Origin of the sequence: Methanobrevibacter sp. (assembly GCF_017468685.1) — an archaeon.
In the GTDB taxonomy this organism is placed as follows: Archaea; Methanobacteriota; Methanobacteria; order Methanobacteriales; family Methanobacteriaceae; genus Methanocatella.
On record NZ_JAFUHT010000051.1, the window covers coordinates 1 to 52,022 of the forward strand.

The 52,022-nt window shown below is 33.2% G+C and carries 45 protein-coding genes; 11 read left to right on the plus strand and 34 right to left on the minus strand.

The window, feature by feature from the left end; translation table 11 throughout:
• The 7 genes from IJ258_RS06840 to IJ258_RS06870 all read right to left on the minus strand — a co-directional run.
• A partial coding sequence (locus IJ258_RS06840) for an Ig-like domain repeat protein (RefSeq protein WP_292804847.1) occupies positions 1–9,996 on the minus strand: 9,996 nt, incomplete at its 3' end.
• Positions 9,997–10,276: 280 nt separating this feature from the next.
• A complete protein-coding gene (locus IJ258_RS06845; protein ID WP_292804850.1) occupies positions 10,277–10,858 on the minus strand; it encodes a 30S ribosomal protein S3ae in 582 nt (193 codons plus the stop codon).
• 438 nt (positions 10,859–11,296) lie between these two features.
• Positions 11,297–11,626, minus strand: a complete 330-nt coding sequence (locus tag IJ258_RS06850; protein WP_292804853.1) for a NifB/NifX family molybdenum-iron cluster-binding protein — start codon at positions 11,624–11,626, stop codon at positions 11,297–11,299.
• Positions 11,627–11,645: 19 nt separating this feature from the next.
• Positions 11,646–12,404 carry an S-methyl-5'-thioadenosine phosphorylase gene (mtnP, locus tag IJ258_RS06855; RefSeq protein ID WP_292805006.1) on the minus strand — a complete coding sequence of 253 codons (759 nt, stop codon included), beginning with the start codon at positions 12,402–12,404 and terminating at the stop codon, positions 11,646–11,648.
• 4 nt (positions 12,405–12,408) lie between these two features.
• The gene (locus tag IJ258_RS06860) at positions 12,409–13,857 is read right to left on the minus strand and encodes an RtcB family protein (protein ID WP_292804856.1); all 1,449 of its coding nucleotides are present in this window, start codon (positions 13,855–13,857) and stop codon (positions 12,409–12,411) included.
• Between the two features lie 113 nt (positions 13,858–13,970).
• On the minus strand, positions 13,971–14,291 hold the full coding sequence (locus IJ258_RS06865) for a hypothetical protein (protein ID WP_292804859.1): 321 nt from the start codon (positions 14,289–14,291) through the stop codon (positions 13,971–13,973).
• A gap of 35 nt (positions 14,292–14,326) precedes the next feature.
• The gene (locus IJ258_RS06870; RefSeq protein ID WP_292804862.1) at positions 14,327–14,740 is read right to left on the minus strand and encodes an archease; all 414 of its coding nucleotides are present in this window, start codon (positions 14,738–14,740) and stop codon (positions 14,327–14,329) included.
• 85 nt (positions 14,741–14,825) lie between these two features.
• On the opposite strand from IJ258_RS06870, the gene IJ258_RS06875 reads away from it, so the two are divergent.
• Positions 14,826–15,002: a hypothetical protein gene (locus IJ258_RS06875; protein ID WP_292804865.1), complete on the plus strand. Its 177-nt coding sequence runs from the start codon at positions 14,826–14,828 to the stop codon at positions 15,000–15,002.
• Positions 15,003–15,115: 113 nt separating this feature from the next.
• Here IJ258_RS06875 and IJ258_RS06880 read toward each other — a convergent pair whose 3' ends face one another.
• Positions 15,116–16,225: an ORC1-type DNA replication protein gene (locus IJ258_RS06880; protein WP_292804868.1), complete on the minus strand. Its 1,110-nt coding sequence runs from the start codon at positions 16,223–16,225 to the stop codon at positions 15,116–15,118.
• Between the two features lie 36 nt (positions 16,226–16,261).
• Positions 16,262–16,981 (minus strand): 6-hydroxymethylpterin diphosphokinase MptE-like protein, encoded by a 720-nt coding sequence (locus IJ258_RS06885; protein ID WP_292804873.1) that lies wholly within the window; start codon positions 16,979–16,981, stop codon positions 16,262–16,264.
• A 411-nt stretch (positions 16,982–17,392) separates the two neighbouring features.
• On the opposite strand from IJ258_RS06885, the gene IJ258_RS06890 reads away from it, so the two are divergent.
• Entirely contained in the window at positions 17,393–17,812 is a 420-nt protein-coding gene (locus IJ258_RS06890) for a DUF2283 domain-containing protein (protein ID WP_292804876.1), read from the plus strand.
• Positions 17,813–17,829: 17 nt separating this feature from the next.
• Here the strand turns inward: IJ258_RS06890 and IJ258_RS06895 are convergent, their stop codons facing one another.
• On the minus strand, positions 17,830–18,480 hold the full coding sequence (locus IJ258_RS06895; protein ID WP_292804879.1) for a YitT family protein: 651 nt from the start codon (positions 18,478–18,480) through the stop codon (positions 17,830–17,832).
• Between the two features lie 15 nt (positions 18,481–18,495).
• Entirely contained in the window at positions 18,496–19,164 is a 669-nt protein-coding gene (locus IJ258_RS06900; RefSeq protein WP_292804882.1) for a YitT family protein, read from the minus strand.
• A 198-nt stretch (positions 19,165–19,362) separates the two neighbouring features.
• Here IJ258_RS06900 and IJ258_RS06905 point away from each other — a divergent pair, with 198 nt between their 5' ends.
• From IJ258_RS06905 to IJ258_RS06925, 5 genes are all read left to right on the plus strand, one after another.
• Positions 19,363–20,505 carry an alanine--glyoxylate aminotransferase family protein gene (locus IJ258_RS06905; protein ID WP_292804885.1) on the plus strand — a complete coding sequence of 381 codons (1,143 nt, stop codon included), beginning with the start codon at positions 19,363–19,365 and terminating at the stop codon, positions 20,503–20,505.
• A gap of 350 nt (positions 20,506–20,855) precedes the next feature.
• Positions 20,856–21,278 carry a GerW family sporulation protein gene (locus tag IJ258_RS06910; protein WP_292804888.1) on the plus strand — a complete coding sequence of 141 codons (423 nt, stop codon included), beginning with the start codon at positions 20,856–20,858 and terminating at the stop codon, positions 21,276–21,278.
• 71 nt (positions 21,279–21,349) lie between these two features.
• Complete coding sequence (locus tag IJ258_RS06915; RefSeq protein ID WP_292804891.1) at positions 21,350–21,868, plus strand: DUF2953 domain-containing protein; 519 nt, start codon at positions 21,350–21,352, stop codon at positions 21,866–21,868.
• Positions 21,858–22,118, plus strand: coding sequence for a hypothetical protein (locus tag IJ258_RS06920; RefSeq protein WP_292804919.1), 261 nt, complete (start codon positions 21,858–21,860; stop codon positions 22,116–22,118). Before IJ258_RS06915 ends, IJ258_RS06920 begins: the two co-directional genes overlap by 11 nt.
• Positions 22,119–22,299: 181 nt before the next feature.
• On the plus strand, positions 22,300–23,325 hold the full coding sequence (locus tag IJ258_RS06925) for an ImmA/IrrE family metallo-endopeptidase (protein WP_292804922.1): 1,026 nt from the start codon (positions 22,300–22,302) through the stop codon (positions 23,323–23,325).
• 62 nt (positions 23,326–23,387) lie between these two features.
• On the opposite strand, the gene IJ258_RS06930 is transcribed toward IJ258_RS06925, so the two are convergent.
• On the minus strand, positions 23,388–24,920 hold the full coding sequence (locus tag IJ258_RS06930; RefSeq protein ID WP_292804925.1) for a thiamine pyrophosphate-binding protein: 1,533 nt from the start codon (positions 24,918–24,920) through the stop codon (positions 23,388–23,390).
• A complete protein-coding gene (locus IJ258_RS06935) occupies positions 24,917–25,375 on the minus strand; it encodes a deoxyuridine 5'-triphosphate nucleotidohydrolase (RefSeq protein ID WP_292804928.1) in 459 nt (152 codons plus the stop codon). The genes IJ258_RS06930 and IJ258_RS06935 overlap by 4 nt, the downstream gene beginning before the upstream one ends.
• A 63-nt stretch (positions 25,376–25,438) precedes the next feature.
• Between IJ258_RS06935 and dmpI the strand changes: the two genes are divergently transcribed.
• Positions 25,439–25,627, plus strand: a complete 189-nt coding sequence (dmpI, locus tag IJ258_RS06940; RefSeq protein ID WP_292804931.1) for a 4-oxalocrotonate tautomerase DmpI — start codon at positions 25,439–25,441, stop codon at positions 25,625–25,627.
• An 80-nt stretch (positions 25,628–25,707) separates the two neighbouring features.
• Here the strand turns inward: dmpI and IJ258_RS06945 are convergent, their stop codons facing one another.
• From IJ258_RS06945 to IJ258_RS07015, 15 genes are all read right to left on the minus strand, one after another.
• Positions 25,708–26,637 carry a hypothetical protein gene (locus tag IJ258_RS06945; protein WP_292804934.1) on the minus strand — a complete coding sequence of 310 codons (930 nt, stop codon included), beginning with the start codon at positions 26,635–26,637 and terminating at the stop codon, positions 25,708–25,710.
• Between the two features lie 66 nt (positions 26,638–26,703).
• Complete coding sequence (locus IJ258_RS06950) at positions 26,704–28,116, minus strand: hypothetical protein (protein ID WP_292804937.1); 1,413 nt, start codon at positions 28,114–28,116, stop codon at positions 26,704–26,706.
• A gap of 157 nt (positions 28,117–28,273) precedes the next feature.
• A complete protein-coding gene (locus tag IJ258_RS06955; RefSeq protein WP_292804941.1) occupies positions 28,274–30,277 on the minus strand; it encodes an Ig-like domain-containing protein in 2,004 nt (667 codons plus the stop codon).
• 217 nt (positions 30,278–30,494) lie between these two features.
• Positions 30,495–32,447, minus strand: a complete 1,953-nt coding sequence (locus tag IJ258_RS06960; protein WP_292804943.1) for a hypothetical protein — start codon at positions 32,445–32,447, stop codon at positions 30,495–30,497.
• 221 nt (positions 32,448–32,668) lie between these two features.
• Complete coding sequence (locus IJ258_RS06965; RefSeq protein ID WP_292804946.1) at positions 32,669–34,813, minus strand: hypothetical protein; 2,145 nt, start codon at positions 34,811–34,813, stop codon at positions 32,669–32,671.
• A gap of 77 nt (positions 34,814–34,890) precedes the next feature.
• A complete protein-coding gene (locus IJ258_RS06970; protein WP_292804949.1) occupies positions 34,891–35,745 on the minus strand; it encodes a zinc-ribbon domain-containing protein in 855 nt (284 codons plus the stop codon).
• Between the two features lie 13 nt (positions 35,746–35,758).
• Positions 35,759–36,703 carry a hypothetical protein gene (locus IJ258_RS06975; RefSeq protein WP_292804952.1) on the minus strand — a complete coding sequence of 315 codons (945 nt, stop codon included), beginning with the start codon at positions 36,701–36,703 and terminating at the stop codon, positions 35,759–35,761.
• Between the two features lie 54 nt (positions 36,704–36,757).
• Positions 36,758–38,335: an Ig-like domain-containing protein gene (locus IJ258_RS06980; protein ID WP_292804955.1), complete on the minus strand. Its 1,578-nt coding sequence runs from the start codon at positions 38,333–38,335 to the stop codon at positions 36,758–36,760.
• Between the two features lie 650 nt (positions 38,336–38,985).
• Positions 38,986–39,348, minus strand: coding sequence for a DUF2283 domain-containing protein (locus tag IJ258_RS06985; protein WP_292804958.1), 363 nt, complete (start codon positions 39,346–39,348; stop codon positions 38,986–38,988).
• Positions 39,349–39,455: 107 nt separating this feature from the next.
• On the minus strand, positions 39,456–40,169 hold the full coding sequence (locus IJ258_RS06990; RefSeq protein ID WP_292804961.1) for a hypothetical protein: 714 nt from the start codon (positions 40,167–40,169) through the stop codon (positions 39,456–39,458).
• Between the two features lies 1 nt (position 40,170).
• On the minus strand, positions 40,171–41,049 hold the full coding sequence (locus IJ258_RS06995; protein WP_292804964.1) for a hypothetical protein: 879 nt from the start codon (positions 41,047–41,049) through the stop codon (positions 40,171–40,173).
• A 230-nt stretch (positions 41,050–41,279) separates the two neighbouring features.
• Positions 41,280–41,480, minus strand: coding sequence for a hypothetical protein (locus IJ258_RS07000; protein ID WP_292804967.1), 201 nt, complete (start codon positions 41,478–41,480; stop codon positions 41,280–41,282).
• Positions 41,480–42,082: a hypothetical protein gene (locus IJ258_RS07005; RefSeq protein WP_292804970.1), complete on the minus strand. Its 603-nt coding sequence runs from the start codon at positions 42,080–42,082 to the stop codon at positions 41,480–41,482. Before IJ258_RS07005 ends, IJ258_RS07000 begins: the two co-directional genes overlap by 1 nt.
• Before the next feature lie 252 nt (positions 42,083–42,334).
• The gene (locus IJ258_RS07010; protein ID WP_292804973.1) at positions 42,335–42,514 is read right to left on the minus strand and encodes a hypothetical protein; all 180 of its coding nucleotides are present in this window, start codon (positions 42,512–42,514) and stop codon (positions 42,335–42,337) included.
• A gap of 33 nt (positions 42,515–42,547) precedes the next feature.
• Positions 42,548–43,165 (minus strand): hypothetical protein, encoded by a 618-nt coding sequence (locus IJ258_RS07015; protein ID WP_292804976.1) that lies wholly within the window; start codon positions 43,163–43,165, stop codon positions 42,548–42,550.
• 248 nt (positions 43,166–43,413) lie between these two features.
• Here IJ258_RS07015 and IJ258_RS07020 point away from each other — a divergent pair, with 248 nt between their 5' ends.
• The gene (locus tag IJ258_RS07020) at positions 43,414–43,638 is read left to right on the plus strand and encodes a hypothetical protein (RefSeq protein WP_292804980.1); all 225 of its coding nucleotides are present in this window, start codon (positions 43,414–43,416) and stop codon (positions 43,636–43,638) included.
• Positions 43,639–43,643: 5 nt separating this feature from the next.
• Complete coding sequence (locus tag IJ258_RS07025; protein WP_292804983.1) at positions 43,644–43,799, plus strand: hypothetical protein; 156 nt, start codon at positions 43,644–43,646, stop codon at positions 43,797–43,799.
• Positions 43,800–44,068: 269 nt separating this feature from the next.
• Here the strand turns inward: IJ258_RS07025 and IJ258_RS07030 are convergent, their stop codons facing one another.
• Genes IJ258_RS07030 through IJ258_RS07050 form a run of 5 tightly spaced genes read right to left on the minus strand, consistent with a single transcriptional unit; the run spans position 44,069 to position 51,181 of the window.
• A complete protein-coding gene (locus IJ258_RS07030; protein ID WP_292804986.1) occupies positions 44,069–46,981 on the minus strand; it encodes a DEAD/DEAH box helicase in 2,913 nt (970 codons plus the stop codon).
• Positions 46,982–46,983: 2 nt separating this feature from the next.
• Positions 46,984–47,133, minus strand: a complete 150-nt coding sequence (locus IJ258_RS07035) for a hypothetical protein (protein ID WP_292804989.1) — start codon at positions 47,131–47,133, stop codon at positions 46,984–46,986.
• Between the two features lies 1 nt (position 47,134).
• Positions 47,135–47,527 (minus strand): (deoxy)nucleoside triphosphate pyrophosphohydrolase, encoded by a 393-nt coding sequence (locus IJ258_RS07040; protein WP_292804992.1) that lies wholly within the window; start codon positions 47,525–47,527, stop codon positions 47,135–47,137.
• Between the two features lie 45 nt (positions 47,528–47,572).
• Positions 47,573–49,447 (minus strand): DUF2357 domain-containing protein, encoded by a 1,875-nt coding sequence (locus tag IJ258_RS07045; RefSeq protein ID WP_292804995.1) that lies wholly within the window; start codon positions 49,445–49,447, stop codon positions 47,573–47,575.
• Between the two features lie 6 nt (positions 49,448–49,453).
• A complete protein-coding gene (locus tag IJ258_RS07050; RefSeq protein WP_292804998.1) occupies positions 49,454–51,181 on the minus strand; it encodes an McrB family protein in 1,728 nt (575 codons plus the stop codon).
• Between the two features lie 186 nt (positions 51,182–51,367).
• Here IJ258_RS07050 and IJ258_RS07055 point away from each other — a divergent pair, with 186 nt between their 5' ends.
• Positions 51,368–51,733: a hypothetical protein gene (locus tag IJ258_RS07055; protein WP_292805000.1), complete on the plus strand. Its 366-nt coding sequence runs from the start codon at positions 51,368–51,370 to the stop codon at positions 51,731–51,733.
• 48 nt (positions 51,734–51,781) lie between these two features.
• Here IJ258_RS07055 and IJ258_RS07060 read toward each other — a convergent pair.
• Positions 51,782–52,022, minus strand: a 241-nt coding sequence (locus tag IJ258_RS07060; protein ID WP_292805003.1) for a hypothetical protein, incomplete at its 5' end; no start/stop codon positions are given.

Sequence of the window (52,022 nt, forward strand, 5' to 3'; positions counted from 1 at the left end):
AGTAGTCACAGGAGTTACAACAACACTTTCAATCTCACTAGCATGCTTGTAAACAGTAAATACTGTGGAATTAGTTGCAGCAGTATAATAATCATTTTCAGCAACCTCAGCAGTAATAGTGTAATTACCAGCAACAGTACCATTAAATCTGTATTTTCCATCAGCACCTTTAACAACTTCAACACCATTCACTTTAACAACCAAAGTAGCATTACTATTAGTAGTAACAGTAAATGTCAAGTTATGATCAATTTCAATAACCTTATCAGCAGTGATATTAACCCAAGCAACAGTCTTGTTAACCACATGGAAGACATCACTTACAGCACTAGTAGCATTATACTTGTCATCACCAGGATAGTAAACTTTAGCGGTGTAGTCACCAACAGGCAAGGTTACATTCAATTGAGCGACATGATCTTTAATCGCAACAGTGTAATTATATCCATTGACTTCAATCATGACACTGCCAGTTTCGTTGTTAGCCATAGTCACAGTGATTGTGCTGTCTTTACCAACAACAACACTAGGAGTTACAACAACACTTGCAATTTCACTAGCATGTTTGTAAACAACAAATCCACTAGAATTAGTTGCAGCAGTGTAATAATCATTTTCAGCAACCTCAGCAGTAATAGTGTAATTACCAGCAACAGTTCCGTTGAAGCTGTATACTCCACCAACAGGAGTGACTTCAACACCATTCACCTTAACAACCAAAGTAGCATTACTATTAGTAGTAACAGTAAATGTCAAATTGTTGTCAATTTCAATAATCTTATCAGCAGTAATATTTACCCAAGCAACAGTCTTATTAATTACATGGAAAACATTGCTTGTGTTGGTTGATGCATTGTATTTGTCATCACCAAGGAAGTAAGCCTTAGCGGTGTAATCACCAGCAGGCAGAGTAACGTTCAATTTAGCAACACCATTGTTTAAAGCAACAGTGTAGTTGATTCCGTTCACTTCAATAATCACGTTTCCAGAAGTAACATTGACTGATGTTACTGTGATTGTTGTGTTTTTGCCCACTACAACACTTTCTGGATCTGCAACCACTATTAAGTCAGAACTGTCTTTGAAGATACGTAATGAAGTTGAGTTGATGTTTGAAGTGTAGTTTTGATCACCTTTGTAGAACACAACAACATTATGGTTTCCACTAGCTAAATCGGTTACATTCAATGTTACACTGTGGTTAACGATTGTTCTTTCAAACATTTGTCCGTCAACATATATTGTTACGTTTCCGGTTGCGTTTCCAGATACTGTAATGTTTATTGTAGCGTTATCGCCAACTTTTGCAGGGGTTGCATTTATAATAATAGTTGGAGTTGCCTGATCGATTATGAACTTGTCGCTGGATGACTTGTTGGTGTAGTTTTCATCACCAGGGTAGTATGCATTTACTTCATGCAATCCAGCGGAAAGGTTGTTTAATCTTAATTCTCCTACACCATCGGTTAGTTTAACAGTGTAGTTTACTCCATCGATTTCTAAGGTTACATTTTCTTTTGCATTTTCAGGTAATGTTACAGTGATTATTGTATCTTCACCATATTTGTGTGCTTCAACATCAATGTCAAGTGTCCAGTCATCGGTTGGCAGGACATGGAATATTGTTCCGTTCTTGTCTTTTGGAGCGTATCTTTCATTACCGTTGTAAGTTACGTTAACTTCATGTTGGCCAGCCTCTAATCCTGCAATATCAGTTAATGTTGCAATTCCGTTTGTAATATTAACTGTTCCTCTGTTGACACCGTCAATGTAGATTGTTACGTTTCCGGTTGCATCGCTTGGCAGTGTGACAATTACAGTTGCGTTTTCACCGTAAGTAATGTTGTTTGCAATTACTGTGATATTGTAATCTTCAATCGGTTTGACTGTGAAGTTTGCTTCAGCAGTGTTTACAGTGTAGTTGTCAGTGGATATACCATAGTAGGTTGCTCTTACAGTGTAGTTTCCTACTTTTAGGTTTTGAGGATATACTGCAGCTTGACCATTTGTTACAGTTTTGAAGTAGCTGTCTCCGCCAATGATTTCAATTACCACATAACCGGTTGCATTAGCTGGCACTTTAACAGTAATGTTACCGTCTTCGCCAACAGTTATGTTTTGAGCAGTTATGTTTATTGTTGGAGTTCTTTGACCTACGTTGAATTTAACCATTGTCCTGTTTGCGGTCAGGTTTCTGTCTCCATCATAGAATACCCAAATGACTTTGTGTCCGACTGTTAAATCAGAAGTGTTGAATCTTGCAATTCCATCTTTAATTTCTGCAGTGTGGTTTACACCGTCAATATTGATTGTCACGTTGCCGGTTGCGTTTGTAATAATTTCACCAGCAGCGTCTTTAATTGTAATATTTATGTATTCTGTATCCCAAACGGTGATGTCATGTACATCAACATCCAATTCAGTGCCGATTTGGAATACCTCAAAGTCAGTAGTGACTGTATCATCAGAATAGTTATCGTTGCCTGAGTAGATAACTTCAACAGGATAATTTCCGACAGCTAATCCTGCAACAGTTAAGTTGACTTTGCCTTCAGTTATTGTTAATGGCTCGCTTTCAGTTCCATTAACTTTTATAATTATAGTTCCTGTTACCCCATCAGGAACAGTTACTGTAATGTTAGCGCTTTCACCATAGTTGATATCTTCAACTGTGACGGTAAGTACAGGTGCTTGCCTATATACTGTGAAGTTAGTTTGAGCGGTGCATACTGAGTAGTTTCCATCACCATTATATGTTGCTTCAACAGTGTAGTTGCCAGCAGGCAATATTGTGCCCGGAAGAGTTACTTTGCCATCAACAATTTCCTGCTCTTCATATACAAAGATTGTGTCATTTACTTTAATTGTTACATTTCCAGTAACGCCGTCAGGTAAAATTACAGTAATTACAGTTTCATTTCCATAAGTTACATTGTCAACGTCAATTTCAATAGCTGGCTTGATTTTAGTTACATTGAATAATGTTGAATTTGTTGAATTGTAATATTTCTTATCTCCATTGAATATTACAGTTACGTTGTAAGTTCCAACAGCTAAATCAGAGACATTTACTTGTGCAGATCCTCCAACCAGTTCTACAAGGTATGGAGTGTCATTAATCAATACTTTTATAATTCCTTCAGCATCCTCCGGAAGAGTGATGTTGATGATTTCAGTGTCTTTGAATGTGATATTAGCTGTTTCTATTCCAATGGTTGAGTTGTATTTAGTTACATTGAATCTGTCTTGTGCCCATGAAGGTGCATATATTTCAGTACCTTCATATGTAGCAAACACATAATTTATGCCATCTTTTAACTCAGTTGCATTAAATTCGACGAAAGTTGAATTGTCTACAGTCTGCAGGGTTAACTCATGAGGTATACCATTAATGTAAAGAGTTATATTCCCTTCACCTTTAGGCAATATGGTTACCTTAATTGGAACTGTTTCGTTAATGTAGTATAATTTTTCAGAGTCAACGTCAAGCACTAAAACAGTTTGTGTTTTTTCAGTTACATTTGCCTCAGTTGAATTTGTAATATTATAATAATTGTTATCTCCATGATATGTTGCATTGACAGTGTAGTTTCCAATTGGTAAACCGTAAATAATGGTCATTCCTTGACCGTTACCGAGATATATTGTTGCTGTTCTGTCTTCAACTTGAATTGTCACATTTCCGGTTGCATCTGTAATGTTATACTCACCATCCATTACAGTCACATTTACCAGCAAGTTGTATCCTATACCGGTTACGTTAAGTAGCATTACTGGAGTTATTTTGGTTATTTCCAATATTGCGGTTGTATTTGATTTATCATATTTCACATTACCGTTATAAACAAAGGATAAAGTGTGATTGCCCACAGGCAAGTAAACTCCTTCAACCAATGTGGACATATTAATGGAACCTTTGGAATTATCTAAAGTAATATTTGCAATGAATGTATCTCCAATATATACAGATACGTTACCGGTAGCTCCCTGAGTCACATTTACATTTAGGGTTGAATTTGAGTGGTATGTAGTTTTGTTTGCAGATGCATTGACCTGTGAAGCAGATCTTGTAGTGGCTTTTATTATAGTATAATATGTATCATCATTGAGTTCTGATTCAACATACATTTCGTGATAATTAGTATCACTGATAATGTCAGACAGATTTAAGTAAACTTTACCGTCATTGTCTGTTAAAATATTTTGCTCAACTAACTTTCCATCACCGCCATATACTCTAACAGTTAGGTTTTGACCGCCTTCCGGAGTATCTTGAGCAGTTGTGGTTGGTACTCTGATTCTAGTTTCACCAGAGTTAATTTCACCAGTTTCATCCCAATAGGTTACATTGGTACAATATAATATACATCCTCCATTGAGATAGATTGCATTTAAGTATTTGTCTTTACCTTTGAATAGCACTACGATTTTTCCAGTATCCTCATCAAAACTAATGTCGAGTGAACTTGAATTAGCTTGATTTTCCATCACATAAACATCAATTAAGGTAAGGTCCTTATTAGCCCAAATTGCTGAACCGGCAAATGCCTTATTACCAGTCATTGTGACATTTTGGACTGTAGAGGTAGTTGTAATATAAATAGCTCCGCCTCTTTCAAGTGCGGTGTTATTTATAAATTTCATGTTCTGAATCTTAATGTTTGCCTTATTCCAATACAACCCTCCACCATATGTAGCAGTGTTATTAATGAATGTTATATTATTATAAGTCATATCAGCGATAGTGTATAATCCACCACCATTGTCAGATGCAGTGCTGTTGGCAATTGTTGTGTTGTATATGTAGAATAGCTTATTAGCCCAGATACTTCCACCGTTACCGTTGGTAGCCTTATTGTTATCAAAAGTACAATTAATGAATTGTATATTTGTTCTAGTCTCTAAAACAGTGACTGCACCACCTTGATTTGCAGTGTTATTCCTGAAAGTTACGTTTTGGAATACTGCAAAGTCGCATTGTTTAACTTGAACCGCTCCACCACCGTTGGAATTCTGACCGATAGCTTGAGCGACATTATTCTCAAATGTGGTATTTACAATAAAAATTTCGCGTCCATTAGTATTAGACTGAATATATAATGCGCCGGCTTCTTTTTCAGAATAACAATTTATGAATTTGGAATTACTGATAGTGTATGGATCATCGACTCTCATATAGATTGCTCCACCTTGAATCCAAACATCACCAGTATTAGTTGTGGTAATATAGTCTCCATCAAAAATACAATTATCAATTAATGCATAATGACATTTATCCCATAGAATAGCCCCACCATCTGCTTTAGTTGATGATTGAACGGAGTTATTGATAAATTGAGAATCTTTAATAGTGCCGTAATATCCTCCTTCAGACCAATAGATAGCACCTCCACCTTTGGTGTTTGAATTGGAGTTTGCATAAGCAACATTTTCTAAGAATATACAACCGATTATGGTGTTGTTTACTGAATTTTTTCCACCAAACCAGTACATAGCTCCTCCGTCACCTCTAGCTTCATTGCTTGTGAAACTGGAGTAGTATATATTTGAATATGAACCTGTGGAATACAGCGCACCACCATCAACATAGGCGTAACCATCTCTTACAGAAGAGTTAGATACATTACAATAATTACCTTCCAGGTAAAGTGCTCCACCCTGATAAGCACGGGAGTCTTCAAATTCTGAACCGATAATATTAGCATAATTTCCTTTAATGTATATGGCACCACCTAAATTATTAGTTTCATAGCTATCTCCAGTTATTGCAAAAGTATTATTTATAGTGGAGTTTATAACAGAGGCATTTACACCATCAACGTAAATTGCTCCACCTTTTCTTGCAGAAGAATTATAGATAGTCGAATTTATAACTCTAACATCATGACCAATAATATAAATTGTTCCACCATCAGAGCTTCTAGCTACTGAATTATTAAAGTTACATCCAACAAGGTCCACATCATGTCCTGTGATGAATACTGTACCTCCAACATTTTCACCGTTATTATTTTCTGTGTAACTATCAGTGAAATTGGAATCAGATATTTTTGTATAGTTTCCGATTATGGAGATTGTACCTCCTTTGGAAGTATGGGAATCAGCACTAATGCCCTTATTATTTACAAAGACACATCCGGCAAGAGTACCGTTATTACCTTCCCAGTTTACTGCTCCACCATCATCGGCTGCAGTGTTGTTAATGAATGTGGAATTATAAATTTCAGTTAAGAAACCTGTGATATATATTGCGCCACCATCTTCATATGCATATCCGTTGGTGAAATTAGAACCAACGATAGTGGCATCGTTTCCACTTATGTAAATAGCTCCGCCTAAATTAGCGGAGGAATTATCAAAAGTGGAATTATAAATCTTAGTACTGTTACCAATAATATAAATAGTTCCTCCGTTATTGGATTCTGATTTGGAGTTGTTGAAGTTGGATCCTACAATATCCACATTATTTCCTGTGATGAATATTGTACCTCCTTCATTGTTGGTGTAACTGTCAGTAAAATTAGAATTGTATATATCGTTATTGTCACCGTTGATGGATATTGCACCTCCTTTGGAAGTGTGACCATCTTGGCTTAAACCGCTATTGTTTGAAAAGACACATCCTTCAATGAGACCATCATTACCAACCCAATTTATAGCTCCACCATCATCACCCGCTGTGTTGTTAGTGAAAGTGGAATTGTAAATTTCAGTTAAGTTACCAGTAATATAGATTACACCACCGTCCTCATATGCATAGCTGTTTTTGAAATTGGAGCCAATTATAGTAGCATCATTTCCACTTATGTAAATAGAACCTCCCAAATTAGATGAAGAATTATCAAAAGCGGAATTATAAATCTTAGTACTGTTACCAATAATATAAATTACTCCACCCTCTGATGTATTGTCCACACTGGAATTAATGAATCGTGAATCGGAAACAGTTACATTATTTCCGGTAATGAATATAGCGCCTCCAGTACATTTAGCATAACTGTTAGTGAAGTTAGATTGGGTTACATTAATGTCTGAACCGACAAGACAGATTGCACCACCTTTGGAATTACCGTTGGCACTTATACCTCTGCTGTTTTCAAAAGTGGAATTGGCGAGAATACCGACATTACCTGTCCAGAATATTACCCCACCGTCATCGCCTGCAATGTTGTCAGTGAAAGTGGAGTTATATAACTTAGTGTTGTTACCGTTGATGAATATTACACCGGCGTCTTCATATGCATAATTGTCACTGGCATTGATTCTGTTCATGAAACCGTTGTTTCCTTGCCAGTAGATAGCACCACCCATACCCCGGGTAGCGTCAGGATTACCTTCATGACCTTTGGCTGTTGCATTGTTGTTTTTAAATGTTACATTGTCCATGGTACCGTTTAGACCATGCCAGTAAACAGCACCACCATTTTTGTTTGCAGTGTTATTGTCAAATATTAAATTGAGCAACTTACCGAAACGAGCTCCTTCATACCAGTCTACAGCACCACCATTGCCGTCAGCGAAGTTATTTGTAAAGTTAGATAAATCAATTGTAAGGTTAGCGCATAAACCTTCGGTACTTCCTTGCATGAATATAGCCCCACCGTTAACTTTAGCCTTGTTTTCATCAAAAGTGGAATTATATATGTAACCTTCAGCACCAGTCCACATAATAGCACCACCATGACCACCATAAGTCATAACACCATATGAATTATTGTACAATACATTACCTAAAGCGGAGTTGTTGGTGAATGTGGAATTTATAATATCACCATAAGTACCAAACCAGAATACAGCACCACCTGACCTGTTAGCGATGTTATTGGTAAATTCGGAATTTGTAATGTTTCCATCATAAGCACCTTTATAGAAGTCAACAGCCCCACCGTTCACACCAGCAAAGTTAGCATCAAAACTACAATCATCAATGAGAATATTAGCACAGTCTCCCTCAGTACTGCCCTGCAAGAATATAGCTCCACCATTAACCTTAGCCTTGTTATCATTGAAAGTGGAATTATATATGTAACCTTCAGCACCAGTCCACATCACAGCACCACCATGACCACCAGGGGTTATCCTACCATAAGAGTCAGTAGCATTAACATTACCTAAAGCACGGTTATTCTCAAATGTGGAATTTGCAATAGTACCATTATGACCGAACCAGTATACAGCACCACCAGACCTCTCAGCAGTGTTGTTGACGAAATAGGAATTTGAAAGTGTTGAGTCTTGTGCACCTTCATACCAATCTAGAGCACCACCATTGATACCCGCATAATTTTCAACAAATCTGCTGCCGTCAACAGTAATATTACTACAATCACCCTCGGTACTACCTTGCATGTATATAGCACCACCATTACGTGAAGCATTATTCAAAGTAAAGTTACTGTTTAAAACCTTACCATTAGCACCAGTCCACATAATAGCACCACCATGACCACCAGGAGTTATCCTACCATAAGAGTCAGTAGCATTAACATTACCTAAAGCACGGTTATTCTCAAATGTGGAATTTGCAATAGTACCATCATTACCAAACCAGTATACAGCACCACCAGACCTCTCAGCAGTATTGTTAATAAATACAGAATTATAGAGATTCGCATCATGAGCACCTTCATACCAATCTAGTGCACCACCATTAACACCAGCATAGTTCTCAATAAACAAACCACCATCAACAGTAATATTACTACAATCTTCATTAGAACCAGCTTGCATGAATATAGCACCACCATTACGTGAAGCATTATTCAATCTAAAGGTAGTGTTTATAATATCCCCTTCAGCACCTTTCCATACAATAGCACCACCATTACCACCAAGGATAATAGAACCATCTGGTCCAGTTCCATTAACAGTACCTAATGCCTTATTGTTGGTAAAGTTGGAATGTAGTATTGTACCATTATGACCACTCCAGTATACAGCACCACCTGTACTACTTGCAGTATTGTTGGTGAAATCACAATAAGTTACAACACCATCATGAGCACCTTCTTGCCAATCAACAGCACCACCATTCAAACCAGCATTATTGTTAGTGAATATGGAATGACTTAATGTAGTATTAGTACAGTTTTCTGTAGAGTTACCATGTAGGAATATAGCTCCACCACGGTTTTGAGCAACGTTATCAGTAAATATACAATTGTCGATAGTACCATTACTACCTACCCATAGTACAGCACCACCGTCTCCACCACCAACGATACCACCGATTTCACCAGTCACTTCACCGGTAGCAATATTGTTAGTGAAATTAGAATCTCTTATAGTACCATAGTGACCACTCCAGTGTACAGCACCACCTGAACGTTTAGCGGTATTGTCTGTGAAAGTGGAACCGATAATCTGACCTTTTGATGAACCGGCATACCAATCTATAGCACCACCATTTCCTCCAGCGACATTGCCTTCAAAGTTACAGTTGGTAATTGTATCTCCTTCACCGGATCCTAGGTATACCGCACCACCATGGCCACTAGCAGTGTTGTTTATGAAATTACAATCGGAAATTATTAATGTACCCTCAGAATTTATAGACCCTCCGTTTCCATCAGCATTGGCATTAATAAATGTAATTCCTGTCAGTATTACACTGTGACTGCTGTGTATATTAAATATTCTAGCCTGCTGGCTACCATCGATAACTATGTTTCCGATACCAGTTATACGGTTAACTGTATCTGGAACAGAAATACCGTTGACTAAACCAGTATCTATAGTATTATTAAAAGTATAATTTTTAGTTAATACTATGTCCCCTCCAAGGCTCAAATCATTCTGCAAGTCTGAAAATGTTCCTGCATCACTTCCATCCTGCAGCTGATTATCTGTGTTAGGAAGTGAATATGCAGAGACATTACTTTCTGTTGTTAAAACAACTTGATCTGTTGAATTTCCATCACTTGCTGCCGCAACGGCCTGCAGTGAGAAAAGACAACATATTATTAAACATATAATTAATATCTCTTTTCTTAACATAATACACCCCCTCCCATATTCTTTACATGATTTTTCATCATATAGGGAGAGTCTATCGTGATATATATATTGATATTTACTAATATATAAACTTTAACAAATGGATTTTTAAAAAAATTTAGAATTTTTACATTATAAGATAATAAATACTGGAATATTAATATAAATATAACTATAAAATTAAAAATTGATTAATTAGTATATTCAATGAATAAACAAAAAAAATTATAATAATAGAAAAATAATTCGAAAATTAAAAAAAAGAAGTGAATAAAGCAATCTATTTGATTACTTTACTTTTGATGATTTCCACTCTTTTGAGAGGGTAAATCTTTTTAGCGTTGTGGTAAATTTCAGATGCTAATTTACCGTTTACGCAAACGGTTACTAAATCATCGAATGATCTTTCAGCTGCTGCATTGATGAGCAATTCTTCAATGGTTTTTCTCATGTATCTTTGTTGGGAAGATTTTGCTCTTCTGGTGGTTACAGCTAAAACTTGTAATTTTAATTTGCGGTCATCTTTGGTTTTTACTATTGCGGAAGCATCGATTCTGGAAGTTCCTCTTCTAATCATGCTTCTTACATAATCGGTAGTGGTCTTGTGACCTGTGAATTTGGTGTTTGCAACGGTTCCTGCAACGTTGTCAATTTCAAACCTGAGTTTGATGTATTGTTTTGAGAAGTCACCGGTTAATTCCCTCATGGTTACTTCTACTCCTCTACCGATGAGAAGATCTGCATCTTTTGCTGGGGTTTCCCCAATTTCTTTGTCTTCAAAGTTCACTGGTGTTTTGATAGTATACCAGGATTTTTCTTTCCATGTATCACGTACTCTACGTCTTGCTTTTGCTTTTGCCATTATATCAACCTTATAAATTTTAATATATTATATATAGTAATTTAGCGTTTTCGCCATTAAATTTTAAAAATGTCTTAAAATATGTGCTTTATCAAACAGCACACTAAATAAACTGTAAAAATGATTTTAAATAAGTATAGATTTACAATCGTTTATTTAAAAATTGTGAGTTATTCTCACGTTATTTTAAGAAAATATTTGTAATTAAGTTTTAATTTTAAAAACCCGCCCATAAAGGTTATTATTAGTTATTTTATTCATGATATATAAAGATTGTTGATATTGTAGAAAATTGTTGAAATTTTTTGATTAAAAAAAATAATAAAATTTTTTTCAATATCCAATAGAAAAAGAAAAATGGGATTTATGATGGCGAAATCCAATATCAGGCCATATAAATTGCCCTTTGATATAAGTTACAATATAATGAAAAATCATCTACATTATATTTTTGCTCATGAATTCCACATGATCAACGTATCTTTTGAGAACCTCATCGACAGGTCCCTCATCCATTACAAGTTTGATGTTTGCATCTTCGGCCTTGATTTTTGATTTGAATCCGTATTGAACTGCAATCAATACATCACAATCACCGCAGGTTTTAATTACTTTTCCACCCTGATGTTTTGCATCTTCTGCAATTTCAACTTTCCTTTCCTCTACAAATGTCAATTCACCGTCATAATCATAGACAAAAACATTCCTTCCCTTTCCAAGATGCAAGTCCACATTTTTTCCATCGGAAGACACTACAGCCAAACGCATTAAAATTCCTCCATTTTAATTATACTTCAGCACCGTCCAATGCATGGTTGCATGCACAGTCTGCGCCGTCATCAACATTTTTTATGAAATTATATATAAGCTCAAGCAGGTCGGCTTCCCTTTCGCTGACCATTTCAAAGACCTCATCGATTGTAAGCTCACCATCTGAAATTCCGGAGGCGTAGTTGGATACGATGCATATTGAATTGTAGCATATTTCCCTTTCACGTGCCAGAGTGACCTCAGGAACTCCGGTCATCCCAACAAGGTCTCCGCCAAGCATCTTGAACATCTTTATCTCAGCGGGAGTCTCGAATCTTGGCCCTTCAGTGCAGACATAGGTTCCCCCTAGAATCACATCCCCTGACTTGTCCAAAACATCACGAAGAGACGGGCAGTATGCCTCGCTAACATCCACATGTACAACCTTATCCTCATAGAAGGTCTTTACCCTATCCTGTGAGAAATCTAAAAAATCATCGGGAATGACAAATGAACCTGGAGGCATTTCCGTATTCATTGAGCCGACGGAGTTGGTTGCGATTATTTTTGTGACACCAACGTTTTTTAAAGCATCAATATTGGCTCGATAGTTAATTTTATGTGGTGGAATGGAATGTCCTGAAGCATGGCGAGGAATGAACGCCACTTCCTTTCCACAGATGTCTAGAATTGACACTTCAACTTCACCATATTCTGTTTTGACCAGTTTATCTGTGGAGGAATCAGCCTTTTGGGTGATTTCATATACTCCGCTGCCGCCGATTATACCAATCATGCAATCATCCTTTACAAACTGATAGAGGTCTGACTTTTGCAACAAGTTTTGCAATGCCTGTGCTGTCGGATACGCGAACAACACTGTCCACATCCTTATAGGCACCGGGTGCTTCCTCTTCAATCACATGTTTGCTTGTGGCCTTGATTCTGATACCGTTTGATTCCATGTCGCTGGTGATTTCATCAGCATCAAAGTCCTTTTTGGCCTTTGACCTTGACAGGATTCTTCCGGCACCGTGTGCGGTTGAACCGAAAGTCTCTTCCATTGCCTTTTCGGTACCGTGCAATACATATGAGGCGGTTCCCATAGTACCAGGGATTAAAACAGGCTGTCCGATATGCCTGTATTTTTCAGGAACCTCCTCACATCCAGGACCGAATGCCCTTGTTGCACCTTTACGGTGAACGAGAACCTCTTCCTCACGGTTGTAGACCTTATGGGTTTCCATTTTGGCAATATTGTGAGCCACATCATAGACAATGTCCATTTCCATGTCTTTTGCGGATTTTCCTAAAACATCCTCAAAGGTTTCCCTTATCCAATGTGTCATCATTTGCCTGTTTGCCCATGCGTAATTGGCTGCAGCAGCCATTGCCTGAATATAATCCTGAGCTTCTTTTGAATCCAAAGGAGCGCATGCCAATTGTCTGTCATCAATGTTGATTTTGTATTTCTTATATGCCTTGTCCATGATTCTCAAGTAATCGGAACAGATTTGGTGTCCGCATCCACGAGATCCTGAATGAATCATGATGACAATCATACCCTTTTCAAGTCCGAAGGCTTCTGCTGCATCCTCATTATATATTTCATCAACAACTTGAACTTCAAGGAAGTGATTTCCGGAACCTAATGAGCCCAGTTGAGGGATTCCTCTTTTTTTAGCCTTATCTGAAACGATGCTTGAATCTGCATCGATCATTCTTCCGTTTTCCTCTAAAACTTCAAGGTCCTCTTCCCAGCCATATCCGTTTTTAACGGCCCATTCAGCACCGTAATCAAGTACGTCATTGATTTCATCCTCTCCAAGTCTGATTTTACCTTTGCTTCCAACACCAGAAGGTATATTTTCAAAAAGCTTTTCTGTAAGCTCATCCAATTTGTCCTCGACATCTTCAAGAGTTAAATTGGATTTGATTAGTCTGACTCCACAGTTGATGTCAAAACCAACTCCCCCAGGAGATACAATACCATTTCTTAAGCTGAATGCTGCAACTCCACCGATTGGAAAACCGTATCCGAAATGGATATCCGGCAGGCCAATGGAGTACCTTTGAACACCAGGAAGGCATGCAACATTGACAATCTGTTCGATTGCACCTTCCTCCAAATCATCAAAGTACTCGTCAGCTATATAAAACCTTCCAGAAGCCCTCATGGATTTATTGTAGGATCCCGGAATTTCATAAACGTTATCACTAACTTTTTTAATTTCATCTTTAATGCTCATAGTATCACAAAAATATTATAATTTAATGTTTATTTATAGTATTTAAATAAAGTTTTGGTAAAAAAAATGTTTTTTAAATTATTTGAAAAATAATTTAATGAATTAAAAATTAATTATTTCCTAAACAATGCAGAAACCCCTGCAATCAACAGAAATATTGCACCCAACACATTAATGTAATCTGACCCGACAATGACAAACATTGTTGCAAGTACAAATCCTACACCAGCAATTTCTGAATTTTTTGAAACGTAATATGTTGAAGCCAAACCTAAAACTGATGCAATAATTGCAACAAGCCCTAAAAAAGGAGTGTGTGTCTGACCGACATGTTCTAGAAATATTAGAAATGATCCGGAAAATATTCCGATAACAGAACCTATAATTCCCATTATCATTTCGAATGTTCTTGAGATGGTTTTAGTTCTTTTCATGCTTAATATTATGTCATATAATATTATTTAAAATTTTACAAATCAACTATCGCCTGAAGTTCTACATGGTCAGTTTTGTTAACTTCCATCTTATGGAATGTTATTGCCTTTATTTCAGTTTTTCTTTCATGCTTATCCCAATTAATCTCTTCACCCTTTATTTCAGCCTTAAGATGAAGATTTTCATCGATTTTAACATGAAATTCGCTGAAAAGCATGAATTCAGTTTCATGATAAAACAGAAGTTCCTCCAAATAGTCATATAAAAGTGATACATCGTCTTCTGAATCTATTTCAAATTCTATTGTATTTACTGCATCAATTTCTGAAGTATCAGAAATAATATTAAAAATTGCCAAACTTGCATTTTCAAAAGCTTCATTCCTATCTTTTCCATAAGCTTTAAGTCCAATGTCAGCAGTTGCTTCAAAATATTCATACCTTTTCATGACGCTTACCCCAAATATTACTTTTCAAATGCTCTCACTCTTTGCTTATATATGTACTTTTTACAACTTTAATATAGTGATTAAAATGTTAGGCAATAATGACACCACAATTCAAGTAGATTTAAGAAAAAGAAGTTCAATGAAAGACGAAATAATGTACAGTAATTTAGATGTTCAATCTTGCATGGTAGTGCTTGTAGTAATAGCAGCATTACTTTTCTCTGTTATTTCTGTTGTAGCAGCTCAAGCTCCAATTATTTAAATTTGAGCTTAAAAACAATGCCAAACCCTTTAGTTGCACATTAGACTATGAGCTTACCATGCAAATACTCTAATGTTAACAGAAACTAATTTCCCTTAAATACAGGAAAACGATTAAATGGCATAATCATCGGGGTTAAAACGCAATATAATTTCTCTTGATTTTCCTCTAACCCCTTTTCCTGTAAATTTTGTATCAATCAATCTTACGAATTCCAGTTTATCCAATGCACGATTAAATGATGCATAGCTGGAACCTGTTTTTTGTTTAAACAATTCAGACAATTCACCAGCAGTATATATGCCTTCATAATCTGAAATCATCCTTAAAATTGTTCGTTCATTATCATTTAAAGATTTTAATGTTTCGAAAACATTGACGGATACCAGAGATTCCATTGCTTTGTCAAAGTGTTCCTGAGTGATTTGGCGGCTTGCATCCGCTTCTGCAATGTTACCGCATGATCTTAAAAGATTAATGCCCACTCTCAAATCACCGTTTTCTTCAGTGTACATTGCAATTTGCTCCAATATATCATCAGGCAAGACATTAGGGAAAAATCCTGCTTTTGCACGGTCACGTAAGATATCTTCAAGTTCAGAATAAGTATATAATGGGAATGTTATTTCTTGAGGAATAAATACAGTATTTACATTTTTATCAAAGGCATATTTAAATTCCAGATCTGACAATATGGCAAAAATTGATGTTTTTACACCAGGATATTCCTCATATGCTCTTAATAAATCATAAACAACTTTATCAGCATTTTTTGATTGGAACAGATAGTTAATATCATCCAGTGCCACAACCAGTGACCTTTCCTTTTTTTGAAGGTCTTTCATAATCTGGTCATAGATTCTTGAAAAAGGAACTCCAGTTTCAGGAGGAATGTGTCCGAAAAGCTTTTTGTAAATTTGTGAAAATATTCCAAAACGTGTAGTGTGCAATTGACAGTTGATATATACGCATACTACCTTATCTGAAGTTTTTTCAACCAGTTCGAATACTTTCCTTATTGATGTGGACTTTCCTGTTGCCGGTGAGCCTAAAACAATTGCGTTTGACGGTTGTCCTCCTCTTAAAGCAGGCCTTATTGACATTGCCATTGCTTCCATTTGTGTGTCCCTGTAATTGAAGTTTTGAGGAAAGTAATCCGGATCAAAAGCATTAATGTTTTGAAAAAGACTTTCATCAGCCATTAAAATATCTTCTATTCCCATATTATCATATTATTATTTCTTATTATAAAACGATTTTTATTCACATAAATTGATAATATCGACATTTTCATTGTCAATTATCCATTGTGTGAACTTCTCGGCATATCCTAACTTTTTCTTTTTAAAGTCATCTGCCTTTGCAGTGTCAGTTTTGATATTTGGCCTTGAGTATCTGGTTACGATTTCACCGAAATCCATACCTGCAAGTGTTATTTCAACTGCCCCTAATGCTACAGATAGAAATAGCGCCCTGTCACCATCGGTGAATCCTCCGAAATTATAGAGGTTTCCAACAGGCTGTGATTGAGTAGTTCCCAATATGCTTGTAAAGAATGGTGTCAGCCTTGCAATCTTATCTATATTGTCACCATGCGCATGTATCGCTACATTTGCTCCTCTCAAGTTTGCCAAAAGAATATCATCAAGGTTTCCATCCAAATCTGTAGCAATTATGTCCGGTGCGATTTTTTCTTCTATTAAAGCGGTTGTTGCACCATCTGCTGCAACAAGAATGTAGTCTTTTAAATCATAATCCTCTTTTAGGAGTTTTATATGTTCCTTTAAGGATGGGCCTGCACCAAATACTATAAATTTATCTGAAAAATCAACAAATCCTTTTAAATCATCTAATGTGAGACATCCTTCTGTTGACAGTATTTCATCCAGTAATTTTGCAGACTCTTCATCGTTTTGGCGTGAAAATCCAAAATCTTCAAGAATTTCTGTATAATATTTTTCCCAAAGTCCAAATTCCATATTTAAACCTCACTATAATTATATTAGGTCATTTTTAATTAAATAATTTATTATTAGATATTTAATTAAAAATGGATTTATACTTCTTAAATTACAAATAAAAAGTAATAATATTAATTTAACATGAATACATTTATATACTCTGTAATTTAAACCAATAAGTATAGATAAATTGATATTAGGAGGTCGATAAAATTATTTACACTTTAAAAGATGTATTGGACATATTGGAGAATATTAAAAGGAATCCAGCCGGTATAAAATACCAAAATCATGTTTAAGCCACGCACAAGAGATAAACATTGACATTAACAAAATAACTCAAACATTATGTGAAGATATACCAGTAAGCATTGAAAAAACATTTAAAAATCATCAAAATTTGAATTAAAATATAATTACAAACATTTTATGGATTTAAGTATAAATCTAGAAATATTAAATGAAAATGAAGTAGAAATTACAAATATTAATGAAATTAAAAAAGTAGACACCGAATACACCTACGATTCAAGATTAGACATCATTAGAATTGAAGTCAAAGAAAAATACAAATCTAAAGAATCCATAGAATTAGAATCTGGCATTTATCTTGATTTTGATGAAAATTATTTCCCTGTCAATCTTGAAATAAATGATGCATCTAAAAGAATTGAAGTCGATGAAAAATTTTTAACCAAACCCTCAGGCAATGTAAAAATAGTTATAGATAAAGAATCAATATACGTTGAAGTTACATTTAAAAATAACAATAGATATGAATTTTTAAATCTGGATACAATTGGTGAAGACTACCTTCCAAATATTAAAACTGATTTTGCAATTGTTTAGAAGTCATCACTTCTAAACTAATTTTTATTGACCACATTCACCGCAGAACCTGTCAGACGTTCATACAGGTTGTTGATTTGCCTTAAAGTGAATCCGACCAAAAATGCAGAAATTATTGTTCCAATATTTACTGCTCCCAAAATGTTTGTATACCACAATCCGCACATTATAAGAGATATTATGACCATTGTTGCATCAAAACCTATTTTGATTGTGGAAAATCTCCAGTTGGTAACGATTGCAACTGATTCAACACATCCTTCACCTGGAAGCGGAGCAATGTTTGCAGGCATGTAGACGAATATGCCGAAAGCTGTAAGGAATATGCTTATAAATAAAAATACAATCATCATGATTACAGATCCGTCAAACGGAATGAATGAAACAATATATAATGCCAAATCGGTGAAATATCCGAAAAGCACACAGTTGATTAGCTGCAACAGCCTTCTTTTGTGAAATCTTGACCTTAAAATAAGAAACTGTATCAATATTAACGCAGCATTGAATATGAAAGTTGTTATTCCTATGTTAATATTAGTTATTAATGCCAGAGAATAGGAAATTGAACTGATCGGTGTTGTTCCAAGGGTGGAAACGATTGAAAATGCCACTCCAAGGGACATTATAAACAGACCGATTACAAATAAGCAAATCCTTTTTATCATATTATATAATATATATTACATCTTTTTTAAATCTACATCATGACCTGTAAAATGGCCATAGATTTTGTGAATATATTTGACGGTTGTTCCGATAAAGAGCGCACCGAGAATTGTTCCAATCCCAACACTTCCAAATTCTCCTAAAAATCCATAACTTAATATTAATGCTGTTGCAACCACAGTTATATCAAAATAGACCTTGATTTTTGGAAATGGCTTGTCCAGCACAATCGCTATTGCCTGTGTGACTCCCTCAACAGATAACGGAATGATGTTTGTCGGCACATAAAAGAACAGTCCAAGAGCTATGAAAAATATTGACAATACTGTCATTATTAATGCTATTAAAAAATTATCTGCAGAGGGTATGAAACCAAGTAATGCCACAGAAAAGCTTGTGAATGCTCCAAAAAGCACCCCGACAAATACCTGCAGGAAGTGTTTTTTCTTGAAATCTCTTCTTAAAAGCAGCAATTCGATTAAAACCAGAAATGCATGAAATATGAATGTTGCAACACCTATTTCTATTGCCCAAATCAGGTTCATTGCATATGGAATTGAACTAACCGGTGCTGAGCCCAAACCGGACTTTATTGAAAATGCCACCCCAAGGGTTATCAGGTAAAGGCCAAAAACATAGTTGAATACTCTTTTAATTGTTAGTTCTTCTCCACTGAATTGCATACAATAATATATGTTTTAAAAGTATTTAAACAATATGTATAAAATATCTTATCAAATTAAACAGTGCACTAAAATGTACATTATAAAATAGTGAAAATGTGAATAAATACCCCATTAAAAATATTTAATAAGTATAAAAGTAAAAAATATATATAGCTTAAATTAAGCTAATTTTCTAGAAAATTGGAGGAAAAATTAATGAACGATATCTTATTAATGCTTCCTGGACCAACAACAGTGCATCCTAGAGTACTCAATGCAATGTCACAAGCTGTTGTTAACCACAGAGGAGCAAAATATGGTGAAATATTAACTGAAACTACTGAATTAATGAGTAAAGTTTTCCAAACCCCAAATAACTCTTATTTACTAACTGGATCTGGAACTGCAGCTATGGAAGCAGGAATTGCCAACACTGTAGCACCTGGAGAAAAAATGTTAAATGTCGTAGGTGGAAAATTCGGTGAAAGATTCATGAAAATTGCGCAAACCCATGGAATCGATGCCAAAGAATTAGCAGTAGAATGGGGAACTGCTGTAACACCTCAAGCTATTAAAGAAGCTCTTGACGAAGATGAAGACATTAAAGCAGTTAGTGTAATTCACAATGAAACCTCTACCGGTGTAGCTGCACCTATTGAGGAAATCGGTAAAGTAATGAAAAACTACGATGCACTATACATTGTAGATACCGTATCATCCCTTGCAGGAGATGAAGTGAACGTTGAAAAATTCGGAATTGACGTTTGTCTTACCGGATCTCAAAAATGTATCGCTGCACCACCGGGCATGGCTGCAATCACATTCAGTGACGACGCATGGGCTGCAGCAGAAAAAGTGGAAACCAACACTTTCTACTTAGACATGAAAGCTGCTAAAAAAAGCGGAGACAAAGTACCTCCTCAAACTCCATACACTCCATCAGTTTCACTCACATATGCAATGAATGAAGCTTTAAAAATGGTTATAGAAGAAGGAATTGACAACAGAGTTGCACGTCACCACAAAGCTGCTAAAGCAAGTGTTGCTGCAGTTAAAGCATTAGGTTTAGAATTATTCGCTGATGAAGCAGTATCCTCTGCAACCGTAACTGCTGTTAAAATGCCTGAAGGAATTACTGATGATCAGTTCAGAGGCACAACCCGTGACAAATATGGTGTAGAATTAGCTGGCGGTCAAGATCACTTGAAAGGAAACATTTTCAGAATCGGACACATGGGAAATATTTCCTACAAGGAATTAACTCAAACCTTTGCTGCTATCGGTATGACTTTAAAAGGTTTAGGTGTAATTGACGACGCTGGTGCTGGTGTTTCATCCATTGCAGAATCATACTTATGATTCTGTTCTTTTTCTTTTTTTATTATATTTTAGTTATAAGTTATAACCCACTATTTTTTTGAAAAAATTTTCTGCTTGTAAGTTATAAGTTATATGTTACACTTGAAATGCATGTCTTCAACTTGTGTATTAGAACTTATAAGTGAAAAGTTACACTTGAAATCGATGTCTTCAACTTGTGTATTAGAACTTATAAGTGAAAAGTTACACTTGAAATGCACGTCTCAAAATTTAGTTGTAAGTTATAAGTTACACTTGCAATATATGTCTTATAACTGAAAAAAGTATTACTTTAAGAAATTATTTAAAAAATGAAAACAAAAATATAACCAATAATAGGATGTGAAACTATGGCTGAAAATATAAAAACAACAGTTGAAGAATTACGTAAATTAATCAATGTTGATAATGTAATAGGTACACCAATAGAAACTGAAGATAAAATCTTAATTCCAGTAATGAAAATGGGAGTAGGATTTGGAGCTGGTGAAAACATATTAGGCAGTGAAGGAAGCGACGCTGCAGGAGCAGGTGCTGGAGTAGAACCAATATCCATGGTAATGATACCTAAAAAAGGAAATGATGCTGAAGGAGTTCGTGTACTTGACTTAAGTAAAGGAACCGAAACCAACAAGGCAATATCCGACATTGGGCTTGTCATTACTGATTTAGTGAAAAGCTTCTTGGATTCACAGCAAGGAGTATCAGAATACTATGATGAATCCGAATACATAGAGCCTGAATTCACCACAAGCGAAGAACAACAAGAATAGGACTTTACTACATGTTAAACATCCTAGGGATGATTATACTAATAATCATCTTATTTATTATTATTTTACTCTTGATTGGGATTAAACTACAACTGGAGTATAATAAAAAGGGTAGTAAAGTCAAAGGATGTTTAAAAATACTTATTTTCAAAAAATTAAAAATATACACATACCATTTCCCCTCTGATGATGCTGATGAGGACACAGATGATGAAAAAGAACACGAAAGAGACCACAAAAAACTGTTTGATCTGGCCAAACCCTGTTTTAAATATTTCAAAAGCTATCTGAAATCCGCTTTAAAAATTATAAAAATCGAAAAATTTGAAAACCACTTCACCGTCGGTTTTGCAAGCTATGCAGACACCGGAAAATACATTGGAATAATCTGGGGAATTCTTGCAGTCATCAATTCAATGCATGAAAAGTTAAAGATAAGCGCCGAACCATCATTTACAGGAAGCACTTTTGATGCAATTGGAATAAACGAAGTTGAAATCTATCCTCTTAAACTCTTGATTCCAACAGTCAAGTTAATTTCAAAAAAGGAAGTCAGAATATTCATAAGAGGTGTTATGGATGAGCGATGATTTTCTAAAAGATCTTTTTGAAATCCGTGAGGATACAACATTTGAGTTTAAAGAAATCTGCGGATTCACATTTGCATTCATGACAAAAACAACACTCATCAAGGATAAAATTTCAGCATATGAAATCATCCCAATCGGAATAATTTACACAGAAAATGATGAATATTATTTCGCACCCCTAGATAGAGTGGATTATATTGATGATGTTATTGAAGAATATGTGAAAATTGCCTCCAAAATTAAATATTGATTTAAACGAGTTAAATTGATTTTAAAAGAAACTGACACATTTATATATTAAAAAAACCATATTACTTAACATGATGTGAAAACAAAAGTATTTCACAAAATAATGTACTTAAACAGATAAGTACTATTAAAATTAATGCAATCAAGTAACCCTTGATAAATTAAACAAATGGAGGCATAATATGGGAAGAGTACAGATTAATCCAGAAGCACTGAAATGGGCAAGAATAGATGCAGGGTATGAATATTCAAATTTACCAAATAAAATTAAACCTAAATTCAAAGAATGGGAAAATGGAAAATTGATGCCCACTTGGAATCAACTATGCGACATTAGCAAGTATTTCAAAAGACCAACAGCATTTTTCTTTAGAGAAAAATTTCCAGACCACATAAACATGGATTTTATAGAATATAGAAAATTAGATTCATATGAATCTGACATCAAATCACCCTCATTAACAATTGGAATCAGGGAAGCAATTTCAAAAAGAAAAAATTTTTTAGAGTTAATGGAAGATATGCATTATCCGATTGCCTCCTTTGGACGATATAAATTGAATTCAAGGAACATCTCTGAATTATCAAATCATATAAGAGATATTTTAAAAATAGATTTGAACCAGCAAAAATCATGGCTATACAATAATGGTAGAAAAGATTCTGCCCATTATACCTTCCTGAATAACTGGAAAGAACATATTAGCTCAAAATTAGGCGTTTTGATTTTTGAAATACCTCGTGTTTCATTAAATGAAATGAGAGCATTATGCATATATTACGATGAATATCCAATAATTCTACTGAATAGTGCTGATTCGCCTAATGCCCGAATATTTTCAATATTCCATGAATTGACACATTTGATTTTGGGAGAAAGTGCAATCTGCGATGTGGACAAAAGCAATTCAAAAGAATGGTTATGCAATTCCGTAGCTGCAGAATTTTTAGTTCCTAAAAATGATTTAATGAAACATCCGATTGTTGTGAAAAAACAAAGCAACTGGACTATTGAAGAATTATCGAAAAAACGAAGTTCAGGAGGAAGATCTCCCGTTTTAAACCAAATTAAGTATAATGGGAAATTATACACACAATTATTTTTAACCGCTTATGAAAATGGAGTGATTTCAAGTGTTGAATTTTCACAAAGTGTTGGTTTGAGATTGAAACATGTTGATGAGTTAACAGAAAAATTGTTTCAATGAATTGGACATCCCCTGCATGACTTTTGATGAGTTCATGATTCATAATGGCTGGCAATGGTGAGTTATTTTGGAAGTGGAATATCCTCACTTTCCACAATAACCTCAACAACCAACGGCCCTGTCAAATCATTACCTAAAAGAAGTTCCAAATCAGCCAAATTATCAACCCTCACTGCATCAATACCATAACTTGAAGCTAATTTTACAAAATCAGGATTATTTAATTTAACCTGATATGCATCCATTGAGTAGAATGATTCCTGCCATTGTCTGATTATCCCATATTCAGAATTGTTTAAAATAAATACTATGACATCCAGATTATTTTCCTTTAATGTTGCAAGTTCCTGAAGGTTCATCTGGAAATCCCCGTCACCATTTATGACAATTATTTTCTCACCTGTTGCAATAGCTGCTCCAATCGCTGCCGGAAGTCCATAACCCATAGGAGCCATTGCACCTGAGAACAAAAGCTGTCTTGGTTTGAGGGATTTTTTAAGCAATGTTGTCCATGTTGTGTGTGAACCTGCATCTGAAACAATGATATTGTCTGAAAATTTATTTAAAATTCTTTTGATTGCAGATTGAGGTTTTCTTTCACTATCCAAACCTTCCAGATGATATGAATCATCTTTTTTAGTAATTTCACTTATCCAGTCAACTTCTTTAAATTTAATTTCAGCTAAAAAGTCCTCAACCTTGCCGTAAATCGGATAATCGCCGACCAGAACATCCATGTTTATGTTCACATGGATGAAATTGTCAGGGATTTCAGGCAATGTCCTTTCACTTGCCTTGATTGCCAAGCCTATTATGCAATCTGCATTTTCAAATGCATATTTTGCCTGTTCATTTGCCCTAATTCCGCACAGTCCAAGATTTAATGGATTGTTTTCTGATATTATGCCTTTAGCGTGAAAAGTGGTTGTTACCGGAATTTGATATTTTTCAGATATTTCCCGAATGTGTTCAGCCTGACCTATTGCCCCTGTGCCTAATATTAAAAGTGGCCTTTTGGATTTGTCTATAAGCTCCTGTGCCTTGGTTATGTTTGACAGATCATCGTCACACAAATAGCACAAATCGAAATCATCGAAATCCTCCTGAAGAAGCACATCCTTTGAAAGATTAATGTGGATCGGTCCTTTTGGGAAGTTTTTCAGCTCATAAATTGAAGCTCTAAGCACATACATTGCTTCTGTTCCGTTTAAAGGATTATATGATGCCTGTGTGATATTTTTAAATATTTCAAATTGAGGTGTTGTCTGGAAATGATTGGTTCCGCGATATTTCAGCTCATTGTCACCTGTCAGAATCAGCAATGGAATACTGTCCATGTAAGCTGTTGCAACAGCCATCACTGTATTTAGTGCTCCAGGTGAAGCTGTTGTGATGCATACACCGATTTTTCCGGTTGAACGGGCATAACCGTCAGCTGCATGAGCTGCAGCCTGTTCATGCCTTGTAAGTACATGTCTGACATTGCCTTTGGAGAGTGCTTCATAAAGAGGCATTATCTGCTCGCCCGGAATGCCAAAAACATCACTAATGTCTTCCTCTTCAAGAATCCTTACGATTTTATCAGCCACATTCACTCTTCCACCTCTTGATAAGAGCCATTGTATTCCCCTGAGCCTTCAACAGGAAATACTACTGCCTGGGCAATTCTGTCACCTGATTTGATTTTATATTCGAACTCTCCGTGATTGTAAATCATGAACATCAATGTTCCGTAAAATCCGGGATCTCCCACAGCGGTTTGAACTGAAATAAATGACCTTAAAAGTGTTGAACGTGGAAGGTAAAGCATAGTATAACCTTTGGGAATCTTTACTTTCCTTTTTATACTTGCAAGATATGCAGTGTGAGGTTTTAAAGTATATATTGGCCCATCCAGTTCCTCAATTTCAGGCAATTCCTTTTCATTGTCAATCAAAGAGCCAGCAGTCTTTTGAACATAAATCTTGTCCAATTCCAAGTCGATTCCGGATGGCTGCACCAAATCTGCAAAATCCGGAAAGAGTTTAACAAGTTCCTTTTCACCAAGCATTTTATCAAATCCTTAATAAAGTATTTATTTAATTTAATTAATATAGTTAAACGGTGATAAAATATGCCAGTAATTACAATAGGTGGAAACGACGGAATAACTATCGAGAAAAAACGTGAAATGGTTAAAAAAGTATCTGAAGTTGTAGCGGAAGCATATGATCTTCCAATTGAAGCTATAACAGTATTAGTTCAGGCTTATCCAAAAGAAAGTATTGGTGTGGCCGGAGAACTTTTAAGCGATAAAGAATAAACATTTTAAGGAGGTTATATGCATAACCTCCAATTCTTTAAACCAAAAAAGAACTTGTATTTGAAATATCAAATACATTATTATTTTTGGTTTTTATGAATATAATAATTTCCATTCATGGTAATTAAATCCAGTTTTATCAGCTCATCAATGTTTTTGCGGATTTTTTCATCAAAATTTTTACTTTTAAATCTCACCAGTGATTTTTTAATATCATCAAAGGTTGAATTATCAACTGCATCATATACTGATTTTTGAAAAGGAGTTAAATTGAAAATGATATCATTTAATGGGTCTTGAACATTATTAAAGCTCCAGACATTATCGGAAGCCTTAATGTTGAATTTATCTTCAAGTTGTGAAAGCTTATCTGTCAGCTCATCCAAATGGGGATGACTTGCAAGTCCGAATTTGTGCTTTGAAATTTTTCTCAGAAACTCCTGGTGACATTTATCCAAATCAATAGCCTGTTTTGTTTTAAATGACCCCAAAACATATGCCTTATCGTCAATGACTTCAATTACCCAAAATAACTTTGTTTCTTCATCATACTCGATTTGTGAGAATTCATTTACATTCCAATGGTTGTCCAGAAGGAAATTTCTCACAAACTCGGCATCTTCCATCTTATCATAATATCCAAAGATGTAATCGTCTCCTGCAATTTGCTTTTTGATTATGAATGTATCGAAGATTCGTGTGATGTTCAAACCATATTTTGAGTTATTAGGGTTTCTCAGATGCCTTTTGTAGAGCTCATCAACTGCTTTTTGTGAGGGTTTTTTGGAATATCTTGCAAGAATGTGGAGCTTTTCATCAATTGCCTTAACAATCAGATAATCATTGTTGAATTCATATACATCATCAAGTTCGCCAATCTGCCAGTCATTTTGAATAAGCAAATCCCTTATGAAAAGCGCTTCATCAATGTTTTTGAATTTACCATAATTTCTGGAGCTTTTAACTATTGCAAATGAATTTTTATTTTCACGAATGTATTTGTGACTCATTGAAGATATTATATTGATGGATTTATTTAAATTTAATTAAAAAAAGAGAAAAAAGTTAAAAAATAATTATTTTTTAACTACAACAGTTTGTTTAACGGTATTTTTACCGTAGGATACCTGATAAGTGAGTTTTTTACCGACTTTAAGTTTTTTAAGTGTTGTCTTTTTAACTGTTATTTTAGCAATTCCTTTCTTGTTGGTTTTTGCAGTGTAAGTCTTTTTGTTGAACTTGAATGTCAGTTTTTTGTTTTTGGCAACCTTGTTTTTGATTTTCAAGCTGGCTGTAATCACTAATTTTTTAGCTGACTTTTTAACAACAACCTTTTTAAGGGTTAATTTGGCATTTGACTTTACAACAACCTTGAAAGTGTTTGAATAGAAAACATTACTACCGTAAGGGTCCAGATTAATGGAAATGTAATGAGTTCCTACTGATAATCCTGAAATTGATTCTTTTAAACTGCCGGAATTAAATCTAACATCCTTGAGGTATTTACCGTCAACATAAATTGATACATATTCACTGTTTCGAGGTCCGGTCATTTTGATAGTTACGGATTTTCCATCATAGATTGATGTTTTTGAAATTGATGATTTAAATCCGGGACTGTTGTTTTCAACACGTATGTCGATAATTTCACTACTTTTATATGTTCCTATTTTATAGTCCAATTGGAAGCTTAAAGATCCTGCATTCAGTTTTTTCAATGGGATAAATGCATAACCGTTGGATATTTTAACTGTGGAAATTGCATTTCCCTTTTTATAAATGGTATTGTTATATTTATCACTGCCCACTTCATCTCTAATGTAAAGTGTTGCAGTACCGCTCATTTTAGAATTTCCCCTGATTATTATGCCGTTTGCCTCACCAACTGACATAATGTATGGAGAGATGACATCAGGTACAGAGACGAAATTAACTTTACGGGAATCTGTTCTTGCTTTACCTGTATTGTAAGTGATTTTTACGCTATGATAGCCAAAACCATATTTTTTTAGGTTTATGACATCATTACCTATTGAATAAAAATATTTGCTTCCAGAGGTGAATTTTTTAGAGAAAACCTTTTTGCCATCAATTGATACAGAAACTGTTCCCTTAATTCCATTACTGTCCTCAATATATCCCAAATCATAATAAGAAGTTGAAAGATCAACAGTATCGTAAATCCGAATATGGATTTTACTGGTGTAATAATCTCCAAGGACCTCTTCAGAGTTTACTTTTGCACCCAGAGGCTCTGATTCATTTTCATCTACTGTCATTGAGATTTCATCATCATCTGTTTGCTTTAAAACCTCCTCATCATCTGAAGGACTTTGTGATAATTCATCCGTCGTGATTTCTTCAACTGCCAAATCATCACTGGATTCCTGAGTCAGATTATCATCAGACAAATCCTGTGATGCACTAACAGCACCTATTGTTAAAATGGCCAGCATTAGACAGACCATCATTAAATGTTTTATTTTCATAATATCACAATTGAATTTAATTTGAATACAGAGATATTTTTGTGAAAAATTACATATATATTTTAATATTTAATAGGTTATTTTAAAAAAAGAGATTAAAAATCAATATAATATTCAAATTATTGAAAAAAAATAAGAAAAATAAGGAAATTAATCCTTATTTTTTAACTTTTACGGTTAATTTTTTAACAGTTTTTCCGTAAGATACTTGTATTTTTACCTTTTTACCAACTTTAAGTTTTTTCAATACTTTTTTCTTAATGGTTACTTTAGCAACACCTTTTTTGTTGGTTTTTGCAGTGTATTTTTTACCATTGAATTTGAAAATAACTTTTAAGCCTTTTTTAGCTTTTTTGTTGATTTTTAAGGTAGCCTGTAAAACAAGTTTTTTAGCGGATTTTTTAACTTTAACCTTTTTAAGAGTTAATTTAATAACATCTTTTTTAACTGGAGGTTTAACAATAGGTGCCTGTTTAGCATTAACTTTTACTGAAAAAGTGTTAGAGTAGAATACATCACCACCCTCCTCGTTCCAGTATTTAACTGAAACATCATGAGTTCCAACAGATAACCCGGTAATGTCATAAGACATTGATCCGTTAACCAATTTAATTTCTTCTTTATATTCTTTATTATCGACATAAATGTCAATATATCCGATTAATGTTTTATTTCCAGCAAAAATTACAGTTACTTTCTCTCCTACTGTGATGTCGGTTAGAGTTACACTAGAACTGATTCCTTTAGTATTATTTCTAACTTCAATTCCAATATTTGAATCAGCATATTCTCCAGCGATTGTAGCATTTATATAGAAATTATAATAGCCTTCAGTTAAATTATCCAATACTATTTTTGCAGACCCGTCAACAACATTGACTGATTTAAATTCTTTTAATTTACCTTCATCATCAATAGTGTAAAGAGTTGCAGTACCAGTAGCTCCCTTATATCCTGTTATGAGGATTGTGTCTTTTTCACCAACAGAAATGGAAGGGAAGTAATCGAAGACAGGAGGATATACAAAGTTAATTTTTGCTTCTTTTTCATATGTTTTGGTTGCAGTAGCATATGTAACTTTTACTGTATGATTACCAATTGTTACTCCAGCAGAAGTAAAATCCACTGATACAGAATAATAATCCTCTTCATCAAGAACTACTTTGCTTAAATATTCTTTACCGTCAATAAATACTTTAACAGTACCGTTTATTTTATCAACATTAATGTAAGCAATTTCTTCATCCTTTAAACCCATGTTAAAATCACTTTCATCAAATAGTTCAACAACATGGTCTTCACGAGATTCGAAACGGACAGTTGAAGATTCATTTACATCTCCATAATTGCCACCCACATAACTTACAGTAATCTCATAATCATCCTTTTCGAGGGTTGGATTTAATTGATTTGTCCAAATAAGATATTTTACTCTACCTTCAGTGTTATAGTCCTCATCAGGACTGCATTGAGTCAAATTTTTATTGAAGACATAACCCTTACCTTTGATATATACTGTAATATTACCTTGAGCATCTGAAGGAAGTTCAACAGATGCAAAATAATCTTCCTCCAAATAACAAATCATAGGTTCTCCATCCTCATCAACATCATAAATCTCTATATAAATTGCATTCGGATTATCAGCCGGTTCATCATATCCTGATAAGTTTTCAAATTTAACAGTTCCATTATCAGAATCAATTAAGTTATTATCAGCACCAAAATATTTTACAGTGATAAATAAACTATCTTCATTAATGACTCTGTTCAAATCATTTAAGGTAATTAAGAATGTATCAAAATCATCATCATATGTTAAACTTTGAATTGATTTATCCATCAATGTTTCAGATTCATCTTCACCTGCCAAAACAGTGACCCTGCCTGTTGAATCTTTAGGAGCATATTCAATATATGCTATTTCACTACTATTTTTATTTGTATCAACCACATATGGCGGTTCATCATCCACATCATACTCATCTACAACGACAGATATATCATCAGAATCTTCCTCTTCACCATCTTGTGCTATTATATCAACATCTGATGATGAATCATCGATTGCAATTTCATCAGCTACCTCTGATGCACTTACCGCACCAATTGTTAAAATAGCCAGTATTAAACTAACAATTATCAAATGTTTTATATTCATAATAAATCACATTTTTACTTTAAATATATTCAATTTGAATACAATATAATATTTATTTTACACACATATAAATATTAGTTTTACAATATTATAAAAGAAAATATGAATATTAAAAAATAAATAATAAAAAAATGAAAATTAAATTCAAATATTAAACTAAATAACTAAAAATTTAATAATTAATTAAAAATAAAAAAAGAAATAAGGAAATTAATCCTTATTTTTTAACTTTTACTGTTAATTTTTTAACAGTTTTACCGTAAGATGCTTGGATTTTAATCTTTTTACCAACTTTAAGTTTTTTCAATACATTTTTCTTAATGGTTACTTTAGCAATACCTTTTTTGTTGGTTTTTGCAGTGTATTTTTTACCATTGAATTTAAAAATAACTTTTAAGCCTTTTTTAGCTTTTTTATTGATTTTTAAAGTTGCCTGTAAAACAAGTTTTTTAGCGGATTTTTTAACTTTAACCTTTTTAAGTGTTAAAGTGATTTTGTCTGCTTTTTTAGGAGTTACAACTGCTTTTTCTTTAACTGTTACTGTGAAAGTGTTTGAGTAGAATACATAATCTTCTTCTCCTTCTCCCCAATAATCAGAGGAATATACTTTAATTGTATGATCCCCAGCTGTTTTAAATGGAATAGAATAAGTTTTTTCACCTAAATTAAATATATTAATTTTATCTTTTTGTTCAACACCATCAACATAAATTTCAAAGTATTGGTTTAATGTTTTTGGTCCAGTAATTTTAACTACAACACTGTTTCCAACTTCAACTGTTGATGGAGTAACTGTTACAGAAATACTTGCATCATTTTTCTTAACAGAAACATAAGAAGTATCGGTGAAATTTTGAGTTCCATTATTATATTCAACAATTAATATATGATACCCTTCAGCCAATTTAGCTAATGAAACACTTGCTTTACCTTTAACAACATTTGCACTACCTACATCACCATCTTTTATATATCTCCCTTCATCATCAGGATCTTCTTTAGCAGTGTATACTTTAAGAGTTCCAGAATATGAACTTGGTAAATTAATAGAAATAAATTCATTTTCACCAATACTCATTTCATAAGGAGTATAAATATCAAATACAGTTTTTACAGTGTATGTTGTAGTTTTAAGTGGATAAAATGAATCATTACGTAATTCAACTGATAATTGATATTCAGCATCTAAATTTAAATCACCAGTGAAAAGAGTATAATTTGCATGACCATCTTTGTAAGATAATTTAGTTTCTTTACCATTGAATATTAAATATAAATCCCCATTTGCATTATTTGGTACACAAATATTTAATGATATATCAGATCCAATAGAAATTTCCTCATCACCATCATAAAATTCATCAATATCAACATTAAAATCAATTGAAATAGTTTTTGATGCAACTACAGTTGAATTTTCCCCATCAAAATATTTTATTTGAACAAAATGCTCGCCCATTTTTGGAGTTTTGTTTAAATTTTCTAAATAAATTTCATTATCAGAACCAATAGTTTTATTATAATATAACTCACCATCAATATAAATGAGAATATTACCGTCTAAATCAAGATTATAATAATCACAATAAATAAAATCATTAGATTGACCTTCTGAAGGATTAACAATACAATTATAAATACTAGCACTAATACCATCATATCCTTCATTTTCAGTGACTTTTAAAGTATAATCAAGAAGAGTTATTCCAGTACCGGAAACTGGTATAAAATTAACAAGAATTTTATAATCTCCCGGAGAGGATATATTTAAATCAGCTAAGTCAAACTCAACGAAATCATTCTCACCATAACTAAAGTCTTCATCATATATTGGAGTTTCACTATCTCCAACAGTGACAGTTAAGTTACCTTCACTATCTTCAGCGTAATTTGATACACTAAATACATAATTATCGGAATTATTAGCAATAGACTTTTGATAATATGTAGAAAAGTCATCGGCACTAAGTTCTTTAGCAGGCTCTTCATCCGGATTATCTCCAGGTTCATCTCCTCCTTCATCATCACCAGCAATTACACCAACATCATCAACTGCCAATGCATCGCCTTCTTCAACTGCAAGTGCATCTGCATCATCAGCTGCACTTACAGCACCAATTGTTATTATAGCCAGTATCAAACTGACTATTATCAAATGTTTTATCTTCATAATAAATCACATTTTTTACTTAAATATATTCAATTTGAATACAATTTAATATTAGTCGTGTAAACTATATATGCCTTATGCTTTTTATCGAATGTTTAACCAATATTTTTTAAAAAAAGTGAATTATTTTAGTTAAATATTATAAAAATAATAATAAATTTTCAAAATATTATAAAAATAAAATAAAAAAATGACAATCTTTTAATATATTCAAATTTTACCTAAATTTTAACAGTATTTTTCAAATATGTTGCACTAATTGACTTTATTGTTTTAGGTTTTTTAACAGTCAAGCCTGCAACGCCATTTTTGTTGGTTTTAATCAGATACTTTTTGGAGTTGATTTTGACTGAGACCACTTTATTTTTGACTTTTTTGCTGATTGTGACCTTAATTACCAGTTTCTTTTTGGTTTTAGACACTTTTAAAATAATTGGCACTGCCTTTATCTTTTTTGTAAGCTTAAATCCCATATACTCAATTTTCAATGAGTATTTTTTGTTTTTGAGCTTCATTGATTTTTTAAATGTCATGATGCCTTTTTTGTTGGTTTTGATTTTGTATGTTTTGCCGTTGAACTTGACAGTCACGACCTTGTTTGCCAGTGCCTTGCCATTTTGAGTTAAAAGCTTCATTTTAACATTTATTCCCTTGAAATTTGCCTTAAAAGATATGAATTTGATTTTTGGAGCAATGACACTTAATTCCGCCCAATTATCCAAATCAGTAAATCCATCTTCACCATGATACTCAATATTAACTTCATAATCGCCGACTTTCAGGTTTTTAAGAGACAATTTAGCGATTCCGTCTTTTACATTAATCCTGTACTGCTTTTCATCAATTTCAAATATCACATATCCTTTGGACTGGCTTGGAACCTTAACTGTAATGTATTGGTTATCTCCTGCCGTAAATTCCCACTGGTAAGTGATTTTGGCAGCGATGTAGACTTTCTCTGATTGGTTTTTTACCGCATAATCACTTCCGCTGTACTGTGCCAGTATGTCATGATATCCGAGATTCAGTGATGCAATGTTGATTTCAGCGTAACCCCCTCTAAGTTTTACTGATTTGAAGTGCTTGCCGTCAGCATAAACTACCAAATCTCCCTGTGCGTCACCTGGAAGTTTAAGATACACTTTTGAATCACTTTCAAAGTGGAAATAATACGGAATGCTTATGGAATAGTCGATTGTAAAGTTGCATGTCTTATTCAATGCATAATATTTCACATCTCCTGAGTATGACATGAACAATGTATATGTTCCTGCCCTTAAGTTTGAAATATCTATCTCAACGATATTATTTACAGTAGTTGATCGTTTAAACTGATATGTCTGACCGTTGATTGTTGTTTTAAGCAGGTTATTGTTTAATGTATCCGGCAGATAGATTTCAAGGATGTTCTGATTGCCATATGTGAAATGGTCAGTCCATACCTCAAGGTCATAGCTCATATTTACAGATTGTATCTTTGTTCTTGAGAAATCCTTTGAAGTGTAGATGACCTTGATTTCACGGTTTGTATATTTCAGATACCCTTCAAGAGACATTATGAATTCCCCGTTATCCGTGTTTGAATTAACAATCAGCTTATCGTCAAGATATACTTTAACATTTCCATTGATGTTTTCCTGTGTTTTAACGCTTATGCAGTCATCATGCCCGATGTTTATCACTTCAGGAATGCTTATTACCACATTTGTGACTGTGAAGTTGAATGTCCTGTTGTATGGATGATAATAGCTGTCTCCATGATAGACAACCCTGAATGTATGGTCTCCAAGAGACAGTCCTGAAAACGGATTATCGGAAAAGTAAACGGTCGGTCTTGATGTGGTTCTGTTTAGAAGTTCATCATCAATATAAAATTCAACTATTCCGTTAGCAGATCTTGGAAAAGCCAGAAGTGTAGAGTATTTATCACCCTGCAATATCTCCTGTGGAAAATGAAGCATATTATAGTCCGGAGAATATTTCATTATCTTCAATGGAGTGGTGATGTTCAAATCAGCCCCATTATAAAAGGCACTTACCTTATAATACCTGCAGTCAATAGGCGGCCAGATTGAAACAACAAGTTCATGAGTCCTTTCGGGAAGTGTGATTGGAACCTTAAATGATTTTTCAGTGATTGTACGGTTATATATTACCTCATCATCTATTTTTACGGCAAAATCCCCTGAGGCATTTTCGGGCAGTTTTACATCAATGTCGCTTAGATTCTCATGCCACATCTGCTCATCGAACGTTACTTCGATTTTTTCGGTTAAATTGTCAGAAGTGGAATTGTCCTCTGCGCTGAGAGCACCTAAACTCAGCAAAAAAAGAATTATAAACAGCAGGAGAAGTTTGACTTTCATGGTAAAATATATGTTATACTGATTAATATTGTTTTAGTTTAAAAAAAGAAAAGAAAGTTTGATTAAAAATCAAACTCCTAGATAGTTGTGCTGACAGTTACCACACCATAATCCTTGGTGGTGCTTTCATCATCCACAACATTTCCGTCTTTTATAATTTGAACTTCAAGCTTGTCTGACCCGCTGGTCTTTTTCTGCACAGCAGCGGCAATTACATCATATTGTGACTCATCGATTTCAATGACCTCATCGCCTGTTCCCTCATACATTGTGCTGGCATCTCCATCACCAACAGATGCTGACCAGTCAACCGGACATGAGATTCTTATCTGCAGACCCTCATCTGAGCTTACAGTGTTGATGTTTCCCACATTACTTACAAGGCCGCTGTCAACATCATCATCAGATGCTACTTGAGCGACTGCAAAAGCTCCTGCTGCAATTAAAGCAACAATAAGTAGTACAATAAGAATTATGTGCTGCGAACGTGACATGGCCTCCGGATCAGCAATTCCAAATAATGGAGGAACCATTCTTCCTTCATTGATTGCCTCTGAGCATTTAATAGCATCATATGCTGCATAAATAGTCCATCCCATTCCAAGAACAAGAGAGACTAAAGTGACAGCCAAACTTTCACCTGCCGCCCACTGAAGAAGCAGGTTAAAAGCCATGATAAAAGCACCGACAGTACAGAATACCAGTCCTCTTTTATATAAACGCAGATAGAATATATGTCCGATTCCACACAGGAAATATGAAATCAGACCTCCGACGATATCAAGTATTGGAGCTATCCATTTGTTCTTTTCAGCTGGCTTTTGGGATGTGTTTTGCGGTTTGGATGGAACTTCCGGCAATTCAGCACCGCAATCTATGCAGAACTTTGCAGGATCCGGATTTTCACATCCGCATTTTGGACAGAATTTCATAATATCACCTTAATCATTTTACAACTATTTCTTTTAACAGATTATCATCAGCCCCGACAATTGAAACTAGCTTATTGTCTTTTGCATAAGCAAATCCTTGAACCCCTTCAATATCATAGTCATATCCTTTAACTCCATTGATTGTTTTTGAATCTCCTGCAACCTGTTCAACAACGGAATTGTCAACTTTACGCTTGTCATATGATATTACACTGAATGTTATGTTGTCTTTACCTTTCTTGAAGGTTTTCTCGGAGATGAACATTTTAACGCCATTTTCGAGTTTCTGTTCGTAATCATCAAATGATGCGCTTGCATCCTCATTATATCCGTCCGGAAGCTTGAATTCTATTCCTTCAATGATTACCTTTTTGGTAGTGGTTTTAGGAGCGGATGTGTCTTTATTGTCAGCATCAATCTGTGCACCGTTTCTAAGTATGATATACTGGCCGTTTTCAAGGGTTATGTCCTTGTCGGTTTTGAAGTTGTCGTTTTCAACGATATCTTCAATCTGATGTCTGGAATTCTTGGTTATTTCAATATATGCCTGCTCTTCAGTGGATTTGACAGTATATTTCCCTGCAGGGATGTCATCGCCTACCTTATACATTCCTTCCTTATAGTGTCCGTCTTCAGCTTCCCTGTCTGGAGAGTCATCAAGCTCGTATAAATCACCACCCTGAATTTCAAGGTATTCTCCGTCTTCAACTGTGATGTATACCCCACCGTGTGTGTTGAGGTTGTAGATAACACTGTCAAGATCACCTGAAGAGTCTGATGAAACTGCAAGGTAAAGATTGTAGGTATTGCATTTCACATAATATTCGCCTGCAGGAAGATCATCGCCCACCTTATAGGTACCGTCGCTGAGCAAAATATCTTCAGCACTTACATAGCTTATAGCTGCCACAGCAACTATTAAAATTAGAAATATTTTAAAAAAAGTTTTATAATTCATATAATCTCCTCATTTATTGAAAAAAAAAGAAAAATAAAGAGGAAATAATTCCTCTTAGACTACTTTAATAACTTGGACATGTGTATAGAAATATCCAACTGAATAATGGTTGTGAGTAGTTGTCTTACCACATCCAGGGCATTTGAATCTGGAAGTTGCCTTAACCTTTTTGCTGCTGGATTTATATTTATGGGATGCTGGAATATATTTCAGCTTAACAACTTTATTAATAACTTTTTTATAAGTTTCAGTGTTACCGCTCATTGATTTAAAATGTTTCATTCCCAAACCATACAGCAATACTTTAGCTTTTCCATTTTTAACGGTAGCATAACTGGTTGCACCGTTAGCTCTGATTTTAAGCTTACCGTCTTTAACATTCTTACCACTAGTAGTTTTAACCTTTATAGTGATTATTTTACTGGCAGTGGAATAAATAGAATATTGTTTTTTCATTACAATTTTGGTTTTAAGACGTTTTTTCAAAACAGCTTTAGCTTTAACCTTTTTAGAAGCCTGTAAGTTGGCATTTCCATTAAATTTAGCAGTGTATTTGTAGGTTTTGGTTTTACTTAATTTAATAGATTTAGTAGCCCATCCATTTTTAACAGCAACTTTATAGGTTTTACCGTTGATTTTGAATGTGACTGTTCCTTCGTTAACAGCCTTACCATTACTGGTCACTTTTGCCTTAATAGTTGTCTTGAAACCTTTATACTCAGTCACTTTATAAGCTTTAATACTTACAGGGGCTTTAGTGATTACAGCAGTTTTTGTAACAGCAGCTGCAGTTACGTAAGATAATTGTGATGAAAATGTAACACTCCAAGTTCCAACACCTACAGCAGGTGTGAATGAAATATAACCGTTGGAATCAGTTACATAAGATTCTTTTACCTCAGTACTGCCTTTTTTATATACCACATTCAATCCCATAGATGTAAGAGGATTTCCTTTTGTATCAGTTACTCTTGCAGTCATGGTTCCGGTATTATAAACCCCATTGAAATCATTTGCAGTAATTACTGCGTTTCCACTAACCTTAATTGAATTTGCACTCATAAGGTTGCCATCAGCTTTATTATATGCACCTACCATATAAAGGCCTGGTTTAAGAAAATTTTTTCCAAGAGTGATATAGTAATTACCTGCAGAGGCTGAACCTTGATCACCATAGTAATATTGGGTTTCCTGAACTTGAGTGCCATGCACATCAAAAAAGACAAACTTGAAATTATACGCTTCAGTATAATACATACTATATGGACTAAGATAATAATAGAACTTTCCACCACTTGTTGATGAAATCTGATTGTCGTCTAAAATTTTAACAGTATACTGATATGAATAAACAGGTATAGCTGCTGAAAGAGCCTCCTCAGATTCATCCTTAGATATTATTGAGTCATCATTTACAGTAGATAACACCTCATCATTTTCTTCAATTGCAACCTCATCATCTGCTGTTGCTTCATACGTATCCTCACCAACATCTGCTACTATCTCCTCCACTTCCTGATTATCAGTTGCTATAGTATCAGTAGCATTATCTGCAGCACTAACAGAGGACATAGCACAAATACTTACTATTAATAACAGTAGGATTAATAATCCACTCTTCTTTTTCAACATAATATCCCTTTTAAATTAATTTAATCATAGGACAATATTTACCTATGTTAATAAATCTGTTTAAAATTGTATATAATAGTTATTCATTAAATGTAAAAAATAATGGACATATGAGTTAATTTGGTAAAAAAAAATAGTACAATATCTTGAAATATTACAATTATCTAATAAATGTTCAGAAAATACAATTAAAATTTATCCAAATCAAGAATTATTAATAAAAATAAATATTCATAACAAAAATTAATATAAAAATTATTAAATGATTAAAAATACTGAACAAAATTTATGTAAAAAATATCATACATTAAACGGTTCGAATCTTATTGAGACAAAGATACGTACGTAATTATAAATTTATTACTCTGACTAAAATATAGTCCATGAAATGAACTAAAAAAAATAAGAAAAATAAGGAAGTTAATCCTTTTTAATGATTTTTATCATAAGTTGCAATACATGTAACTTTTGTTATTTAAGAACTTTTTAGTCAACATCCAATGTATCATTAACTTTCTTCAAATATTTATCAGAATGGAATTTATATAAAGAAATAGAGAGATCATTTGAAAAGTAAATCTCTTTTAATGCTTCGTTTCACCCACTGACCTTTAAGGTCAATGTATTCTTTCACTATAAGATAAATTAATTTAAACTGTAATTAATTGAGTTTCGATTGCAGGAATATTATTTAAATTACTGGTTATTCTGCTTGCATCAAATATTTGCGCATTATTATGAATAATGGCAACTAACTGAACATTCAAACAAATGTTTTCTTCAGTAATGGCTGCTTGGATAGTGATACTAACCAAATTTTTGAAATAACCTTTATCTAGGTTAAATAGTTCAGATGCATTTAAAAATTCAAATGCAACAGGTTTGGAATTGATATCCAAATCCAATGTTACATCATTATCCAACTCAATTGAAACATCATATTCATAAGGATCACTAGAATAAACAAATAATGAATTGTTTTTATAATCATAATCATATCTTAATCTAGCCATACATTTCATCCATTTACATAATTTATTTTTTGATTGAATCGATTAATTCACAATTATTACTTATTATGTATTCTAACAACATATAATCAATATTAAGGCATGCAATATCAGTTATTAAGAAACTCTTCAGGTTTTTTCGGAATAACTTCTCCATTAAATATAGAAAAAATACCAGTTGAATTATTAATTATTCCATTATCTCGAGTAATAAAATAAATTACATTATCCAATTTATCAGATGTTTTAAAGGCATCCAATAGAATTTCTGCATCCGGGCTATGAATTCCTATATCATTAAGAAAACCAATAATTTGAGCATCCCCTAAATTAATAGAATAATGATATAAATCCACTTTTTTAAAAAGAAAGTTAAGAGCAGAATAATAATTTTTATAATCTGATTTTAAAGTCAAAAATTCTTCATTTATCCAGATTTCAAAAGAGGAACTAATAGAATATTTTAAAATATCATTATAGTAAGAAAATAACCTATTAACAATTTTTAGAAATTTTTTCCTATTAAATCCAAATGGATAATCTTCAAAAGAATATTTATTTAAAAATTTTCTTTTAACAATATATAATGAAGAGGCAATTTTTTCATCAGGAATTTTATTAACTAAAATAAATTTCCTAATACAACCAATAACTTCAAATGAAATTTTTTCAAGCTTAGAGAGTACATTATTCGATTCTTTTTTAACATTCTCACTAGTAACTTTAATTGAGTTGGATTTAAAGTATTTTTCGCAAATATCTTTTGCACTGTCTTTAGTAGCAATTGATAGAAAAATATTGCTATCTAAGAAATGATAATTCATATTAATCCTCCTCAAAATAGATATCAATTAATGGACCTAAAAATCCTCTATCTTCGTGAGAACAGTCAGCATATTTTGTAAAATCTATCCACTCATCTGATTTATTAATAAAATCATCAACTATATGATCTAAATTATAAATTGAAGTTTGAAATTTTTGATTCCATTGAGTATAGTTTTCATCATAAAATGAATCATGTTCCAGACATCTTAAACCTTGGGCAAAACTAAACCAAAGATTTTTAATAGGTTTTTTTAGAATATTCCATTTTTCAGATATTAAATTTTCATCATTTAAAAAATCAATTTGGCGAGTGAATTTAGTGAAAATTAAACTAAAATCTTGCATATAAATAATTGGAATTAATTTACATTGACAATTCCTAAATGACATAACATATTCATCTCCATCACCAATGAACTTATCATTTCCAGTTGGATTAAAAATACCATATTTGAATTCGTGAAGCATATCTAAAGGAGCAAAATCCTTATAAATATCTTCAGCCAACGCCGAATAAACATAATTACCTTTAGAAATTAAATTTAAAATTGATTCGGTGATTTCTGGAAAATCATTTATGTCATTACCATTAAATCTGTCCAAATATTTATCATTCAAAGAATAATTTTCACCAACAGCTGTTAAATATTTTTTAGATTCATTAAATGAAAATCTTAAAGTTTCACTGAACGGACCATAGCAATACCAATAATATGGCAAATCATCATACAATGGATGGTCTTCACCCAAATCCATTTTTACTTTATATATTACTTTTTGAAGTACTAATTCGTTAATAGGCATACTGTTTTCTTTAAATAAACAAATTACATTTTTAGTCAATTCATTATTGGTTTTAATTATATTTGAAATCATACCATTTCCTCCAAAAAATTAATTAAATTATAATATGTTTTAATAATATATAAATATATTGAATAATCCAAAAATTAAAAAATGTATATAATATAGCCAAATTAATTAAAATAGCTTAAAATAACTTATTTTACCAAAATAAATCAAAAAAAGTATATGTTCAAGTGTAACGTATATTTCGAGACATAAGATACGTAATATATTATATACTTAAAAAAAATAAAAGGGAATTAATCTAAATTATCGGCAATATTATCAAACATTGCCTCATCAAATTCTAATCCCCTTTTCTCAAATATAGTTCGTAGCATATCCATTCCTGTTGGAATATTAGGGTCATTAATTCTTTCCCTAATTTTTTCATGCTCTTCAGGTGTGGGTTTTTTTGTACAGTAGTATTCTGCACAATGTATTTTTGATTTAATAGTCATTAGTCATACCCCATTCTAGTTAATTGTATACCTTTTATGTTTTTATCATTTATATAATTTGATAATGCAATCCCATACATAATATCACAAATATCATTAGCTTTTTCAGAATCCGAATATTTTTCATCACAATCATTTTGACAAGATTTTAAAATTGATCGAGCATATTCTTTTAAAAATAAATGAAATAAAATATTTATTCCTTTTGATTTTAAAATCAATAGTTCTTTTACGCTTGCAACTAATTCATAATCCTCAAAATCTCTTATTAAAACACCAAAATTTCTATCAGATGGAGGAGAATATGAATCTTTTGTATGATTATGAATAGATACAACATGATGCCCTTCAAACTCACCATCATCAAATGTTATTTTAACATTATTTTTTATTCCTTTTGCACATTTAAGAATTTCTCCAGTCACATAATCAAAATATACTACAAATTCATAGTCAAGATTTCGAGTTTTTTTAATGAATTCATCAACTGTTTTAAATGCCTCATCACTGAATTCAGACGGCAGATCCTCCATTCGAATTGAGGAAACATTTTCGGTTTTCAATTTTTGATAATCTTCAAAATCATCGCCAATATCCAACATACAAACTAATAGCACATATACACAAATTAAAATATTTCTAAATTTCATGAACAGATATTGGTTTATAAAACTTATAAAGCTTTATTTTAAAAATAAAAAGCAAATGACTTAATAAATGAATTTTTAAGAGTAATTTTACAAGTTTAAGGCAATATTGCACAACAAAAAATAGATTTGCAATGAATTTAAATTCAACTAACAAATTTAAATGGAACCCGTTATCTTTAAAAACCCATGAAAAAATAAAATCTTTTAGTCAGCAAAGATTTCATCATACTCAACATCAAAACCAAGCATCTTATAGAGAGCATAAAGTCTATCCTTGCCAGTTAAAATAGTGGGATCAGCTACTCTTTTTCGAGCAAGTTCAATTTCTTCATGAGTAGGTAGTTTTCTACAACTATATCCAATAGTATTTACAGCATTGTCCATAGTAACATACTCCTTTTTAGTTAATTGTATACCCTATATGATTTTATCATTTATATACTTTAATAATTCACTCCCATATATAATATCATGCATTTTGTTGATTATTTCATCATCAGAATATCTAGAAACACACAATTCAAGACAGGAGTCTGCAATATCATCAGAACAAATATTCAACAAAAATGATAACCCCTTATACACTCCTTTGGCCTCTAATATCCAGAATGAACTAAAACCTGCAACCAATTCATAGTCTTCAAATGGTCTGTCAAAAATTCCAAAATTTATGCCCGATGGAGCAGACAAGGAATACTTACTGTGATTATGAATGGACGCCACATGATGCCCTTCAAACTCACCATCTTCAAATGTTATTTTAACACTATCTTTTATCCCCTTTGCACATTTAAGAATTTCTCCAGACACATAATCAAAATATACTACAAATTCATAATCAAGATTTTGAGTTTTTTTAATGAATTCATCAACTGTTTTAAATGCCTCATCACTGAATTCAGACGGCAGATCCTCCATTTGAATTGAGGAAACATTTTCGGTTTTCAATTTTTGATAATCTTCAAAATCATCGCCAATACCCAACATACAAACTAACAGTACATAGACACAAATTAAAATATTTCTAAATTTCATGAACAGATATTGGTTTATAAAACTTATAAAGCTTTATTTTAAAAATAAAAAGCAAATGAGTTAATAAATGAATTTTTAAGAGCAATTTTACAAGTTTAAGGCAATATTGCATTAAAGAAATAATGAAATCAACTCCAAATATAATATCCCATCTTGAAAATAAAACGGAAATAGAAAATAACATACCTCTCCACGTCGACACCATCTTCATTAGACAAAAAGATGGCAGGAAAGTTTAAAATAGTCTTGTGTACAAAACAGGTACACAAGAGGAATTATCTGATAAGGAGGCAATAGACTTGCTTTTGTTGCCAGACATGGATATTGACTTACCCATCAAATCATTAATGACCATGATTTGTTTAATACTTTCCAAAAACAATATTTCAGACTTAGATTTTAAAAAGAAAATCATTCTTTGCGAAATTAAAGTTCTTAACAGATTTTTCAATGATTATGAATTTTCTAGTTGATTGAAATGTTACAAACAAAAAACCCTGAAGTCGAACGCATAATCCAAAAATACGGAGAAGGATTCGACACCATATACTTCGACGGAAAAGCCGACGGTATACTCAAAATTGCCCAAAAAGGTTTAATGGAGGAATTGATGAGGACATTATTTCCCATCTAACTGGTTTTTCCATCGACAAACTCAAAGAAATCAAAAAAGATTAAACACTAAGGGATAATCATTGAGGAAACTCAAACGAAAGATATGTTTCAAGTGTAAAAATGCTAAAACGTGTTAAATAGACTTTCATGGACAATTTTAAAGCAAAATTTAAGGAACACACATGAAGTAATTTTATCTATTTTTAAATGCAAAACATGGTGAAAATATCAAGTTACTGTCAGGAAATTTTTTTCGAGTAAATAGCTGAAAATGTTTGAAAACAAAAATCAGTCATTGACAAAATAGGAATACATCTCTTCGGAAACTTCACTTTCGATGTGGAATTTGAAGTTGACTATAGGATGGGTCTTGCCGTCGATTTCCCTGTACATCTGTTTATAGCTTAATGGAGTCATCCTGCCGATGTAGTAAAATTCAATTCCCTCATCATTGTTTTTCTGAATGAACAGTTCAATTTCCAAGTCAGTGTAGTTGATTAGAGGTTCCAGTTCCTTTGAAGAGGTTTTACGATTGTTTCTACTCATCCAGTTGAAGGAGTCCTTGGTTATGAAGTGGTCTTCGTAGTTGATGGTTTGTGAGATGTCTTCGGACTTGTGGTAGGTTACAAATATTGGACATGTATTGTATTTAATCTTGTATCCTCCGATGTTTTGACCGTTCATGTAGTATTTCCAGTCAAGAAGTCTCAGCGCATCCTCACGTGAGTATTTTTCATACAGCTTGAATCTGGAGTCAGATTTGTATACGCTTTCGTATTTGTGGAATGCATACTGCAGCGCATCGTTTAGATGTTCATAAAATATTGGATTTGAAAGTGATTTTTTAAACTGGTCGGATATTTCAAACCTGTCATCTGATGATGATTTGAAAAAGAGATTTTCAGGATTTTTTACCAGTTTTTCAATTGTGTTTGCCTGATATCCGTCGCCTTTTTCCTTGCGGTAAAAGTCCAGGCTCAGATAGTTGATTGCACCTTTAATTGAATCGGTTTGGTTAGTGAGATTGAAATTGTCATTAAGGTATTTCTCAATTTGAGGGACTGTAAAGTATTTGTTGATTTTCAAGCATTCCAGAATAACCAGCTCATGTGGCCTGATTCCTTTTAGAAGTTTTTTAGTGATGAATTTAAGAGGGTCGATTTCATCGTCTGGAATCTCTGAAGTGTAGTCATCCTCAATGTCTGACAGGAAATCATGGTATGTCGGATAATCCTTGTGCGCAAGGATCAGTTCAGGATTGAATTCTCCGTTAATTGCGAAGTCATAAAGTGAAGGGATCCTTCCCAACTTGTATTTTAATTGAGTGTACTTTTCTTTAAACAAGGCCTTTCTGTTGAATGAAGTGTTGTTGATTGAATCATATATACGCTTTTGTGAAATCTCATCAAAGTTGATTGAAGAGGCACCGGGAATAATCTTGTTTCCCTCCATCAGATATTTCCTAATACGATCCTTGTCATAAGTCCTGTCACCTGAAAGGGCAATCGGAATCATGAAATTGTTTTTGTAGTTTCCGATAAAGTCAAGAATAACCACATACTCCTTGTTTTTGTATTTCCTAAGGCCCCTTCCAAGCTGCTGGATGAAAATGATTGGAGACTCGGTAGGCCTGACCAAAAGAACCTGATTGATTTCAGGAATGTCAACACCCTCATTGAAAATGTCAACAGTGAAAATAAACTCAATTTTATCCGGATTTGCATCATTGGTCAGCCTGTCAATGGCATCACGTCTTTTTTCCTGTGCGTCATCACCTGAGAGAAACACTGACTTATATCCCCTCTGGTTGAATTTGTCTGACAATAATTCCGCTTCCCTTTTTCTTGAACAGAATACCAATGCCTTTCTTCTCTCGCCTGAATATGAATAGAATTCCGATTTTTCAATAAGATAATCAACACGCTCATCAGATGCCAGGAGATTGAAATCAGTAAAATTATCATCGATTTCACCGGTATCGAATTCAACATCACTGATACCGAAATAATGGAACGGACATAACAAATCCTCTTCCAAAGCTTCCTGCAAACGGATTTCATGGGCAATGTTGTTGTCAAACAAATCATAAATGTTAAAACCATCTGTACGCTCAGGTGAAGCGGTCATGCCCAGCAGAAATTTTGGTTTAAAGTAATCCAATACTTTCAGGTATGACAGAGCCCCCGCCTTGTGCACCTCATCCACTACAATATAATCAAAGTGGTCTTTTGAAAACTTGGTGTAAACATCCTCCTTAGACATGGTCTGGATGGTTGAAAACAAATATGGACTGTCATAATCCTTGTTGTTACCAGTTAACAGACCGAATTTTTCATGGTCAGTGAATACGTTTTTGTAAGCTTCAATTGACTGTTTGGCAATCTGTTCCCTGTGAACCAGAAAGAGAAATCTTTCAGGCCCAAAATCATCAACTGCAAAAGCAGATGCATAGGTCTTACCGGTACCTGTGGCCGATACAAGGATGGCACGGGACTCTCCATGACTTATTAGATTTCTGATATTTTCAAGAAACTGCTCCTGCATATAGTTTGGAGTTAAAGTGACATGCTCATCTTTAATCTTTTGGGTAAGCTTTCTTAAATTGGTGAACTTTTTGTTGGCATCATAGATTTTTTCATACTCGGGAAGTGCATCTTCAAGACTTGCCGCATTTTGCCATAACTCATTGAATTCGGAGCGAAGTTCCAAAAGAATCTCACCTTCCAACATCGAGGTGAACTCAACATTCCATTCCTTGTTGACAGTAAGTGCATTCATGGTCATGTTGGAACTTCCGACAATTCCAGTAAAAACATCCCCTTTTTTGAATATATAACCCTTTGTGTGAAACCCCTCATTTTTTTGCAAATAGAGTTTGATTTCAATATTTTTAAAATCATTAAGTTTTCTTAACGCCTTAGGTTCTGTAAAAGTCAGATAGTCAGTGGTGAGGATTTTACCCTTAATATTTCTCTTTTCTAGATTGCGAAATTCTTCCAGTAAAGGAGTGATTCCGCCCATGGTGATGAAAGCAGCAGAGATTATGAACTCATCACAGTTTCTGAGTTCATCCCTGATTGAATTTATGACCTTGGAGCGATTATTGTTGTATAATAATTTTGGACGAAAATCAGAGCTGGAGCTGGAATGCTGATTTATAAAAGCGGTTTTCGCACCATTCAGGATTTCATCCATGTTCATAATTACTGCTCTTCAAGGTGTTTTATTAAATCTTCAAGTTTGGTTATTTGGATTTGGAACTCCTCTTCTTTTGGAGTGCCTTTGACCTTTTCCAACTTGTTTTGGAGTTCTTCAAGTTTACGCTTTGCTAAAGTGATTCTTTTGTCTGTCATTTCAATCATCCATAGTTTCTTTTAGGTAATCTATGATTTTTAAATCGGCAGGAATCCAGTTGACATCGTTTAGTTGATCTTTAGTGAGCCATCTTGCATCGTTATGTTCTAAAAGCTTTGGAGTTCCCTTTTCAATTATTGCCTCATAGCATGACATCTTAAGATAAAAAGTAGGATACTGGTATTCGAGGTCAAGGGCAAACTTGGTGGGTTTTATTGTGCAGTCGAGTTCCTCTTTGATTTCTCTTATTAAAGCTTCCTCTTTTGTTTCTGAATTTTCTATTTTTCCGCCTGGAAATTCCCACATGTTAATGAATTCACCATAGCCTCTTTTGGTTGCAAGGATTTTATTGTCCTTTTTGATAATAGCTGCAACAACATTTAAAGTTTTCATGATTGTTTCTCCTGGTTAAATATAGGGCAGCTTACGTTATAAATGTTAATTATTGCTTACCCATTCTCGAGTAGTCAAACCCTTATTAAACAGTAAAGTCCAAATAACTTCTTTAATAAATGATTCCAAATCATCCTCTTCAAATCCGTCATTTCCAGGAGTTAAAGAAAATGCTCCAACAGAAGGGATTACAGTATTTGTTTCTAAGAATTTTTTTGTTCTGTTTCCAGGATATAAAACATATGACCCTTCAGTTAGTAAAATTGAATCTTTATAGGTATGCATTTTATAGATATCTCCATCTTTAAAAAGCCTTTCTTTTTCTTCAAGAGAATCTCTTTTTTCTATTTCCTCATCTAATTGTTTATTTGATTCAATTGTATCATAATAATCTATTATTTCCAGTTCTGACCTATATTTAGCATCAAAATGAACATAGTTAATTTCATCATTTATTTTTACAAGCAGTGTATAATCCGGTTTAAATGCAAGTGAATAAGACCGGTATTGCGATCCATCTGAAAATCTTAAATTGTAAAACAAATCTATTTCAATATCATGGCCATATAAATTCAAATGAAAAGTTTTACGAGACCCAATTCCTTTTTTAATACTTATTGACCAGTTATCCTTATTGATTTTAAATACATCTTCAAAATTAATCTTTTTTATGCTCAATTCATTTAAAACTTTTAGCAATTTAAAATAGCACCAATATTCATATAATTCAGATAATTTCTTTTCAAAACCCTTAAATTGATTGTTTATCTCATCCCAACTTAATCTAAATGAAAATTCAAGCATCAGGAAGTATTGAAATATTTCCCTATATCCCTCTTTTTTCTGCAGTATCTGTGAGTTAAATGGAACATAATCCATTGTTGAAATATGATTGAAAAACTTATTTGACAGGAAATATTCCATTTCTTCTTCAAATGACAGCAGTTTATCTTTAATATAACCTTCTTTAGATGTTTTAAGTAGCTTTTCAATTAACTCCAGTATCAATTCCAAAAAGTATTTGAAAAACCTGTTTTCAGCAACATCAATGATGTCCTCATGTTTGGTTTGTTCTATTTCACGAGGAATATAACCATTTAATTTTTCAACTATTTTAAAATCAGCATCTGATTTAGATAGATTATTTGACTTTGAAACCATATTTTTTAAAGTATTCTGATTTACATTTGATGCAAATGAAATTGGAACAGTTTCTGTATGATTTATCAATTGTGAGTGTAAATTTTTAGAAATGTATTCAAATATGGAAGGCAAATTATCACGACGGAAAAGATACTCCAAAAACATGAAATCTTCATAATATGTTTCTTTTTGTCTATAATCAAGTTCAAATTCCTGATATAAAGGAGAATTAACTTCAAATATTAAACTTAATGCATGCTGTGACAAATCAGCTATCATTGCTGAGTATTGGTTAAAGTAATCTATTTTTTTAGATCGAACTTCAATTGGAATTTTAATCGAGTTGACCCCATCTTTTCTGATATCCAAAAATGATTTTCCGACATAGCTTCTGAAATTCAAAGTGCCTGCAATTTTATAATTCTTCTTATCACCCAAATCAAACCTAAACTCTTTAAAATGACTATCATTAATTTTTATTAATGAATACAACACATCATAAGAAGCATTAACATCTTTTGATTCGAATAGTACCTGATACTCAGTTTCTTCTAAAAATAGTAATTTAGCAAAATTGGCTCCAATGTCTGGACAATATTGAATGGGAGTCAAGTTATCGGGCTCATCAACAATTGGAACATTAATTAAGGTTATTGAATGAGAAATATCCCTATTGGAATCTTTGCTACCCCTATAATCCAGCGAACTAATTGTTAAAGTTCCAAGATTATCTGATTCCTCATCAGTCAAATGAATTATTACTTTTTGCTCAATCATTTAAATCTAATTAATAAATGAAACATATCTTTGATCAGACAATACTTTAGCCATGTTTTGAAGCTTTAATGCAGATGTATAATATCTTGAGTTTTCTTTTGTGACTTCAAAGTTTTTAGGATTTTCATTATTGTTTCTTTCAACCAAACAGATATTAAACAAGTTTGTTACGACATTTCCAATAGCTTTTTCAGATCCATGTAATTTTGGAAGGATTTTTTGTTTGATTTGCGCATCAAAGTATCTTTCCCAATTATTCCACTCTTTAGGTTCGTTTTCATATCTCCATGCAACTACCATAAATCTTAAAATTTCGTTGATTACCCTAAAACCAAAATCAAAACTGGAATCTTTAAGAGTTTCCTGAAAACCTGTGAGCTCCATTGCCAAAGTATCCCATAAATTATCCTCACCATTATAAATTTGAGATAAAATTTCCTTTAAATCTTCAATGTTTAAATTAGAGATATCAGAATCTTCAAGTGGAGATTGCAAGTAATTAATGTCTCCTTTAAAATCATCATCACTGGAATCAGATAACATATAATCCCATGCGCGCAAAGTATCAAATTCAATAGTATTTGCCCTATCCAATACTTTTGGTGAGAACATATAAGTTGTTTCATCAACATTAACAGTACCTATTATGAAAAGATTATCTGGAAGTTTTAAAGTCTCATTATTACCATATAATGGAATTTCTTCACCACTTTCAATAGCTGACAGGAAATCAGCAAAATATCTTTCAACATGTGACAGATTCATTTCGTCTAAAATTAAAAAGTAGGGATTAGTTGGATCATTTTTAGCCTGTTTAATTAATTCATATGCAGGAGTTGACTGATAATCTTCTGTAATTACATTATAATATCCGACAATATTGGTATTATCAGTCCAATTTGCTCCAATAGGTATTATTTTATATAAATCTAGGTAATTATTAGTTAAATCCGGAACATTCTCAAAAGAATCATCAACATTAATTATAATTTCAACATCTTGATCCTTTTTTTGTTTTAGATGTTTTTGAATTTTTTTATCTTTTTCATAATATAACTTTCCCGTAATTCGAATTTTAGCCCAATATTCCTTGCCATTTACAAAAATACTTCCTTCACAATAACTTTTTGGAAAAACAGTATATTTATAGAAATCAGTTTCTAAATTCCATTCTGGTTTTTTACCCCGATTATCATATGAACAAAAATTGGAAGTTTGATGAATTTCAGCTTTATGATCTATAGGTATAGGAACATTACTAATAAATTTATTTACTAACTCCGAATTGATATTGAAATAGGTCTCATCTTTTCCTGAATCTAAAATTTGTTGAAAATAATTTGTTAATTCCTCATCCTTATATCTTAGCTGAACTAATAAATAAATTGACCCCTTTGCAGGTATTCCATCAATAGTTAAATCATAGTTCCCCTCATAATATTCAAAAGGAAATATATTTTTAATTGAATCCCTACCTATAGTTGCCCAACGATTTTGATTTAAAACAGAATCAGTCAAATTAATTTTTATTAGAGGATGAGAAATTTTGCTTGATATAAATTTAGCAAACAATTGAGATAATTTTGTTTTTCCAGTTCCAGAATTCCCAGTTAATATTTCAAATGGCTTAACCTTTAATGACAACAAATAGTTTTCAATCAATTCTTTATCAAAATAATATCCATTAGAAATTAAATATCTATAAAATGAATCAACCTGTATATTTTCAGACATATTAAAAACCTGCACGACCGTTTTGCGAAATGAAATCAATATTTCCTTGATTATATACAATTTATATATAAACAGATATTAAAAAATGTCGATCGTTAATTAATAACTATCCCAAACAAATAATAAAAAACATTATAAATATGACGTTATAAATTTGATATTAAAAAGTATAAAAAGGAGAATAAAATGAACAAGAAATTTTTAATTTTAACCGTTTTAACAATTTTTCTCGTGGGCATGCTCTGTGCTTATGCCGTAGAACCTGTTGATGCCAAGCCGATTGTTAAAATCAAGAAACACAAAACATATTATACAGCAAAATTCAAATACAAAGGAAAAACCTATAAAGCAAAACTAAAGAAAAACAAAAAGGACAGCAAAATGTATGGTGAAAAGATTTATGACACCACCAAAAAGAAAGGCGGGTCCAAATTCAGATTATTCTATACAAAGAATCCTGATGACTGGAGCAAAAAAGGCTGGAATTTCTGCAAATTAAGAGCAAGCAGTGGAGACTCACACCTCTACTACAAAATCAAATGGGTCAAATAAGCAGTTTAGACTAACTGCTTTTACCCCATCTATAGTTAAAAAATTCACCTAAGCCTTATCCTTATACCACACCTTAATGCTAACCGGAACATACCCTTTAACAGGATTTATCTTAACCAAATCCTTTCCAAGTTTAACAGGACTTTTTGAAATTACCTTTCCGGTTTTTGAGTTTTTAAACAGGAATTTCACTTTTGTGACTTTTGTGTGTTTTGACGCGCCGAGACCGTTATATCCTGAAATATAAAGAAATACTCCTTTTTCACCCCACAGTCCTTTTTCATCATAG

Bases quoted from the DNA above. Each gene is read 5' to 3' on its own strand.
- IJ258_RS06935 (WP_292804928.1), bottom strand. From the start codon at position 25,375: ATGCTTGGTGAAAAGGAACTTGTTAAACTCTTTCCGGATTTTGCAGAT.
- IJ258_RS07040 (WP_292804992.1), bottom strand. From the start codon at position 47,527: ATGAAAACTTTAAATGTTGTTGCAGCTATTATCAAAAAGGACAATAAA.
- IJ258_RS06980 (WP_292804955.1), bottom strand. From the start codon at position 38,335: ATGTTGAAAAAGAAGAGTGGATTATTAATCCTACTGTTATTAATAGTA.
- IJ258_RS07015 (WP_292804976.1), bottom strand. From the start codon at position 43,165: ATGAAATTTAGAAATATTTTAATTTGTGTCTATGTACTGTTAGTTTGT.
- dmpI (WP_292804931.1), top strand. From the start codon at position 25,439: ATGCCAGTAATTACAATAGGTGGAAACGACGGAATAACTATCGAGAAA.
- IJ258_RS06960 (WP_292804943.1), bottom strand. From the start codon at position 32,447: ATGAAGATAAAACATTTGATAATAGTCAGTTTGATACTGGCTATAATA.
- IJ258_RS07035 (WP_292804989.1), bottom strand. From the start codon at position 47,133: ATGACAGACAAAAGAATCACTTTAGCAAAGCGTAAACTTGAAGAACTC.
- IJ258_RS07030 (WP_292804986.1), bottom strand. From the start codon at position 46,981: ATGAACATGGATGAAATCCTGAATGGTGCGAAAACCGCTTTTATAAAT.
- IJ258_RS06920 (WP_292804919.1), top strand. From the start codon at position 21,858: ATGAGCGATGATTTTCTAAAAGATCTTTTTGAAATCCGTGAGGATACA.
- IJ258_RS06955 (WP_292804941.1), bottom strand. From the start codon at position 30,277: ATGAATATAAAACATTTGATAATTGTTAGTTTAATACTGGCTATTTTA.
- IJ258_RS06950 (WP_292804937.1), bottom strand. From the start codon at position 28,116: ATGAAAATAAAACATTTAATGATGGTCTGTCTAATGCTGGCCATTTTA.
- IJ258_RS06860 (WP_292804856.1), bottom strand. From the start codon at position 13,857: ATGAGCATTAAAGATGAAATTAAAAAAGTTAGTGATAACGTTTATGAA.
- IJ258_RS06910 (WP_292804888.1), top strand. From the start codon at position 20,856: ATGGCTGAAAATATAAAAACAACAGTTGAAGAATTACGTAAATTAATC.
- IJ258_RS07005 (WP_292804970.1), bottom strand. From the start codon at position 42,082: ATGTTGGATATTGGCGATGATTTTGAAGATTATCAAAAATTGAAAACC.
- IJ258_RS06870 (WP_292804862.1), bottom strand. From the start codon at position 14,740: ATGAAAAGGTATGAATATTTTGAAGCAACTGCTGACATTGGACTTAAA.
- IJ258_RS06885 (WP_292804873.1), bottom strand. From the start codon at position 16,981: ATGGAATTTGGACTTTGGGAAAAATATTATACAGAAATTCTTGAAGAT.
- IJ258_RS06850 (WP_292804853.1), bottom strand. From the start codon at position 11,626: ATGCGTTTGGCTGTAGTGTCTTCCGATGGAAAAAATGTGGACTTGCAT.
- IJ258_RS06845 (WP_292804850.1), bottom strand. From the start codon at position 10,858: ATGGCAAAAGCAAAAGCAAGACGTAGAGTACGTGATACATGGAAAGAA.
- IJ258_RS06875 (WP_292804865.1), top strand. From the start codon at position 14,826: ATGTTAGGCAATAATGACACCACAATTCAAGTAGATTTAAGAAAAAGA.
- IJ258_RS07045 (WP_292804995.1), bottom strand. From the start codon at position 49,447: ATGATTGAGCAAAAAGTAATAATTCATTTGACTGATGAGGAATCAGAT.
- IJ258_RS06925 (WP_292804922.1), top strand. From the start codon at position 22,300: ATGGGAAGAGTACAGATTAATCCAGAAGCACTGAAATGGGCAAGAATA.
- IJ258_RS07055 (WP_292805000.1), top strand. From the start codon at position 51,368: ATGAACAAGAAATTTTTAATTTTAACCGTTTTAACAATTTTTCTCGTG.
- IJ258_RS06890 (WP_292804876.1), top strand. From the start codon at position 17,393: ATGGATTTAAGTATAAATCTAGAAATATTAAATGAAAATGAAGTAGAA.
- IJ258_RS07000 (WP_292804967.1), bottom strand. From the start codon at position 41,480: ATGACTATTAAATCAAAAATACATTGTGCAGAATACTACTGTACAAAA.
- IJ258_RS06905 (WP_292804885.1), top strand. From the start codon at position 19,363: ATGAACGATATCTTATTAATGCTTCCTGGACCAACAACAGTGCATCCT.
- IJ258_RS06900 (WP_292804882.1), bottom strand. From the start codon at position 19,164: ATGCAATTCAGTGGAGAAGAACTAACAATTAAAAGAGTATTCAACTAT.
- IJ258_RS07010 (WP_292804973.1), bottom strand. From the start codon at position 42,514: ATGGACAATGCTGTAAATACTATTGGATATAGTTGTAGAAAACTACCT.
- IJ258_RS06945 (WP_292804934.1), bottom strand. From the start codon at position 26,637: ATGAGTCACAAATACATTCGTGAAAATAAAAATTCATTTGCAATAGTT.
- IJ258_RS06985 (WP_292804958.1), bottom strand. From the start codon at position 39,348: ATGGCTAGATTAAGATATGATTATGATTATAAAAACAATTCATTATTT.
- IJ258_RS06895 (WP_292804879.1), bottom strand. From the start codon at position 18,480: ATGATAAAAAGGATTTGCTTATTTGTAATCGGTCTGTTTATAATGTCC.
- IJ258_RS06880 (WP_292804868.1), bottom strand. From the start codon at position 16,225: ATGGGAATAGAAGATATTTTAATGGCTGATGAAAGTCTTTTTCAAAAC.
- IJ258_RS06965 (WP_292804946.1), bottom strand. From the start codon at position 34,813: ATGAAAGTCAAACTTCTCCTGCTGTTTATAATTCTTTTTTTGCTGAGT.
- IJ258_RS06970 (WP_292804949.1), bottom strand. From the start codon at position 35,745: ATGAAATTCTGTCCAAAATGCGGATGTGAAAATCCGGATCCTGCAAAG.
- IJ258_RS06865 (WP_292804859.1), bottom strand. From the start codon at position 14,291: ATGAAAAGAACTAAAACCATCTCAAGAACATTCGAAATGATAATGGGA.
- IJ258_RS06995 (WP_292804964.1), bottom strand. From the start codon at position 41,049: ATGATTTCAAATATAATTAAAACCAATAATGAATTGACTAAAAATGTA.
- IJ258_RS06975 (WP_292804952.1), bottom strand. From the start codon at position 36,703: ATGAATTATAAAACTTTTTTTAAAATATTTCTAATTTTAATAGTTGCT.
- IJ258_RS06990 (WP_292804961.1), bottom strand. From the start codon at position 40,169: ATGAATTATCATTTCTTAGATAGCAATATTTTTCTATCAATTGCTACT.
- IJ258_RS07050 (WP_292804998.1), bottom strand. From the start codon at position 51,181: ATGTCTGAAAATATACAGGTTGATTCATTTTATAGATATTTAATTTCT.
- IJ258_RS07025 (WP_292804983.1), top strand. From the start codon at position 43,644: ATGTTACAAACAAAAAACCCTGAAGTCGAACGCATAATCCAAAAATAC.
- mtnP (WP_292805006.1), bottom strand. From the start codon at position 12,404: ATGATTGGTATAATCGGCGGCAGCGGAGTATATGAAATCACCCAAAAG.